Annotated in this window: 46 protein-coding genes (1 of these 46 running past the window's edge); 22 read left to right on the forward strand and 24 right to left on the reverse strand. The window is 64.4% G+C overall.

From position 1 onward, the window contains the following. Positions 1–252 precede the first annotated feature (252 nt). From ABFE16_17670 to ABFE16_17710, 9 genes are all read left to right on the forward strand, one after another. Complete coding sequence (locus ABFE16_17670) at positions 253–657, forward strand: S1 RNA-binding domain-containing protein (protein MEN6347131.1); 405 nt, start codon at positions 253–255, stop codon at positions 655–657. A gap of 246 nt (positions 658–903) precedes the next feature. Further along, positions 904–2,619, forward strand: coding sequence for an ATP-binding protein (locus ABFE16_17675; GenBank protein MEN6347132.1), 1,716 nt, complete (start codon positions 904–906; stop codon positions 2,617–2,619). Between the two features lie 219 nt (positions 2,620–2,838). After that, complete coding sequence (gene rpiB / locus ABFE16_17680; protein ID MEN6347133.1) at positions 2,839–3,300, forward strand: ribose 5-phosphate isomerase B; 462 nt, start codon at positions 2,839–2,841, stop codon at positions 3,298–3,300. Between the two features lie 23 nt (positions 3,301–3,323). Next, positions 3,324–3,791: a cytidine/deoxycytidylate deaminase family protein gene (locus tag ABFE16_17685; GenBank protein ID MEN6347134.1), complete on the forward strand. Its 468-nt coding sequence runs from the start codon at positions 3,324–3,326 to the stop codon at positions 3,789–3,791. 3 nt (positions 3,792–3,794) lie between these two features. Then, positions 3,795–4,751, forward strand: a complete 957-nt coding sequence (locus ABFE16_17690) for an MraY family glycosyltransferase (protein MEN6347135.1) — start codon at positions 3,795–3,797, stop codon at positions 4,749–4,751. After that, entirely contained in the window at positions 4,748–5,935 is a 1,188-nt protein-coding gene (wecB, locus tag ABFE16_17695; protein MEN6347136.1) for a UDP-N-acetylglucosamine 2-epimerase (non-hydrolyzing), read from the forward strand. The genes ABFE16_17690 and wecB overlap by 4 nt, the downstream gene beginning before the upstream one ends. 61 nt (positions 5,936–5,996) lie before the next feature. Then, positions 5,997–7,145: an AI-2E family transporter gene (locus ABFE16_17700; protein ID MEN6347137.1), complete on the forward strand. Its 1,149-nt coding sequence runs from the start codon at positions 5,997–5,999 to the stop codon at positions 7,143–7,145. Next, positions 7,142–7,960 carry an undecaprenyl-diphosphate phosphatase gene (locus tag ABFE16_17705; GenBank protein ID MEN6347138.1) on the forward strand — a complete coding sequence of 273 codons (819 nt, stop codon included), beginning with the start codon at positions 7,142–7,144 and terminating at the stop codon, positions 7,958–7,960. Before ABFE16_17700 ends, ABFE16_17705 begins: the two co-directional genes overlap by 4 nt. Before the next feature lie 231 nt (positions 7,961–8,191). Next, on the forward strand, positions 8,192–10,474 hold the full coding sequence (locus ABFE16_17710; GenBank protein ID MEN6347139.1) for a sodium-translocating pyrophosphatase: 2,283 nt from the start codon (positions 8,192–8,194) through the stop codon (positions 10,472–10,474). A 108-nt stretch (positions 10,475–10,582) separates the two neighbouring features. Here the strand turns inward: ABFE16_17710 and ABFE16_17715 are convergent, their stop codons facing one another. Both ABFE16_17715 and ABFE16_17720 read right to left on the reverse strand, forming a co-directional pair. Further along, the gene (locus ABFE16_17715) at positions 10,583–11,968 is read right to left on the reverse strand and encodes a sulfatase (protein ID MEN6347140.1); all 1,386 of its coding nucleotides are present in this window, start codon (positions 11,966–11,968) and stop codon (positions 10,583–10,585) included. Positions 11,969–12,126: 158 nt separating this feature from the next. Beyond that, the gene (locus tag ABFE16_17720) at positions 12,127–12,993 is read right to left on the reverse strand and encodes a hypothetical protein (protein MEN6347141.1); all 867 of its coding nucleotides are present in this window, start codon (positions 12,991–12,993) and stop codon (positions 12,127–12,129) included. Positions 12,994–13,331: 338 nt separating this feature from the next. On the opposite strand from ABFE16_17720, the gene ABFE16_17725 reads away from it, so the two are divergent. Then, positions 13,332–14,630, forward strand: a complete 1,299-nt coding sequence (locus tag ABFE16_17725; protein MEN6347142.1) for a glycosyltransferase family 4 protein — start codon at positions 13,332–13,334, stop codon at positions 14,628–14,630. 42 nt (positions 14,631–14,672) lie between these two features. Here the strand turns inward: ABFE16_17725 and ABFE16_17730 are convergent, their stop codons facing one another. Both ABFE16_17730 and ABFE16_17735 read right to left on the reverse strand, forming a co-directional pair. After that, positions 14,673–16,124: a sulfatase-like hydrolase/transferase gene (locus tag ABFE16_17730; GenBank protein ID MEN6347143.1), complete on the reverse strand. Its 1,452-nt coding sequence runs from the start codon at positions 16,122–16,124 to the stop codon at positions 14,673–14,675. Positions 16,125–16,217: 93 nt separating this feature from the next. Further along, complete coding sequence (locus tag ABFE16_17735; protein ID MEN6347144.1) at positions 16,218–18,353, reverse strand: beta-galactosidase; 2,136 nt, start codon at positions 18,351–18,353, stop codon at positions 16,218–16,220. A 241-nt stretch (positions 18,354–18,594) separates the two neighbouring features. Here ABFE16_17735 and ABFE16_17740 point away from each other — a divergent pair, with 241 nt between their 5' ends. Continuing rightward, the gene (locus ABFE16_17740; GenBank protein ID MEN6347145.1) at positions 18,595–19,848 is read left to right on the forward strand and encodes an alpha-L-fucosidase; all 1,254 of its coding nucleotides are present in this window, start codon (positions 18,595–18,597) and stop codon (positions 19,846–19,848) included. A gap of 225 nt (positions 19,849–20,073) precedes the next feature. Next, positions 20,074–22,257: a hypothetical protein gene (locus tag ABFE16_17745; GenBank protein ID MEN6347146.1), complete on the forward strand. Its 2,184-nt coding sequence runs from the start codon at positions 20,074–20,076 to the stop codon at positions 22,255–22,257. A gap of 94 nt (positions 22,258–22,351) precedes the next feature. Here ABFE16_17745 and ABFE16_17750 read toward each other — a convergent pair whose 3' ends face one another. Continuing rightward, positions 22,352–25,222: a hypothetical protein gene (locus tag ABFE16_17750; GenBank protein ID MEN6347147.1), complete on the reverse strand. Its 2,871-nt coding sequence runs from the start codon at positions 25,220–25,222 to the stop codon at positions 22,352–22,354. Between the two features lie 221 nt (positions 25,223–25,443). Here ABFE16_17750 and ABFE16_17755 point away from each other — a divergent pair, with 221 nt between their 5' ends. Further along, positions 25,444–26,502 (forward strand): Gfo/Idh/MocA family oxidoreductase, encoded by a 1,059-nt coding sequence (locus tag ABFE16_17755; GenBank protein MEN6347148.1) that lies wholly within the window; start codon positions 25,444–25,446, stop codon positions 26,500–26,502. A 152-nt stretch (positions 26,503–26,654) separates the two neighbouring features. Next, the gene (locus tag ABFE16_17760; protein MEN6347149.1) at positions 26,655–28,313 is read left to right on the forward strand and encodes a sialidase family protein; all 1,659 of its coding nucleotides are present in this window, start codon (positions 26,655–26,657) and stop codon (positions 28,311–28,313) included. A 45-nt stretch (positions 28,314–28,358) separates the two neighbouring features. Here ABFE16_17760 and ABFE16_17765 read toward each other — a convergent pair whose 3' ends face one another. Then, positions 28,359–29,486 carry a Gfo/Idh/MocA family oxidoreductase gene (locus ABFE16_17765; protein ID MEN6347150.1) on the reverse strand — a complete coding sequence of 376 codons (1,128 nt, stop codon included), beginning with the start codon at positions 29,484–29,486 and terminating at the stop codon, positions 28,359–28,361. A 135-nt stretch (positions 29,487–29,621) separates the two neighbouring features. On the opposite strand from ABFE16_17765, the gene ABFE16_17770 reads away from it, so the two are divergent. Further along, the gene (locus ABFE16_17770; protein MEN6347151.1) at positions 29,622–30,221 is read left to right on the forward strand and encodes an acyloxyacyl hydrolase; all 600 of its coding nucleotides are present in this window, start codon (positions 29,622–29,624) and stop codon (positions 30,219–30,221) included. Positions 30,222–30,242: 21 nt separating this feature from the next. On the opposite strand, the gene ABFE16_17775 is transcribed toward ABFE16_17770, so the two are convergent. Both ABFE16_17775 and ABFE16_17780 read right to left on the reverse strand, forming a co-directional pair. Beyond that, positions 30,243–32,264 carry a hypothetical protein gene (locus ABFE16_17775; GenBank protein ID MEN6347152.1) on the reverse strand — a complete coding sequence of 674 codons (2,022 nt, stop codon included), beginning with the start codon at positions 32,262–32,264 and terminating at the stop codon, positions 30,243–30,245. A gap of 62 nt (positions 32,265–32,326) precedes the next feature. Further along, positions 32,327–33,499, reverse strand: coding sequence for a hypothetical protein (locus tag ABFE16_17780; protein MEN6347153.1), 1,173 nt, complete (start codon positions 33,497–33,499; stop codon positions 32,327–32,329). 164 nt (positions 33,500–33,663) lie between these two features. Between ABFE16_17780 and melA the strand changes: the two genes are divergently transcribed. The 5 genes from melA to ABFE16_17805 all read left to right on the forward strand — a co-directional run bounded on the left by melA (position 33,664) and on the right by ABFE16_17805 (position 39,937). Further along, complete coding sequence (gene melA / locus ABFE16_17785) at positions 33,664–34,986, forward strand: alpha-galactosidase (protein ID MEN6347154.1); 1,323 nt, start codon at positions 33,664–33,666, stop codon at positions 34,984–34,986. Between the two features lie 71 nt (positions 34,987–35,057). Further along, on the forward strand, positions 35,058–36,359 hold the full coding sequence (locus ABFE16_17790; protein MEN6347155.1) for a sulfatase: 1,302 nt from the start codon (positions 35,058–35,060) through the stop codon (positions 36,357–36,359). A 553-nt stretch (positions 36,360–36,912) separates the two neighbouring features. Then, positions 36,913–37,611: a response regulator transcription factor gene (locus ABFE16_17795; GenBank protein ID MEN6347156.1), complete on the forward strand. Its 699-nt coding sequence runs from the start codon at positions 36,913–36,915 to the stop codon at positions 37,609–37,611. Between the two features lie 225 nt (positions 37,612–37,836). Beyond that, positions 37,837–38,925, forward strand: coding sequence for a uroporphyrinogen decarboxylase family protein (locus ABFE16_17800; GenBank protein MEN6347157.1), 1,089 nt, complete (start codon positions 37,837–37,839; stop codon positions 38,923–38,925). Positions 38,926–38,983: 58 nt separating this feature from the next. Beyond that, positions 38,984–39,937: a nucleoside hydrolase gene (locus tag ABFE16_17805; GenBank protein ID MEN6347158.1), complete on the forward strand. Its 954-nt coding sequence runs from the start codon at positions 38,984–38,986 to the stop codon at positions 39,935–39,937. 5 nt (positions 39,938–39,942) lie between these two features. Here the strand turns inward: ABFE16_17805 and ABFE16_17810 are convergent, their stop codons facing one another. The 15 genes from ABFE16_17810 to ABFE16_17880 form a co-directional block, all read right to left on the reverse strand. Then, positions 39,943–40,332 carry a response regulator gene (locus tag ABFE16_17810; GenBank protein MEN6347159.1) on the reverse strand — a complete coding sequence of 130 codons (390 nt, stop codon included), beginning with the start codon at positions 40,330–40,332 and terminating at the stop codon, positions 39,943–39,945. 42 nt (positions 40,333–40,374) lie between these two features. Beyond that, positions 40,375–40,860: an SsrA-binding protein SmpB gene (gene smpB, locus ABFE16_17815; GenBank protein MEN6347160.1), complete on the reverse strand. Its 486-nt coding sequence runs from the start codon at positions 40,858–40,860 to the stop codon at positions 40,375–40,377. Positions 40,861–41,013: 153 nt separating this feature from the next. Beyond that, a complete protein-coding gene (lepB, locus tag ABFE16_17820) occupies positions 41,014–41,694 on the reverse strand; it encodes a signal peptidase I (protein MEN6347161.1) in 681 nt (226 codons plus the stop codon). Between the two features lie 91 nt (positions 41,695–41,785). After that, the gene (gene rplS, locus ABFE16_17825; GenBank protein MEN6347162.1) at positions 41,786–42,250 is read right to left on the reverse strand and encodes a 50S ribosomal protein L19; all 465 of its coding nucleotides are present in this window, start codon (positions 42,248–42,250) and stop codon (positions 41,786–41,788) included. Between the two features lie 89 nt (positions 42,251–42,339). Continuing rightward, positions 42,340–43,071, reverse strand: a complete 732-nt coding sequence (gene trmD / locus ABFE16_17830) for a tRNA (guanosine(37)-N1)-methyltransferase TrmD (protein MEN6347163.1) — start codon at positions 43,069–43,071, stop codon at positions 42,340–42,342. Further along, positions 43,068–43,592, reverse strand: a complete 525-nt coding sequence (rimM, locus tag ABFE16_17835) for a ribosome maturation factor RimM (protein ID MEN6347164.1) — start codon at positions 43,590–43,592, stop codon at positions 43,068–43,070. Before rimM ends, trmD begins: the two co-directional genes overlap by 4 nt. After that, positions 43,576–44,067, reverse strand: coding sequence for a YlqD family protein (locus tag ABFE16_17840; GenBank protein MEN6347165.1), 492 nt, complete (start codon positions 44,065–44,067; stop codon positions 43,576–43,578). Before ABFE16_17840 ends, rimM begins: the two co-directional genes overlap by 17 nt. A 144-nt stretch (positions 44,068–44,211) precedes the next feature. Beyond that, on the reverse strand, positions 44,212–44,442 hold the full coding sequence (locus ABFE16_17845) for a KH domain-containing protein (GenBank protein ID MEN6347166.1): 231 nt from the start codon (positions 44,440–44,442) through the stop codon (positions 44,212–44,214). 178 nt (positions 44,443–44,620) lie between these two features. Beyond that, positions 44,621–44,908: a 30S ribosomal protein S16 gene (gene rpsP / locus ABFE16_17850; GenBank protein MEN6347167.1), complete on the reverse strand. Its 288-nt coding sequence runs from the start codon at positions 44,906–44,908 to the stop codon at positions 44,621–44,623. Positions 44,909–44,996: 88 nt separating this feature from the next. Next, the gene (gene ffh, locus ABFE16_17855; GenBank protein MEN6347168.1) at positions 44,997–46,331 is read right to left on the reverse strand and encodes a signal recognition particle protein; all 1,335 of its coding nucleotides are present in this window, start codon (positions 46,329–46,331) and stop codon (positions 44,997–44,999) included. 276 nt (positions 46,332–46,607) lie between these two features. After that, a complete protein-coding gene (locus ABFE16_17860; GenBank protein ID MEN6347169.1) occupies positions 46,608–47,657 on the reverse strand; it encodes a DUF933 domain-containing protein in 1,050 nt (349 codons plus the stop codon). A gap of 93 nt (positions 47,658–47,750) precedes the next feature. Continuing rightward, complete coding sequence (locus ABFE16_17865; GenBank protein ID MEN6347170.1) at positions 47,751–48,398, reverse strand: L-threonylcarbamoyladenylate synthase; 648 nt, start codon at positions 48,396–48,398, stop codon at positions 47,751–47,753. After that, entirely contained in the window at positions 48,395–49,504 is a 1,110-nt protein-coding gene (locus tag ABFE16_17870) for a hypothetical protein (protein MEN6347171.1), read from the reverse strand. Before ABFE16_17870 ends, ABFE16_17865 begins: the two co-directional genes overlap by 4 nt. 49 nt (positions 49,505–49,553) lie before the next feature. Continuing rightward, entirely contained in the window at positions 49,554–51,785 is a 2,232-nt protein-coding gene (locus ABFE16_17875) for a glycoside hydrolase family 95-like protein (GenBank protein MEN6347172.1), read from the reverse strand. 43 nt (positions 51,786–51,828) lie between these two features. Then, positions 51,829–52,605 carry an AAC(3) family N-acetyltransferase gene (locus ABFE16_17880; GenBank protein MEN6347173.1) on the reverse strand — a complete coding sequence of 259 codons (777 nt, stop codon included), beginning with the start codon at positions 52,603–52,605 and terminating at the stop codon, positions 51,829–51,831. Positions 52,606–52,825: 220 nt separating this feature from the next. Here ABFE16_17880 and ABFE16_17885 point away from each other — a divergent pair, with 220 nt between their 5' ends. Then, entirely contained in the window at positions 52,826–54,958 is a 2,133-nt protein-coding gene (locus ABFE16_17885) for a glycoside hydrolase family 20 zincin-like fold domain-containing protein (GenBank protein ID MEN6347174.1), read from the forward strand. Between the two features lie 54 nt (positions 54,959–55,012). Continuing rightward, entirely contained in the window at positions 55,013–57,163 is a 2,151-nt protein-coding gene (locus tag ABFE16_17890; protein MEN6347175.1) for a hypothetical protein, read from the forward strand. Positions 57,164–57,264: 101 nt separating this feature from the next. Here ABFE16_17890 and ABFE16_17895 read toward each other — a convergent pair whose 3' ends face one another. Beyond that, positions 57,265–57,671, reverse strand: the 3' end of a protein-coding gene (locus tag ABFE16_17895) for an MFS transporter (GenBank protein MEN6347176.1). 931 nt of this gene lie beyond the right edge of the window; the window shows 407 of its 1,338 coding nt (coding positions 932–1,338); its start codon lies off the right edge, out of view; it ends in the stop codon at positions 57,265–57,267.

The raw sequence follows: 57,671 nt of genomic DNA on the forward strand, positions 1-57,671 counted from the left end.
CCACACTCCAGGTTGTCCCGACGTCGCTGGCAGGCACAGACCGCGTTTCTTGAGAAGTGCGAGCAGACCTCCTCGGTAACCTGGTTACGCGTGCCGCCAATGCTGTGCGTTAAAACCGATGCTCCTGTCGCCCGGGGGGTACTCCTTGACTCGGGCAGACCCCTGTTATTATAATGCCTCGTTGGGGCCGGTACGGGTCCCGAACTAGACGTGCGATAACTTGTAAGGAGGACCAGCAAGGCTGGCCAGCATATGCCCGTTGAGATCGGCGAAATATACGAGGGAACGGTTGTCAAGCTGCTCAAGTACGGAGCGATCGTGCGGCTCCCGGATGGCACCAGTGGACTGGTACACATCTCGGAGATTGCCGACGCCTTTGTGCACGATGTTGCGGACTATGTTCAGGAAGGCGAGAGCCTTAGGGTGAAGGTGACGGGCGAAAAGGAGGGCGGACGCCTGGAGATGTCTGCAAAGCAGGCGGAGCCGCTGTCGCCCCGCGAAGGCACGCCTTCTGCAGCCGCCGCAAACCGTCCCCGCCCGCGACCGGTGCCCCAAGAGTTCGAAGAGCGACTGGGTGACTTCATCCGCAGCAGCAATCAGCGCCTTAACGAGCTTCAGCGCTCCCGCAATGTACGGCGGCGTGGCGGACGTAAGTAGGTCGACTGGATCCGTCAGGCTCCCGGCGGTCTGTGTGAACTGAGGGCGGGGCGTGGTTGCCCGGGAGTCTGGGCACGGGCGTGGCGCCCTATTGTGTCACCTGTGGAGAGTGTCCGTCCACACGAATACTGTCGTTCCGGGCATGCAGACAGCTTCGATCCCCAGAGAGCTGGAGGCGGGCTTCCTCTTCCCTCTTCACGGACCGTCAGGTTCTGTGTGCCTGGCTTGCCAGGAGGACCCCGATAGATGCCTGATGACGCCAATGCCCCTGAGGACCCTAGGGCGATGCGCAAGGAACTGGAGCGCTACCGTCTTGTCGTCGGCGAACTCCAGGGGAAGATCAAAGAGCTCGAGGAAGAACTGAGCACCGCCGCCACCATGGCAGAGATGCCCATGGTGGTCGTTACGCGACCTGAGTTGCGCAAGACCCTCTCGCGACTCATCAACAAGGTCGCAATGATCGTGCAGGCCGAAAAAGTCATGATCATGCTCTACCAGGCCGAGGCCGGGGAGCTGGTCGTGTTGCCGCCTGCCATGGGCGTCACCGAGGAGCAGGCTACCGAGCTGCACGTCACCCCGGAGCAGGGAGTGAGTGGGCTCGTATATCGGACCGGTGAGTCGGCGATCTACAATGATGCCCTGAACGACCCCCGTACCCTCGACTCCGAAGTCTCCCTGCTGCGCATCCGCAACGGTATCGTCGTGCCCTTGACGATCAAGCAGCGCGATGAGGAGGAGCGCATCATCGATGAGCGCATCATCGGTGTCTTGCACGTCCTCAACAAGCGCTATGAGCAGCAGTTCAACGAGGACGACGTTCGCCTGCTCGAGATGCTTGCCGACCAGGCGGCGGCCGTCATCTCCAACGCTCAGCTCTACATCGAGCTGACCGAGGAGAAGCAGCAACTCGAAGACACCTTCGAGAGCATCCACGCCGGCATGATCGTGGTCACCACGAAGGGCCGCATCCGCCTCATCAACCCGGCTGCTTGCGCCATGCTCCACCTCCCCGCCAACGACTATCAGGGCAAGCTGCTCTCTGACGTCGTCAACAACGAGTCCGTCCTCGGGATGCTCAGCAACCTCGACCAGGCTCAGCGGGGCGAGTCCAAAGAGATCGGCGTCGAGGAAGACAAGCGCATCTACAAGGCCGAAGCCACCGCGATTGCCGGCGACAACGGTGAGGTCCAGAGCATTGTCGCGATCTTCAACGACATCACGGAACTGCGCCAGGTCGAACGGATGAAGACCGCCTTCGTCTCAACGGTCTCCCACGAGCTGCGCACGCCACTGACCTCCATCAAGGGCTTCGTCGCGACCCTGCTGGACGACAAAGACGGGACGCTCTACGACGAAGAGACCCGCTACGAGTTCTACACAATCATTGACCAGGAGTGCGACCGTCTCACCCGCCTGATCAGTGACTTGCTCAACGTGTCGCGCATTGAGTCCGGTCGCGCGCTGGACATGCAGATCAGCGAGGTCAACATCAACGAGTTGGCTTCCCGTGTGCTCGGACAGCAGCAGTCCTACACCGATCGGCACCAGTTGGTGTGCGAGGTCCCGGCTGACATGCCGCCCATCGAGGCTGACGCAGACAAGATTCAGCAGATCCTCGACAACTTGGTCGGCAACGCCATTAAGTACTCGCCCAACGGTGGGACCGTGTCAATCAGCGCGGAAGACGAGGGAGACAAGGTCCGCATCGACATCCGCGATCAGGGCCTGGGCGTCCCCGACCGACACCGCGAGAAGATCTTCGACCGCTTCCACATGGTTGATGATGACGTGGATCACAAGGCAATCAAGGGAACAGGCATCGGCCTGTACCTGGTAAGGCACCTTGCTCGGGCCCATGGCGGCGATGTGTGGCTGTCGTGGAGCGAGGTCGGCAAGGGTTCGTGTTTCTCGGTCCGCTTGCCGAAGGTCCAGCAAGCCCAGAAGGACATCGAGCAGGTCTAGTGGCATCTCGGTAGCGACGGGTTCGGCGCCTTCCTGGGCCATGATGGCTGTGCGCACGAGCAACGTCGTCCGAGAGCGTGGCCGCTACGGAAAGCGTGCCCCCTCTCCATGGGGGCCGTTTCTGTGAACGGCCACAGGAAACCAGCACACCTCAGGCCCCTGCAACTCGACGGGCCGCAGAGACGGGCCGCGAGCACCGGGCGCAGCGAGGCAGAAACCATGAAGATCATCCTTGGCTCAGACCACGCCGGCTATGAGATGAAAGAGGTCGTGCGCCAGTTTGTGGCCTCCGAGCTCGGGCATGAGGTCGAGGACGCCGGCACGCATAGCCAGGAGAGTTGTGACTTCCCCCGCTATGCCCAACGCGTTGGCCGAGCTGTGGTCCGCGGCGACGCAGACTTCGGGATCCTCGTCTGTGGCACCGGCATCGGCATGTGCATTGCAGCCAACAAGATACCTGGCGTCGCTGCAGCGCACTGCTGTGACAGCTACAGCGCCCGCATGACCCGGCTCCACAATGCCGCAAACGTGCTGTGCCTGGGCGGCCGCATCCTCGGCGTCGAAATCGCCAGGGACATCGTCCGCAACTTCCTGGCAGCGCCGGTCGACGACGGCGAGCGCTACGCCCGGCGTCGCGAACAGGTTCGAAGTATTGAGCGCAACGCAGAGGCGGAGCTGTGATGGGCCCTGATGCCCCTCACCGTATACGCCCGGCATGGGACGACTACTTCATGGACATCGCCCATGTCGTGGCCACCCGTTCGACTTGTGAGCGCCGTCAGGTGGGCGCTTTGCTGGTGAAGGACCGGCGCATACTCTCCACCGGCTACAACGGGCCACCGAAGGGCCTGCAGCACTGCGCCGAGCTCGGTGGATGCTTCCGCCGACAGCAGGGCATTCCCAGTGGGCAGCGCATTGAGCTGTGCCGCGCCCTCCATGCCGAGCAGAACGCCATCATCCAGGCTGCGGTATACGGCGTCGGGCTGGAGGGTGACCTCATCTGCTACTGCACATGCCAGCCCTGCGTAACCTGCGCCAAGATGCTCATCAACGTCAGCGTCTCACGAATTGTCTATGAGGGCGAGTATCCTGATCCCTTGTCGCTGGACATGCTCAACGAGGCCGGAGTCGAACTCCACCGATGGCAGCGTGGCGGGGAGCGTGACGCCTAGCCCATGGCTGTAGCCTATGCCGCGCTCGCCTCGCTCATTCTTGCCCTGGCGCTGACCCCCCTTTGGATTCGCCTCGCACCCCGTGTGGGTGCGGTTGATCGTCCGCGTGGGCGCCACAAACACAGGCATCCAACGCCCACCTCCGGCGGCCTTGCCATCTTCGTTGCCGTGTGGGCTGCCGTGCTTGCGGTCGAGGGCTGGCCGGTCCCCGACGTCGTGATCGGTCTGTTCATCGCCTCAGGCCTCCTTGTGCTGCTGAACGTCTACGACGACATCCACGGTCTCCCTCCCCTGGGTCGTCTCACAGCACAGGTCATGCTGGCTATCGTCGCCTACGCCTGGGGTGTCCGCATTGAGGGCATCGGGAATCTGGGTGGCCTTCTGGGCTCTGAGAGCTGGGTCGAGCTCGGGGCGCTTTCCGGTCCAATCACCGTCTTCTGGATCGTGCTCATCACCAATGGCCTCAACTGGCTTGACGGTCTCGACGGTCTCGCGGCCGGTGTAGCAGGAATCTCGGCTCTGACCCTGACCATCATGTCGACCTTCTCCCCCATGTTCGCCGTGGTGCCCGTCATCGGTATCACCTCTGCCGCACTCGTCGGAGCCTGCCTCGGCTTCCTGCGCTACAACTTCGCACCGGCCCGCGTCTTCATGGGCGATACCGGGGCCATGTTCCTGGGCTTCATGCTGGCCTGCCTCTCCGTGGTCGGCGCCTACAAGAGCCCGACTGCCGTCGCAGTATTCCTGCCGATCCTCGTGCTGGGCGTTCCTTTGTTCGACTCAACCAGCGCGATCCTCAAACGCATCCTGAGCGGCAAGAACCCCCTCGTGGGGGATCGCACGCACATTCACCACCGGCTGATTGACCGTGGGCTGACCGTCCGTCAGGCGGTGCTTGTGATCTACGGCTTCGCCGGGATACTGTGCCTTGCTGCCCTCTGGATATGGTGGAAACAATGATGCCAACCAAGATTGCCCTGGTGTTTGGAACGCGTCCGGAAGCGGTCAAGCTCGCCCCGCTGTACCATGAACTGCGGCGTCGCGAGGGGCAGTTCCAGGTCGAGGCCATCGTCACGGCCCAGCATCGGGAGATGCTCGACCAGATGCTGCATGCCTTTGACATTGTGCCCAGTGTCGACCTCAACATCATGCAGCCGGAGCAGACGCTCGCGGACATCACCTCCCGGGCACTCACCTTGCTGCAACCCGCCTTCGCCAAGCGCAGTCCCGACATGGTGATCGTCCAGGGCGACACCTGCACTGCCTTCGCCGCAGGGCTGGCGGCTTACTATGAGAGGATTCCGGTCGGGCATGTCGAGGCCGGACTGCGGACCAACGACAAATACTCTCCCTTCCCCGAGGAGATCTACCGCCGGCTAGTCGGCGTCCTCGCCGACGTCCACTTCGCGGCGACGCGTCGGGCCCGGCACAACCTACTTGGGGAGGGCGTCAACGTCGAGAAGATCTACGTGACGGGCAACCCGGTCGTCGACTCCCTCTACACGGTCCTCGAACGCGGTAGCGGCCTTGCCGGCACCGAGCTTGCCTGGGTCGACGACCTCAAGGGTCGCGTCTGCCTGCTCACCGCCCATCGTCGCGAGAGCCTTGGAGTGCCACTAACCCGCATCTTCCTGGCGGTCAAGGAACTCATCGAACGGTTCTCCGACCTGCACGTGATCTTCCCGGTGCACAAGAACCCCAAGGTCCAGAGGGCCGCCGAGGAGATCCTCGGGTCCTCCGAGCGAGTGGTGCTGTGTGACCCGGTGGACTACCTCACCTTTGTTCCTCTGATGGCCCGCGCAGATATCATCATCACCGACTCTGGTGGCGTCCAGGAAGAGGCGCCGGCGCTCGGAGTGCCGGTCATCGTCGTGCGGGACACTACCGAGCGTCCGGAGGGCGTGGCAGCCGGGGTAGCCAAGCTCGTGGGTACCGAGACCGAGCGTATCGTCGCCGAAGTCAGTCACCTGCTCAACAACCCCAACGAGTACCGCCGCATGGCCTCCCTTGGCTGCCCCTACGGCGACGGCAAGGCGTCTGCGCGAATCTGCGACGCCCTCGAGTTCTACTTCGGAATGCGTGACGCACGTCCCGCGGACTTCGACTGGCAGCCCGGCCAGCCGCCGGCTGAGACGAGCGAGTAGGTCAACCGGCAGGCATCCCGCAGGGACCGCTGCTGGGCGTTCCCCCGGCCACGTGAGCGACATGGAACAGTGGACTACCCGACGCGTAGCGCTGTTGACACTTACCGTAGGCATCGTGCTGTACTTGGTGTACTACGTGCCGGGAGCGGTCGCACACTTCGTAGATCGGGTCTGGGACGTCGTTGTCATCCTGATCCTCGCAACCGCCCTGGCCGTGTTGCTGTCACCCGCCGTCGGATTCCTGTGCCGTGTGCGCTTGCCCCTCCCGGCTCGACTGCAGCGCGTGGCGGCAACCCTTCTGGCTATGGTCGGTTGCGTGGCGTTGCTCTGGCTGGTAGTCTCTCTGATGGCCACGCAACTGTTCCACGAGACAGAGGGCATCCTGCAGGTCTCCAAGACGTGGTTGGCGCAAGCGCCGACCCAGCTTCAGATGTGGCTGGATGCCCACTCCGCGGACTTCCCACCGGAAGTGGTCTCCCGCGTCGCGGGCGCTGCCACGCAGATGACCCAGAGTCTGCTTCAGTACCAGTTCGGCTTCGCCAAGGGTGCGCTCCTTCGAGGCTGGTACATCGTTGAGCTGCTGATTGTGCCTGTCCTCGCCTTCTACTTCCTCATCGACGGCGATGCCTTGCGCAACGGAACCATCGCCTCGGCCCCGAAGCGATACAGGCAGTTCGTACGCGATGCGCTCAGCGACGTCAGCGCTGTGCTTCACAGCTACGTCCGCGCCCAGGTGCTGCTATGTGGAGGCGTCGCGGTGGCAGTTGGACTGATCCTCAAGCTCTGCGGGGTCAGCACCTATCTGTCGCTGGCCGTGCTGGCGGGCGTGCTCCGTATGGCGCCGATTGTGGGGCCGATCGTCGGTGGCGTGTTCTGCGTAGGTCTGCCACTGATCCAGAATGGGGTGCATACGGGCCTCGTCGTGCTCCTTTGCTACTGGTTGCTGTTCGTGGTTGATGGGAAGTTGCTCACTCCCATCCTCCTCGCCGGTAGCGCCATGCTGCACCCGGTCCTCGTCATCATCAGCCTGCTCCTGGGATACGAGTTCTTCGGAGTACTGGGGCTGCTGGTGGCCGTGCCGGCCGCAGGAATCCTGCGGGCACTCTACCTGCGCTATCGGCAGGCCTTCGTCGACACAACAGACGACGCCGACGCCATCCCCACGCAGGGCGCAGACGCAGAAAGGACAGGCGCTGAGCCAGCCGTATGAACCTCCTCACAGCAGTCTTGATCGCCGTCGTCCAGGGCGCGACAGAGTTCCTCCCGATATCCAGCAAGGCCCATGACGCTCTCGTTGGACGACTGCTCGGCGTGGAAGAGATGCCGGTCGCCTTCCTTATCACGATCCACCTGGGAACGCTTCTCGCCGTCTTCCTATACTATCGCCACGACCTGTGGGCGATGGTCCGCTCGCTGTTCCCAGCCGCTCGTGAAGAGAGCGAGACGGCACTTTCGCAGCGCTGCCAGTACCGACGGCTTTTCTGGCTACTGCTACTCGGAACGATCCCGGCGGCGGTTCTGGGCGCGCTGTTCGAAAGCAATATTGAGGCCGCACTGAACACACCAATCTACCACGGCTATGGCCTCCTCTTCACCGCGCTCATCCTCACCGTCGCGTCACGTCTTCAGGGCACCAGGGGCCTCAAGGAGACTGGTTGGCGGCAGGCCCTGGGCGTGGGGCTGGCCCAGTCGATGGCTCTTCTGCCCGGCGTGTCGCGCAGCGGCAGCACGATCACGGCCGGCCTCCTGTGCGGATTCGAGCGCGAGTTCGCGCCTCGTTTTGCCTTCCTGCTCTCGATCCCGGTCATCCTGGGTGGGTTCCTGTTCAAGGTCAAGGATATGGTCGAAGCCCACGTCTCCGGGGGCCTTGACCCGCTCACCTACCCACTCTCAGCGCTGGTTGCCGGGGTCACAGGATATTTCGCGATTGTGCTGGTAATCAATAGCGTCAAACGGGGAAATCTGCTATACTTTGCCGCGTACTGTCTGGCGGTCGGCCTGACAGTCATCCTTGTGTGCCGGTAAGTGGGGGCTGAGGTCGGGGGATGGGAGCGCTCGCGCAGGGGTACCGAGCGCTCACGGCCAGAGGCAATCCTCTGAGGCTATGCCAATCCACCTGGTTGGCGCCCGGGTGATGGAGACCCCGGGCAAAGCCGTGATACTAAGGCACTAGGCCGGCTGTGGCCTCTCAGCACAGCCGGGCAATCATACGTGCACCAAACTGCAACACCTAGGGAGGAGATAGCTGTGCAATCGATGACTCTGACGGCCTTCGAGAATGGAGCGATTGTCTTCACTCTCGTGGCCGCAGCAATCGGCCTGATCTACGCACTCGTCCTCCGCACCCGGATCACAGCGCTCGATCAGGGTACGGAGAAGATGAAACAGATCGCCAGCCAGATTCAGGAAGGCGCCATGGCCTACCTCGGGCGCCAGTTCCGCACCATCGCTCTGCTGGTCGTCCTTCTGTTTGTCGCTCTGATCCTCAGCGCCGGGGGCAATTGGAACCTCGGTATCGCCCGCGGCGTTGCCTTCTTGCTCGGGTGTCTCGCCTCTGGCGTCACCGGCTACATGGGCATGACCCTCGCGGTCCGCGGCAATGTGCGGTGCGCGAATGCCGCCCGCACGAGCCTCAAGGACGCCTTCGCCGTCGCCTTCAACTCTGGCGCCGTCGCCGGCATGTTCACCGTCACCATGGGCCTCGTCGGTGCAACCCTTATCTTCTGGATCTACAAGGAACACGCCACTGACGTCTTGCTCGGCTTTGGCTTCGGCGGCTGTCTGCTCGCCCTCTTCATGCGGGTCGGCGGCGGCATCTACACCAAGGCTGCGGACGTAGGCGCCGACCTGGTCGGCAAGGTTGAGGCCGGCATCCCCGAAGACGACCCGCGCAACGCAGCCGTTATCGCTGACAACGTCGGCGACAACGTCGGTGACTGCGCAGGGATGGCTGCCGACATCTTCGAATCCTACGAGATCACGCTGGTCGCTTCGATGATCCTAGCTCTAGCTCACGTCGAGGGCGGTTCGCCCGAAGGCATGCGCAAGGCAACCGTGTGGATCATCTTCCCGATCATCGTCCGCGCGATCGGCGTCTTGACCTCGATGTTCGGTATCGGCCTCGCCAGGATGAAGAGCGACGACGAACACCCGATCAAGGCCATCACCCGCGGCTTTGTCTCCTCTGCCCTTCTCTCCGCAGTCGCCTTCTGGGCAGTGGCTCGCTTCTATGTCGGCGCCGTGGGCAACGACCCGGACAACTGGGCCAAGCTCTTCCTCGCCACCTTCTCCGGTCTCGTCCTCGCGGTCGCGATGTACAAGCTGACCGAGTACTACACTTCCACTGAGTTCTCCCCGGTCAAGTCCATCGCCCGATCCACCCAGACCGGTAGCGCAACGACGATCCTCACCGGTTTCTCCGAGGGTCTCGAAAGCGCCGTCTACGCCCTGTTCGTGATCTGCGGCTGTCTCGTCTTCTCGATGCTCGTGTTCGGTAGCGAGGCGACCGCCGTGGAGATCCTCTACGGTGTCTCCCTGTGCGGCCTCGGCATGCTGACCACAACCGGTGTCATCATCTCCATGGACACCTTCGGGCCTGTTGCCGACAACGCCCAGGGCATCTCCGAGATGGCCGGCCTCGAAGACAACACCCAGAACGTCGAACTGCTGGATTCTGTGGGCAACACCACCAAGGCAGCGACCAAGGGTATCGCTATCGCCTCGGCCGTTATCGCCGCGATCTCGCTCTTCGGCTCCTACCTGTCCAAGGTTGCCGCTGCAAGCGCCGGCACCGGTGGCGCCGCGGAGAGCATCAGTGGGGCCGCTCTCTCCCAGTACCACATCAACATCGACAAGCCGGCAGTCTTCATCGGCGCCCTAATCGGTGGCGCGATGCCCTTCCTGTTCAGCTCCATGACCATCCGTGCCGTCAGCCGCGCGGCCTTCAAGATCATCAACGAGGTGCGTCGGCAGTTCCGTGAGATCCCTGGTCTCATGGAGGGCAAGGAAGGCGTCATGCCCGAGTCCGGCAAGGTCGTCGACATCTGCACCGCCGCCGCAATCCGCGAGCTCGTCGCTCCCGGTCTGCTGGCTGTCCTTTCCCCGGTCATCATCGGCGCATGGTTCGGCTGGGAGGGCCTCGGCGGCTTCCTCGGCGGTATCATCATCGTCGGGCAGCTCATGGCGGTTCTCATGTGCAACGCAGGTGGAGCCTGGGACAACGCCAAGAAGTCCATCGAAGATGGCGCCTACGGCGGCAAGGGCTCTGACGCCCACAAGGCCGCAGTCGTTGGCGACACCGTCGGTGACCCCTTCAAGGACACTGCCGGCCCCGCGCTGAACCCGCTCATCAAGGTCATGAACACCGTGGGTCTGCTCATCGCCCCGGCCATCGTTACCTATGCGGACAGCCTGGCACTCAAGCTCATCGGCGTCGTCCTCGCCGCCATCATCGCGGTTGCCCTCATCGTGGCCAAGCGCGAGACCAAGGACGTCCAGGAAGCCGAAGAGGCTCTGGAGCACGCTGGCGGGAAGGGCTAAGCCTCAACACACCGCCGCCCTTACACACAGACCAAACAGCGAGGCCGGAGCATTGCTCCGGCCTCGCTTCCTTTCCGCCTCAGCCTCTGACCTATCGGCAGGGCCGCGTTACTCGTAACGCGCCAGCATCTCCCCCATTCCCTGCCTGTCCAGATACGCAGCCAGGTGTTCGCGCAGGGCTGACACCACTTCCGCGTGCTTGCTCACCACATTGCGACGAGTGTTCGGGTCCGCCTCGAGGTCATACAGGGCCGGCTTGCGTTGACCCCGCCACGTGCAGTACATCCACTCACGCGTCATCACCTGTGCGTGTCCCCCCGCAGCACCGAGCACTGCCGCATCCTGCACGGACTTCGTCTTCCCCGTCAGCAGCGGCAGCAGCGACTGCCCCCACAACTCCGGCGCGATGTCGACCCCAAAGGCATCCAGCACCGTGGCGGTTATGTTCCAGGGCTGCGTGATCGCCTCGAAACGCCGTTCACCGGTCTGCCCCGGAAGCTTGATCATCAGGGGGATATGGCAAACGCCGCGGTAGTGCGGGAACCACTGATGGGGCTGCACAGCAGGCTTGCCCGCTGCCATCATCCGACCGTCCGCACCCAGCATGTGCCCCTTCTGAAGCATCCCGTTGTCATCCGGATAGCCCATGCAGGTGCCATGGTCGGTTGTGAAGATCAGCAGCACCTCGTCCTTGATCCCAAGCCGCTCCAGGGCCGCCAGCAGCCGCCCGAAGGAGGCATCGACCATCGACACCTCGCCGGCGTACCTCGCCCGGATGCTCTTCAGCTCCCGGGCGGTGATCCCCAGGGACTTGAGCAGGCCGTAGGTCGGCGCCTCAAACCGGCGGCCATGGAAGCCGGTGTCGTACATCTCCTCGTACCATACCGGCGGGTCCCAGGGCTCGTGTGGGTCGAAGGTGTCCAGGTACAGGAAGAAGTCGGGCCGCGTGTAGTTGCGCTCAAGCCACTCGATCGCCTTTGAGTAGGTCTTCGGCGCGAACCAATCCTCCTCAACCCGTCGATGCGCGCGTGTCTGCAGGATCTGGTGCCACCAGTCAGCCCCGTAACGTATCAGCTCGGGGTCGACCGGGAACTCTAGAGGGACGCCGGCGTCCATGCAGCAGGGATCGGCCTCCTGGCCACGGTTGCAGACCCAGGCGGTGAAGCCCTTGTACAGGTTGATCCCCCGCGTCACCGTGTTCTGAACATCGGTCACCATCATGGAAGGCACACCGGCCTGCGCCAGTCGCTCCGGCAGCGTCACCTCGTCCCCATCGATCATCTTCCAGCGGTTGAAGGGGACGCCCTTGTCCCCGCGTCCCAGGAACAGGTCGCGGCGCGTCGGCACCGTCGGAAAGGACCCGATGTAGGCGTGGTCAAAGACGTTGGCCTGCGCCGCCAGTCTATCGAAGTTCGGCGTGTGGATCCAGGGGTTCCCGTAGGCGCCGAGATGGTCACGGCGAAGCGAGTCGGTGACGACGAGGATGACCTTCATGGCAGCCTCTTCCTCTCGGAGTGGTGATCGGAGGGCCACGGCAGAAGACTACGACCTATGGGGGTGCTTCGGCAGGAGGCGCCACAGGACCTTCAGGGGGATACGAAAAGGGCCCCGGAACAAGTCCGGGGCCCTTGGTTACGACGGTAAGGGGCTGCCTACCAGGAGGAGCCGTAGCGGATGCCGAAGACCTGGATGTCCATGTCGTCATCTTCGCCCTGCACGGTACCGAAGTCCAAGGCGAGGCGGTTGTACTGCGCGCTGGCGCCCCAGGTGAAGTCGCTGTCGAGGGAGCCGACGCGGCCGGTGAGGTACTTGCACAGCTTGTACTCGCCACCGAAGTTGGTGGTGCTGCCATCGTAGGTGTCATCGTTCAGGTCGATGAGGTCGACGGCGAGCTTGGCGCGGCCGGTCTGGAAGGCAAGGCCGGCGTTGTAGTAGCGCTGGAACTCGTCGGCAACATCAACGCAGGTCGCCCCGAAGGACCAGGTGCCGGGGAAGCCAAGCAGATCGATCTGGTTCTGGTACTGCAGGCCGAGATCGACAGTCACACGAGAGACGGTGTGGACGCCGAGAACCGTCGGATACACGGGTTCGATGAACTTGTTCTGGCTGAGAAGAACGCCCCAGGCGAAGCCCTTGTCGGCCGTTTTCGAGAACCCCTGGCCGAAGCCTGCGAACCAGGACTTGTCGCCTTCAAGCCAATTGTAGCCGGCGCCAACACCCCAGTTCTCATTCTGGCGGCGCATGGAAGCCTGCAGCGCCCAGACGTCCATCTGACTGCCATTGGAGTCGCTCATGTAGCCAACCTGCCCGACCCAGTTGTCGGACGCGTTGGTGGTGAAGCCATTGTCGGTAAGGCGCGCAAGACCCGCGGGGTTGACATACGCGGTGGCATCCTCGTTGGTCATTGCCAGACCAGCGCCGCCGCGCCCCAGCCACGCCGCGTTCTGCGCGAAAGCCGGGCACAGACTGGCGGCCATTGCGGCGATGAGTACTGCTGCGAACAGGCCGACACTCCTCATTGTGTTACCTCCCATTGATGTAGTGCTGCTTCCGCCCGGCTTTCCCGGGGGGACACACTTCTGCGCCATTATAGCGGCGTGCCCCGCGATGTCAAGGATGGCCCTTCCGCTACGCTGCCCTGGACACGCTAGCAGTCCTGCCGTTCTCACCCCTGTAGTAGGGCCGAGCTGCGCACGTGACCGAACCCCCAGCACTGTCCGCCGCAGCCTTGACGGATACATGAAGGCAGGTTATCCTTCTCGCAAGCCTTGCGAGGGGCCGCGACGATCCGCGCTCGAAGACCGTAGGATTGCTTCACCCATGAAGTGGCCTGGTCACGGGAAGGGAGAGGCTCAGCTTGCGCATCCTCCATCTGGCGGCCGGAGCCGGACCGATGTACTGCGGCGCCTGTGCACGTGACCTGGCCCTTGCCCGAGGGCTCATCGGCCGCGGGCATGACTTCCAGATCATCCCGCTGTACACGCCTCTCAAGACCGAGGGCGACGACCCCTTCCCCACTCAACCTGTCTTCCTCGGCGGCATCAACGCCTATCTGCAACAGTATTCAGGCCTGTTCCGTCGCCTGCCGCCCTTCCTCGACCGCATACTTGACAGCCCTGCACTCCTCCGCTGGGCCTCCCGGTTCGCGCTGAGTACCGAAGCCGCAGACCTCGGCGCCACGACGGTCTCCGTCCTGGCTGGCCGCGAGGGCAACCAGGTCAAGGAGTTCGCCCGCCTTCTGGACTACCTCCTCTCCCAGGATCGTCCCCACCTGTTCAGCATCACGAACACGCTCCTGTCGGGCGTAGCGCCGGAGCTAAAGGCACGCTTCGGTCTGCCGATCACCTGCGGCCTCCAGGGCGAAGACGGCTTCGTCCGCTCGATGACCGAGCCCCATCGAACCCAGGCCCAGGACCTCATGCGCCGCAACGCCAGGGCCATCGACCTGTTCATTGCTCCGACCCACGCCTATGCGCAGGAGATGGCCGACTACCTGGCCCTGCCCGCTGAGAAGGTCAAGGTCGTCCACACTGGGCTAGAGGTCGACCCCTATCGTCGCATCGCGATGGGACGCTCGGCTCGCCTGGCCGACGCGCCCTTCACTCTTGGCTACCTGTCCTCCATCACCCCCGGCAAGGGGCTTGACCTGCTGGTGGAGGCGCTGCGAGTGCTCTTGCGCGATGCGGGCCGTGACGTGCGGCTTCGCGTGGCTGGCCTCGTACTCGACGCAGGCTACTGGAGGAGCCTCCAGGCATCGGTGAAGCGATCGGGGCTCGCTGATCGGATCGAATATCTGGGGGAGGTCGGTCTCGAGGGGAAGCTTGGCCTGCTGTCCGGCGTCGACGCTTTCTCCGTCCCCAGCAGGTTCAGTGAGGCTCGCGGCGTTGCCGTCATGGAAGCCCTGGCCGCCGGGGTGCCGGTCGTCGTGCCAAACGCCGGTGCATACCCCGAACTGCTCGCCCTCTGTGGCGGCGGAACGCTGTTCCCACCGGGTGACGCTGCGGCCCTGGCCTCTCAACTCGCACAGGTCATGGACGACCCCGCGGGAGCGCATCAGAGGGCCCAGGCAGGCTCGGAGGCTCTGGCCACGCTCTACTCCCATGAACGGACCGCCGCCGAGTACGAGAAGGCGCTGGAACCCCTGCTCCCGACCTGAGCAGCTTCCCCGAAGTCGCCTCGGCCAGAGCACCGGCCGGCTCTACTCCTCCGCGATGAAGGGGTTGGCCGGTAGCCCGCGCGGGTCACGCTCAAAGGGCGTCACGTCACTCGTCTGCAGGTACCAGTCCAGCAGCCGCGACTCCAGGTCTGCCCTCACCTCAGAGCAGTCCGAACAGTCGTAGAGGTTGTTCAACTCGCGCGGGTCCGCGGTCAGATCATACAGCTCACTGACGCCCTCCACCCGCCGAATCAGCTTGTGCGTGGCTGTGCGGATCATCGCCGCTCGGCAGACGCTGTTCGGGTGTTCCTGCTGGAGCTTGCCCTTCGGGTAGTAGATGGCTTTCCGGTCGGTCCAGGTGGCCTCCTGGCCCGGAGTGCCCTCGAAGCACAGCGGCTCGTGGCGTGCGTATCCTCCCTCGGCGAAGACGGCGCGGTCTGGGTCGCCGCAAGCTCCCTGCAACTGCGGCACCAGGCTCCGCGCGAAGTGTGTGTGCTGGGCCTCAATCCCCGCGAGCTCAAGCACCGTCGCCATCATGTCGAAGCACTCAATGGGCTCCTCGACCACATGCCCGCTGACCCCTCCGGGAGTGTGCACCACGAAGGGAACCCGGGTCATGCAGTCGTCGAGGCCGCTGGGCCACTTCTCCACCAGGCCAAAGTCGCCGGCCCAGTCTCCATGATCCGAGAAGAACACCACTGTCGTGTCCTCGGCAAGGCCCGTCTCCTCAAGGGTCGCCAGCAGCCTTCCGACCAACTCGTCGGTGAACCCGGTCATCCCCAGGTACACGGCCTGGATCTTGCGCAGCAGCTCCTCGGAGACCTCGGTCAGCCTTCGCGTCTCGCGGATCAGGCTGTGGAAGTCAGGCTTGCCCGGAAGATCCGCCGGTCGAAGCGCAGGCACCTCTGCCGGGTCGAAGCGGTCGTGCCAGTGCACCGGCGCTGAATACGGGCAGTGCGGGAAGGTCAGCGGTAGGTATACCGCAAAGGGCTCCTTCGGCTTTGAGCGCAGGAAGTCGATGGCCGACGAGACGTTCGCGTAATCGCCGTGCTCCTCCAGCGAACCCTTGTAGGGCTCGTACAGGAAGCTGTAGTACTCGGGGTCGTCCAGCGAGTAGGGATTGGCACCATGCATTCCGCCGCGGCGTCGGGTCTCCGCAGAGGTCACGCTGAGCGCAAAGCTCTCCGGCGAGAGCAGATCATTCTTGCCGTACCATCGCACCTGGTACCCCGACTGCTTGAGATAGCGCAGCAGGTTCGGCTCCTCCGGTCGCAGGCAGTGCCACAGCGTTCGGTGGCCCCGCACATGCGGGTACCACCCGGTCATGAAGCTCGCCCGCGACGGCGTGCAGACGGGGTGCTGCACATGGCATTGCTCGAAGCGTGTGCCCTGGGCGGCGAGCGCGTCGATGTTCGGCGTCTCGACGAGCAGATGCCCGTAGCAGCGCACGCTCTCGGCACGCAGTTCATCCGGGTTGATGAGCAGGAAGTTCATGGATCGCACCTCAGCGGAGGGTCTGGGGTAGGAGTCACGAGCCGCTGCCCCCGGAACTGGAGGCAGCGGCCCTCAAGGCTAGCGTCACAATCCTCACTTCACCAGACCGAGACGGACCTCATACATATCTGCCCCGACCTCGCGCGAGGCAGCGATGGTCTCCGGGTAGGGCGTGTCGCAGCAGTCGACGAAGCCGATCTGGTAGTTCTCGCCATCCAGCCCGCGACCCGTGGTCGGCTCATCCTGGTACTTGAACCAGCCGGTGCCGACGAAAGTGGGATTCAGCAGGGCGCCACGCAGGTAGCTTCGGTACACGTCGGCACGCTCCGCCTGGTCCTTCACCTTCACGAGACCGGTGTGGAACATCCCCCGATCGAGGGCGCCGAAGTGGAACTCACCGATGATCCTCGGCACGTCACCGAGACCGGCGAAGTCCAGGTCGGCCACAGAGCGCCGGTACAGGTTGTAGCTCACCACGTCACAGTACTTCGCGGCGGCCTGCGCGGCGGCGTTGTTGGTCCAGGCGAAACGGCACCCGAGATACAGGTTGTCCGGCGCGACTTCCTTCACGCAGTCCCGCACGGTCTTGAAGTAGGTCTCGGCGAGCTTGGAGTAGAAGGCGCGAAGGTCCTCGCCTGCCTTCTGCTTGTCCGGTGCGGCACGACTCTCGAGCAGCGCCTCCCAGGAGGCGCAGGTGGTTCCCCAGATGGCATTGAGCTTGTCGATGGTACCGTACTTCGCCTTGAGGTCCTCGAGGAACACGCGCTTTGCCGCCTGATCGGCCGGTGACTGGAGAGCCGCCAGGGCCAGAGAAGTGTCGTCGCCCCACGAGAGCTCATTGTCGACGAAGTAGCCCAGGCACCAGGGGTCCCCTGCGCTCTTGCCGACCTCCTGGGCCATGCGCTTCTGTGTGGCCTCCTTGAAGCTGGGGTCGAAGACATCCCGGAACTGCCCCCAGTAGCCGGTGCTACCCGCGATGTTCTTGCCCCCGGTCCCTGCGGCGACCGTGTAGGGAGTCTGATGCATGAGGTACACGTTCTGGTCCGACCAGTTGGCGATCGTGTTCATGCCCCAGCTTGCGAGACGCCGGTGTGCCTGCTGCGCGGAAAGGTCCCGCCAGCTATCCCCGTACTTGCGCTTGAGGTTGGCGTTGGTGAAGTTGAAGACCTTGGGCTGCTTGCCCGCATAGTAGCCATTCACAACGTGCCCCTGGACGCCCCAGAACTCCTGGAACTCCGGCTTGTCCCCCCCGAAGTCCTGGAACCACGTCTTCCGGTCATCGGTCGGCGTGTAGTCGCCGCTACGCACGCAGTCCATTCCGTGGGCCCAGAAGAGCTTGCCGTCGGGATCGACCAGCCACCACTTGCCGTCGTACTTCTCCGTGCGGAAGAACCCCGTGGCCTTCAGCGTCGGCCCCTTGGCGTAGCCGCCCCACTTGTCCCAGGTTGCCGGACGGGGATGGTCGGCCAGGTCCTTAGCCTCCTCGGTCACGCGCTGAGTCATCTCCGCCACCGAATGGGTCTTGCCCGGCCACTCGCGATGCACGTACTGGCCGAAGGTGTCGATGAAGGGGAAGAAGGTCTCCGCCGTCACCGTGTCCGGCGGTGGCGGGGTGTAGGTTCCACCGGCGCGCACGTTGTCGATCTCATAGGAGTGGTCGGCCGTGGGCTTGCCGACGAAAACCACAAGCTGCGTAACCTTCGCCGGGTCGATGGTGTGGGTGGTGTCGGCCTGCTGGGTCGGGTAGCCCCTCATGCCAAAGAGCTTGATACCGGGGATCCCCTGCGGCTTGCGGCTGAAGGTCACCTGCAGCACTCCGCTCTCGCCGGGCTTGAGGGCGATGTTGCCTGTGTTGCAGTTGTTGACACCGTCGGCGCCGGCGTTGTCAACGCGGCAGTTGACCTGCACGTCCTTGGTGCCGACGTTCCGCACATCAAGGGCGATGTAGTCGCACTTCGATAGGTCCCAGGTGCCGCCGGGAGCGACCAGAGTGATGCCCGGCCAGTCCACACCGTGACCGCTATCCACCCGAAGAGCGGAACCGCCCTCGGTCTTGGCCTGGGAGACCTTCACGTCGGAGGTCGGGACCTTCGAGAAGTCAAAGCCGCCCTCGAAATCGAAGAGCATGAGGTCTGCTGCTGCGCAGTGGACGGGCACGGTGAAGGCCAGACAGGCCAGCGCCGGGAGAGCCAACGCGCCGATGGACAAGAAGGACAGATACCTGTTCATGGTGTCGGGATGACCTCCTGGGTCACGACAGAGATGCGTGGGATGACACATGAGAGCACACAGTCAAAAGTCTACGCCGACTGCGGGGCACGACAGAGAGCCGCTACAAGTCGCTTCGCCCGGCGAGGCACAACTTCCTTCCACCTCCCCATGAGGAATCAGCAGGGCCTGTGGCGAAGCTTCCCGCTGCGTCGACCACACTGGGAGCTTACCAGCCTCAATGAGGAAGGGAAGTGCTGGAATGTCGCCCGCCAACAAACCAACATCAGAAGAGCAGGATCGCGCACGACGTCTTGAGTGGTTCCGCAAAGCTCGCTTCGGCATGTTCATCCACTGGGGCCTGTACGCCCAGTTGGGCCGCCACGAGTGGGTCATGAACCGCGAACGGATTCCGCTGGAGGAGTACGAGCCACTGGCAGATTCCTGGAAACCGGGACCCTGGCCCGCTCGGAAGTGGGCGAAGCTCGCAAGGCAAGCCGGTCAGCGCTACATGGTCATGACGACCAAGCATCATGAGGGGTTCTGCCTCTTCAACTCCGAGCTGACCGACTACAACGCCGTGAAACGCGGTCCCAAGCGCGACCTGGTGGCGGAGTACGTTGAGGCGGCCCGTGACGAGGGGCTCAAGGTCGGCTTCTACTACTCTCTCATGGACTGGCACCACCCCGACGGGGCCAAGTGCGCGAAAAACGAGAAGTCGCGTCGCCGCTTCGTCGACTACATCCACGGGCAGATCCGCGAGCTGCTGAGCAACTACGGCAAGATCGACATCCTGTGGTATGACGTGTCCTGGCCCCTCGACGCCGAGGGCTGGGAGTCCGAGAAGATGAACCGTATGGCGCTCGAACTGCAGCCCGACATCATCATCAACAACCGTAACCAGCTACCCGGCGACTTCGGCACACCCGAGCAGCACATCCGGGCGGAGGAAGGCGGCCGAATGTGGGAAGCCTGCATGACCTTCAACAACGCCTGGGGCTACACTCCGATTGACACCGACTGGAAGGACGCCGGGGCGGTTGCAGGGATGCTGCGCCAGGTTGCAGCCGGCGGCGGCAACCTCCTGCTGAACATCGGCCCGGCACCGGACGGCAGTGTTCCGGCACCGTGCCCGAAGGTCCTCAAGCAGGTCGGCGAGTGGCTCGACAAGTACGGCGACGCGATCTACGACGCCACGGACGCGATGCAGCAGGAGTGGTCGCCCATCGGCGCCTTCACCCGCAAGGGAGACACACTGTACTACCACGTCAACCGCTGGCCGGGCTCGCAGATCGCTATCGGCGGGCTACAGTGCGAGGTGAAGGAAGCGCATCTGATGGGTGGCCCGGAAGTGGCCTTCACGCAGAAGCTGGACCGCCTGGTGCTGACCGGCTTGCCCGAGCAGGCACCCGATCCGGTGACGACAGTCCTTGAGCTGAAGGTATCGGGAGAACCGCGCCAGACCCTCGGCGCCGGCTGCGTAATGCTCCCCAAGGACCCCTGGAAGAAGCTCTAGGCCCGACTCAGGCAGTCCCCTTCGCTGTGCCATCGAGAGGGGCGCCGCCAGATCGGCGCCCCTCTTCCGTTGCTGGATGTCCTCTTTGTCGCCCGGGTCCCCTCTGGACCCGTCGGAGGTTCCGGCAAAGGTCAGAGAAGGGGACTGTTGACAAGGTGGTGAACAGACAGGCCGAGACTGGAACTCAGATCATGCGCCGCCCGCCAGGGGTACAGGAGGACGTCGATGGGACGCAAAGCTGCGTGGGTGACTGTCGCTCTGGTGATTGTCTCGCAGATGGCGTGGGCGCAGCCGACTTCCCCGGCTGCTACCGAGGCAAGCCTCCTCGGGACGTGGTTGGTGCGTACCCAGGAACTCGAAGTCCAGTTGGTGCTGCGGGTGGATGGCACCTTCACCCGCACCGCCAGGGGAATCGGACAGGATGGCACTTTTACCGGTCGCTACACGGTAAGCGGGGCGAAGATCACCTTCCGCGACGAGGGCTCGGCGGAGAGCACTACCCTCAACTACAAGCTTGCCGGCGACCTGCTGACCGTGACCGACGACGACGGCAACGGGTTTCAGCTTGCGCGCCAACCGGTACCGGGAACCGTACCGGCACCGACGGTCACCAGCCTAGAGCGCCTGTGCGGCAAGTGGGTGCGGCAGGACGGACAGCCTGCAGTCACCTATGAGTTCTCTGCCGATGGCTCCTACGTGATGACCGTCAAGTCAGCCCTTGCCGATGCGCGAGGAACCGGCAAGTACCGACTCCAGGGCAACGTACTGGAGACGACACCGGACAGCGGCACCCCGCTTCGCAGATACCAGTACCGCCTTGCCGATCCCAACACGCTCGAACTGACCGATCCTGCCGGTCCCCCGATGCGCTTCGCTCGTGACGCTGCGGCACAGGCGCCCGCAAACATCGCTCAGCCGGCTACCGCAGCACCGACCCTTGTGCCCCCAGTCGGCGACCTCAAGGTCCCCCTGCCGCTGCCCCGCGTCGCAGGCGGGCACCTCGTGTACACCCGTTGGGTGCCCGCGGTCGCAGCCGCCGGCGGCTTGCAGGCAACCGGGATCGTGCCGAAGCTGTTCGTCATGAACTCCGACGGCAGCGCAAAGCAGCCCTTCCTGACCGGTGAGCCCTTCACTTCCTTCAAGCAGGCACGGTGGTCGCCGAAGTACGACCGCCTCGCCTTCTGCTCTGACTGGATGATGGCCAGGTCTGCCTGCATGGAGGACATCTTCATCGCCCGCGCGGATGGTCTCGGGGTCCTCCGCGTCACAGGCAACGAGCTGCGCGCACCAGCTCCCGAGGGCTACGGGATCGTCACCGGCCTGGTGGAGGACAACACCCGAGCTGAGTTCGTCGCCGCCACCTCGCCCACCGAGATCAGCGTGACCGCCCAGGGCTCTGACGGCACGGTCTTCCACCCCGGCCAGAAGGTCGATGTGGATGTCGTCAACCAGAAGAACGAGAAGCTGCGCGACGCCCAGGTTCACCGCTTCATCCTGCCCCGGGTGATGGCAGGCAAGCAAGTCTGGCTGAAGCTGTGGAAGACGCCGGACAACGGCAGCGTTCACCTCATCGAGGTAAAGCCGAACCAGGTGAACGATGTTGGGCCCCTTCAGGTCTCGGGGGCCACCCTCAAAGCCTGGCAGCCCAGCCTGAGCGATGACCAGCGCTATGTGGTCGGCATGGGGAGCATGACCTGGCTGGAGTACCGGACGAACCGCGCCGAGATGGGGATCGCCGCCACCCTCCCCGGGGGGTACGATCCGCAGTTCCGCAAGGAGCGCGAAGGCGCAGACAACGTGAGCCTGTATGACATCACCAGGGGCGGCATCCCGATCGCCATGTTCGAGCCCACTCGCGCCCTCGGAGAGAACGCCAAAGACCCGGCTCTCTCCCCCGATGGCCAGTGGATCGCCGTCGCCTGGGGTCGCGCTCTGAGCGAAAACCTCGCGTTGGTCAGCGTTGCCGACCTCATCGCAAACCACCCCAACCCGCGGGTTCTGGTGCAGGGCCAGATGATCCTGCCCAACGCTGTGACGACCTTTCAGAGCCTCAGTCACGGTGCCGGCTCTCCGGCCTGGTCCTCAGATGGCCGAAGCATCGCCTTCGCCTACGGCTCCTGTACGACCGACTACAACAGCGCACAGATTGCTGTGGTGAAGGCGGACGGCTCCGGCCTGCGTCAACTGACCAACTTCCCCATTAACCAGTTAGCCTGTCAGCCCTGCTTCTCCCCCGACGGCACGCAGATCGCTTTCACAGTCCTCACCGGCAAGGTGGGGCCCATGCGCATGGAGAACTTGATCGCGATGCAGTTCACCTCCGACATCTACGTCATCGGCGTCGATGGCACAGGGCTGCGACGCCTTACAGACGACGGCGCCTCCAGTGAGCCCGCCTGGGGACCCTGAACACATGTCCGGCGACCACTCGACACAGCATAACAGGCCGGGCAGCGCAGAGCTGCTCGGCCTGTAGCTTCGTGCTTCGACCCGTCTGGCCGGCCTAACCGCCGTAGCTGATCCACATCGGCGAGGACCAGGCCATCTGCTCATCGACCTGCATGACCCGCAGGTAGTAGTAGCTCGTACCGGTCGGCGCCGTGTTGTCCTGCCACGAGAACTCCGCGTCCTTCGCCTCTCCCGTGGGCCGGTAGGTGTACACGATCTTGGCGTCCTTGATGATCTCCATCACCTGGATCGGCGCGGTCCCCTGCACCTTCGCCTGCATCACCGGCGGCGTCTGGGCCTTGAACTCGTCGCCCATCATCTGATTCCCCGCACCGAACCACACCACGAGATTGTCCGTGGCGCCGAAGCAGTGACGCTTGCAGAAGGCGTCGAAGATCGCCTGGCGTGAGAACTCCGGCGCCCAGACTCCGGCGTAGGAGAGGTGGGTGGAGCCGTGGTCCGACGAGGCCATGAAGCCTAGCCGGTAGCCCTTGGCGAGAGCGTTCCAGACGAACCCGGCCGGACGGTACCCGCCGATCTGCAGGTCTACGCGGTCAGCCGTCGCCGACTTCGGCGCTCCCTCGTACTCGTAGTTCGTCCGGCAGCCCTGGTAGATCTCCACGGCAGGCTCACGTTCCGGGTCATTGTCGCGCCAGTCGGTGCCCATGTCCGTCGCCGAGGTATGGGAGAAGCAGATGCCGTTGTTGACCCTCAGGTAGTCATACAGCTTCTTTGTGTCGTCGGGAGACAGGACATACCTCTGCCGGGCGGGAGCGTTCGGCCTCGCGTTAGGGTTCGGAATCCGGACCCGCTCAAAGCAGCGAACACCCCGCTTGAGGAAGGTCACATTGCGGTGCCCGTCCGGGTAGTTCTGGCTTCGCTCATATCCGTACAGGGGCTCGAAGACATCCTCGATGTAGAACAGGTCAGCCAGCTTCTGCGAACGCCACCAGGAGTAGTCCTGGCCGCCTCCGTTGTCGTGGTCCCAGGCGGCGAGGAACTCCTGCCGCGCCGCATCCACCTCATACCGCATCATGTCGTACATGCTGCCGTCGCCGCCGCCATCGAAGGACACGTCGGTATGCCGATGCGTCTCCCCGCACAGGGCCCGGTAGACCACACCGGCCACGGTCCAGCGTGCCGACTGCCGACGCATCACATCGGCGAACTCGTTGGGGTGCAGGTTCGTCGGGAGCGGTAAGGTCGCTGTCGGCACATAGGGCACCAGGGGTGGCGTGCCCGGCGTTCCCTGATCGGCCACCAACTGCGTCACATAGGCGTTGTTCGTCCCCGAGTTCGTGTAGTTGCCCGGAATCGGGTTGCGCCAGGGCCGCTCGTCTACCGCCCAGGCCACTACCAGTCCACCGTCAGGCGCAGCGACGACCTGCGGATCGACATCCTCGCGCCCGTTGGTGTAGGGAATCCAGACGTCACTGCGCCAGGTGGTGCCATCCCAGTAAGCCGCGTAGTTGTACCAGGTGGTAAAGGGGTTGCCTCCGCTCTGCTTGGCCTCCTGACGGCGGTAGATCATCCACAGCCGACCTTCACCGTCGAAGCATACCTGGGGCAGCTCATTCATCCTGCGCGATCCGACGGTGAAACTATCGGGCAGGTTCGCCTCCGGCTGCTTCAGCGTCCCGTTCTCGAGGCACACCAGACGCGGGATGCGGTTACTGTGCAGGCGGCTGAAGGCGCGCTCCTTGACCAGGAAGCCCTGGTCCTTACCCCACAGCACTCCACCTTCCTCCCAGGCGATCCACAGGCGGTCCTGCTTGTCTATCGCCAGCGATGCATGGGCCTCGAACTCCGGTGCGGAGGTGATGGCACGGACTGGGCTCAGCGTCCCGCCCTCGTAAGTGCGCAGGCAGACGTCGTAGTTGCCATTCCGGTAAGTATCCCAGGCGATGTAGACACGCCCCGAGCTGTCGGCGGCCACGGCGGGTTCCCAGTCGTTGGCCCGTTCGTCACTGACCCGAATCTCAGCTCCCCAGGCACCGTTCTCATAGGGCTTCAGGAAGATGTCATATTGCCCATCGCGTGCTGCCTGCCAGACCAGCCATAGACGTCCCTGCTTGTCGGCGCAGACCGCATGGTAGAACTCGGCCCCCGGGTCAGAGGTCAACCGTTCGAGTTTCCCAGGCTGTCCCCCATCGATCCGCCGTCCCCACAGGTCCCAGTTCAGCCCGTCGCGTGCCGACCAGATGGCCCATACCGCACCATCACCCGCGGCAGCGACCCGAGTGTCGTAACAGTCCCCCGGTTGCGGCGCGAGCTTGAGCGGCGCGCCCCAGACGCCACCAATCCGGCACCGCGCAAAGGGCTGGTCGGCGTCGGGCTCCCAGCCCAGGTATACCAGGTACTGGTTGCCGGCGGCGTCCAGGGCAATCGAGGCATAGTCGTTCATGGCCGGCCCCTGCGTCAGTCGATCGCTGACGGGAATCCGGTCTGCCTGAACGCGCTGGGGGAGCTTGAGCGGCTGGCCGAACTTCAGCTCCGCCAGCTTTACCTCATAGGTCGCCTCGCCTGCTTTCACCTGTGCCGTAGCAGTCAGCGGCGCGTCGAGGTACACAAGGACACCGACCGGCTGCGGGACACCGGTCCGCTCCCGTATCCCGCGGGCAACCTCATCCGGGGAGAGCTGCTTCGGCCGCGACATGGCCGCCTTGCAGGTCCACGAGGCAGGCCCGGTGACCTTGTCCGCCGCCTCGAAGTGATAGCCCTCGACCTTCACCACCGTCCCCGAAGACACGCTCACACTGCCGCTGTAGTCGAGGGCCTCCGTGGCCCCGGTGCCGAAGACGATCCGGAAGGCGAAGCTGGGCGTTCCAGTGTAGGGAAGCCACTCGGGTGCATCAGTGTTCTGGGCAAGGGCGAAGGCGGGGAGAACCAGGCACACCACCGCAACGAGAAGGACCGGCCTCGTCATGGGACCTCGCCTCACTTTGCTGGACGGCAACTGTGCGTCCGCGAACCACCACGCGACGAGGAGCGAACCGGATGCGAACACTTTCGACGGCCCTGACGGGACTCCTGCCACGAAGGTTGGGCCCCAGGAAGGAGAGCGGCCCTCGAACGCGGAAATGGATCAGTTCACTGACTTTGCGACAACAGAGCCGTGTCAGATAACCCAAAAGGACGTGAGGACAAGTGGCCAAGACGCTCAAGGTTGGCGTGATCGGTGTTGGCGGGATCGCGCGGTCGCATTTCCCCGGCTGGAAGGAAAGCCCGATCGCGGAGATGATCGCCTTCGCCGACATCAACCCGACGGTGCTCAAGCAGCAAAGTGAGGCGCACGGAGTCGAGCGGCAGTACGAGGACTGGAAGGACCTCATCAACGACAAGGACATCGACATCGTTGATGTGTGCACCCCGAACATGTACCACACCGAGGCAACCGTCGCTGCGCTGAACGCGGGCAAGCACGTGATCTGCGAGAAGCCCCTGGCGCCCACGCCGGCCGACATCAAGAAGATGATCGCCGCCCGTGACAAGAGCGGCAAGCTGCTCATGACGGCCCAGCACTTCCGCTTCCAGGGCACCGCCCAGGCGCTCAAAGCCGAGATCGACACCGGCGCCCTCGGCGACGTGTACCATGCACGAAGCTGGATGCTCCGCCGGGGCTGGTACCCGGTCCGGCCGGGCTTCATCTACAAGAAGAACTCCGGCGGTGGCCCGTGCATCGACATCGGTGTGCACATCCTCGACCTCACCCTGTTCATGATGGGCAACCCGCGTCCGGTCACGGTCTCCGGCGTCACCGGCGACAAGCTCTCCAGGATGCCCGGTGCCTTCTCACAGTGGCAGCTCGCCCCCATCCCCAAGGATGTTGACGTCGAGGAGTTCGCAGCCGCCTTCGTGCGGTTCGACAACGGCGCTACCCTCATCCTCGAGGTCAGTTGGCTGCTGCACCACAAGACCCCCGGCGAAGACATGCAGATGTGGCTGTACGGGACCAAGGCGGGCGTCCAGTGGCCCACCAACGAGTTCGTCATGTCCAACAACGAGACGCGCCAGATCATGAATATGCAGATCTTCAACGCGGCTCAGGGCGAGCCCCATGCGAAGGAGTGCGTCGCCTTCGCCGAGGCAGTCGCTAACAACGCTCCGTCGCCCGTACCGGCCGAGCAGTCCATGGATGTCATCGCCATCCTCAACGGCCTCTACAAGAGCGCCGCTGCCGGTAAGGAAGTCACGCTGAAGTACTAGAGCCTCACCTCGCTCCGGCACGAGTCGTGCAGGCTGGAGCCTGGCAGGTTCGCGCTTCCTCGGGTCCCGTCCGGGCCTGGTCGCCTGGACGGGACCGGTGCTATCCGCAACTCACTCTCCACTCGCCCTACCCGGGGAGGCCGGTCAGACCCATGCCCAGGTCCTGCGTGCTGATCGCGTCGCTTCTCGTCATCACCGCTTGCGTGGGTTCTCAGCCCGCCCTTGCCCAAGGAGCTGTCACCATGCCCGATACCCAGGACTTCACCAGCGATCCGGCCCTCGCACCACCGACAGTGAACACCACTCCCGGCCCCGAGTACGCAGATACCGCCCGCCTCTGGCAGGGCATCCCCGGCATCGAGCGCACTCCGGGAGGGCGACTGTGGGCCACCTGGTACAGCGGCGGCACCACCGAGGGCCCGTACAACTACGTCGTGTTGGTGACCAGCGACGACGACGGCAAGTCTTGGAGCGGTCCGCAGTTGGTGATCGATCCGCCGGGCTTCGTCCGCGCCTTCGACCCCTGCCTCTGGACAGACCCTTCGGGACGGCTCTGGCTGTTCTGGGCTCAGGCTCTCGGACATTGGGATGGTCGTGCCGGGCTGTTCGCCATCACCTGCAGCAACCCGGAGGCGTCGTCGCCCGTCTGGACCGAACCACGGCGGCTGTGTAACGGGATCATGATGAACAAGCCGCTGGTGCTCACCACCGGCGAGTGGCTTCTTCCCGTGGCAATCTGGCGCTGGGGCTCCGGCCTCGGCAAAACGAACGCGGACCTGAAGCTGGGACTCACTCCCGAGCAGGTGAAGGCCGGCAGTCATGATATGGGGACGGAACGCGGGTCGAACGTGGTCGTCTCCGAGGACCAGGGCAAGACCTTCCGCCTTCTGGGGCAAGCCCATGACCCTCGCAGCAACTGCGACGAGCACATGATCGTCGAGCGCAAGGACGGCAGCCTCTGGATGCTGATCCGGACGGACTACGGCATCGGCGAGAGCACCTCTACCGACGCCGGAAAGACCTGGACACCGGGGCAGCCTTCAGGCATCCAGCATCCCGTGACGCGCTTCTTCGTACGCCGCCTGGCCTCAGGCAGGCTGCTCATGGTCCGCCACGGCGAGCAGGCCGGGACGCATCGCTCACACTTGACGGCCTACCTCTCCGACGACGATGGGAAGACCTGGGTTGGTGGCCTGCTCCTCGACGCCCGCAACGGCGTCAGCTACCCCGATGGCACCCAGGGGCCTGATGGCACGATCTACCTCATCTACGACTACGACCGGGGTGGCGACCGCGAAATCCTGCTGGCGACCTTCAAGGAGGAGGACGTCCTCGCGGGCAAGCCGGTGACGGAAGCGGTCCGTCTGCGCAACCTCGTGAACCGGCCGCCGCTGGTGATGCGCAGCAATGCCGACGGTGAGCCACTCGCCGGTCCCGGAGCACGCCTGACCTCCGCGGCCGAGCTCGACGTGGCCAAGTATGGCGCGCTGCTCTTCACCGACCGCACCTACCGCTTCGAGCACCTTCCCGAGGAGCTGGTCGGCAAGGCCTTCCTGCGGTCCTCGATCGGCGCCTGCGAGGCACGGTGCACCGCTGACGGCTACGTCTGGGTCCTGACGCCCTCCGAGGGCCGCAACCGTGACAGCCTCGAGAAGCCTCTGCTTCAGCAGGGCTTCACGAAGGTGGTGCTTCGCGAGTTCCGCATCTTCGACGGCATGGCTAACGCCTGCTCGGTCTTCCAGAAGAAGCTTGCAGCCGGTGACAAGCTGCAACTGGGCAAGTGGTCGGTCGTGCTGTTCGACCCGCAGTAGCCACGGGCTTGCTAGACCACCGGGCTTGCTAGACCACCGGGCTTGTTAGACCACCGGAAGCACCTTCGAGCCTGGCACGTACTGCCGGAAGTCCGGCACCCGAATCGGCGCACCTTCCAGGGCTATCGACTGCTCGCTGATAAGCCCCGGGACTGTGATGTCCAGCGCGAAGTGGACGTCCAGCGCCGGTGGACGCTGCTCGAGGGCCGCCTCGGCGAAATCGCGGGCAACCCAGAAGTCCGTGCCGCCGTGGCCGGCTGAGGCGACCTCCTCCGGCGGCGTCTGCATCTCGGAGGGCAGAAACTCCTCCGCGAAGTCCGTCAGCGGGAGCCAGGTGGAGTTGTCCGGCGAGCGCCCCTTGAGCCACACCTTCGCCGTCTCCTGAGGGCTCCGTGCCGACTCGTAGCAGCCTTCCGTCCCCTGCAGGCTGTAGGCGCAGGTGATGTGCGGACGCTCCGAGAGGATGTCCTGGCGCACCTTGACCATCCCGCCACGGGCCGTCCGGCAGGTCATCAGGATGCAGTCCTCCTGCTCGTAGGGCTTGCCCTCGGTGTCCAGGTAGTGGTGGCCGCTGCCGAGGCACGCCACCGAGGTGATCCGGTCCTCGATCCACTGCAGAACGGGGCCCAGTTGATGCGTCGGATAGGTCACGCCATTGCGCCCGGACTGCCAGCGCCGTCGCCAGGGCGTCGTCACGTAGAGCTCGCGCAGAGCATGGATGTACTCGCCCTCGGAGAAGTACAAGTCGCCGAACAGTCCCCGGTGCGCCATCTCTCGCACGAGCACATTCGGGGTCATGTAGCAGCAGTTCTCGCTGATCATGTAGGTGCCGCGGCTGTCCCTGACGGCGTCCAGCAACTCGCAGCACTGCATCAGGTCGGTCGCAGCCGGTACCTCGCTGAGGACGTGGAGGTCGCGCCGCAGTGCCTCGACAGCCTGCGGAGCATGCAGAAACTGAGGCGTAGCGATCACAACGGCATTCACGGTGCCGCTGTCCAGCATGGCGGCATAGTCGCTGAATTGGTGGGGAATCTCGTACTCCTGGGCCACCTGTGCACACCGTTCGGGCAGCAGATCACAGACCGCCGTCACCTGGCAGCCCGCAACCGAGCGCACGCCCTGGATCAGCGAAAGCCCGCGCCGGGCACCGACAAGACCAATACGCAAGGACATGGTCAAAACCACCTATGGAGAGTGAGAGGAGGCGTCGAGCGCGCCTTTCGCGGGTGCCTCGGCGAATCCTCCTCGAACCTGCGAGAGACGGCGACCCAACACCACGGAGCGCAAGCCCCCCAGGGAGGACGAAACGTGTTCGGATTGCTCTGTGCGATAGCTGTGGCAGTCATGCTGGTTGCTGTCATCAGCCCGGCGTCATGCCAGCAGGTGACGCCCGACGACACGAGGATGAACATGGAGGAGCTCATGCAACCGGGGCTCCAGGCGTGGACCATCTCGGCCGGCGCCGGCTTCCAGCATAACCTCCCGACGGGCCCGCGCAGCGACCTCATCGCCGACGGATTGGAGGTCCGCTGGGAGCGCTACGACCATCCTGACCGCGCCCTCGGGCTCACCCTCGGTTACGCCAAGCTCCGCAATATCCCCGAGTACATCAACACGGTCGGCTTCGTCGGGAGCTACCGGCAGTACTGCTCCATCAAGCCCCGGCGAGCCATCTACTGGGAAGGCGCTGTCGGATTGGTCCACTTCGACTCGCTGGTGCGCGAACTCGCGACCCACACCAACTTCACCGAGCACGTCGGCTTCGGTGTGCAGTGGCCCCGTGGGGAGGCAGGCGCCTGGACCCTCGGCTACCGCTTCCAGCATGTCTCCAACGCAGGCCGCAAACGCCCCAACATCGGGCTCAACGCCAGCGACCTCCAGATTGGCTACACCACGTACCTGCGGTGAGGCCCCTCCACCGGGGCGATGCTACTGCGACCCACCGGAGTCGGCCACCGGCGTCTTGCGCTCGTACTCGGAGATCAGCTCTCTCGCCTTCTTGTCGCCGCCCTCGGTCGTCGGGATACCTGGAAAGGCCTTCACACTGAACCCGCTGCCCTTGGGGTGCAGTCGTCCCAGTTCTGAGGCGCCCGGCAGAATCGTCGAACTAATGAGCAGCACGCTCTGGTGATGCACGACGGCCGGTGACCGCTTGAACCGGAAGATCTGGCCGAGGTACGGAATCTGACCCAGTATCGGAATCTCGGCGTCCGGACGCCGGTGGCTCGTCTGCACCGAGAAGGTCGAGACGGGAAACAGGTCAAGGGACTGTACCCGGAACTCCACCTGCTCCGTCTCCGACTTCCCGATCGTGTGATCTGCGATCCGGTTCAGCGGGTCCTTCGCCGCGCTATCGGCCGAACCAGACACCCGCGGCGCCTCCCGGGAGACCTTCGCATACAGAGAGAGCTCTGCCGCGTCGCCATTGGGCCCCACATGCGGCGTCACGGTCAGCGATATCCCGTCCTCAAGCTCCGACCACACCTGCCCTCGCTGCTGAGACGCCGCCATCAAGACGGCCAGCTTCTGCGCAACAGACAACTCCCCGCTCGCAGCCTGGATCACCTCGCCGGTCGTGCTCGCCTGACTGCTCGTAGCGGTGTCGGTGCCCTTCAGGTACTCCGCGATCTGCGGCTGAAGCGCCTCGGCGGTCTCCAGCGCCTCCTTGAGCGAGGTCGGTGGCGTGATGTCGAAGTAGCTCATTGCCTTCCCCGAGACGGTCGCCGATGACCCGTCCAGGGTCGTGATACTCGTGTTCCCGACCAGCCCCACAACGCGGCTGCCCGAGCTGCGAGCGAGGACGCGGAGGTCCTCCAACAGCGGATCCAGGTACAGGTTCTGCACGTCGTCGTGCAGTGCCCTCAGACAGGTCCGCACGACCTCGTCAAGAGCGCTCGCGGAGGCCATGAACTCTTCGGCACTGAGCTCCGGCGTCTCCTGCACGGCACGGCTCGCAATCGCGTACTGCAGGAAGGCGATTCGCGCCCGGTTCGTCGTCATGCCGGACCGAACGGCGATCCACCTGTGCGCGGAGGCATCGTAAGCGCCACCGAGGCTGGTGAGGAACCGCTCGAAGCTCCGGTCCTTTTGCTCCTCGGTCAGCCACGCACAGCCGTGGGTCACAGACTGTAGCCGTGAGGCCAGTGACTGCACAGTGGCGGCCGGGTCCTGGGCGGCTGTGAGGAACAACAGGGCATCGAAGAGCCCCTGCACGCGTCCGGGCGTGAGCGCAATCTCATAGCCAAGCTGCTCCTTGTCCGTCATGGCCTTCGAGAAGCGGTCATCAGGGCGAACCAGGGCTGCTGCGTCCAGAATCGTCTGCACTGCATCATGGATGGCCACACGCCGGGCCCCAACCAGTGTGCTGATCTCGGCCACAGCGCGAGACACCGCGTTTGGACTGCTCCCACTCACCTGCACTCCCCACAGATCAAGCCGGACCTCCGGCCGCGGCAGGTCGATCTGGGCGATGATCCCGCGCATCCGCAGCAGGTCGGTGTCGTTGTCCGCGCTCACCGCGATGGCACTGGTCCCGCAGGGCGTCACCGACACCGACTTGGGGATCAGCGAGAGGGTGCGCAGGATGCCGACGACCGCTGTCGCGTCGCGCAGGTAGTACAGGCGCACCACCTGGACGCGAAACCTGGCCGAGTCGTCCGCTGGCTCCTCGACCCCGGCGATCATCCGGATCATCTCTTCGACGTCTGCGACAGCGCTGTCGTCCGCGGCACTGACCATGATGCGGTTGTCGCCGATGGCCTTCAGCTTGGTGCCGGGCGCCACCAGGTCCTCCAACGCAGAGACGACCTTCTCCGCATCACTGGGCGGCTTGAGGGTGATGACGCGCAGCACGCCGGTGTCACTGGTCTCTTCCTGCGCCCTCAGCGGACCGGCGAGCATCCCCACCAGCAGCACCACCACAGCAAGCGACAGCAGAATCCGTGTACCCACGGTAGCCCTCCCTCTCTACTCTTGACCGCGTCCGGTGTTGCAACTCAGTCCCCGACGTGACTTCAGGCCCCTTGGCCTGGACGTGCTCCACCACGGCTACTCAAGGGGCTCAGGTAGCCGCACCAGCGCTCCCACAGCTTCTCGCGTCCTTCCGGCGAGACCCGTTCACGAAGCTCGTCGCTGGAGGCCCCGCGATCGACCATCTCCTTGGCCTCCCGTGCCGCACGGACAAAAGCGAGCACCTTGGGGACGGTCTTCGTGTTGCACATTCCCTCCGCAACAGTCGTCGTCACTCCGCAGGCGCCATCGGCCGCCGACTGGAACACAAAGTCCTCCACCTCCTGGCAGGTCATCTCCGTGTAGTGGAAGCTCCCTAGCCGCCAGACGAAGGGCACGCGGCACTCCCGCGCGATGATCTGTGGGGTCAGACGCGGCGAGATCGACGGATCGTAGCGCACCAGGCCGATGTCCTCAAGGAAGCGAAGCTGCTCCGGTCGCAGGTCCTCGACATGCGCATGGCGAGCGCCGGTGGTGATCCCACGGTAGTACTGCTCCCAGGCGGGCAGCACAAGGTCGGCAAACAGATGGGGCGGAATGAAGCTGGAGATGTCGTCGGCCATTCCGCCGCCCGTGGGGTTCACGGCCGGGACTCCGCGCACAGTGCTCGCGAACCGGTGGAAGTCCAGGACGCTCCGCACCATGGCCGTCAGGAACTCCCGCACCAGCTCCGGCGCGTCCATCACCTCCATGAAGAACCCGTCGCCACGAAGCTCATAGGCCGTTGTGATCGGCCCCTCTTCGCCGAATCCAAAGCCCACTTGCTCGCCGGCAAAGGCCTCTCGCATCTTCTCCAGGAAGTCCAGGTAGAAGGGGACCATACCGGCTGTTGCGAAGTCCACGCTCTCCTTGAGCGCCCCGATCCCCTCCTGAAGCGACCCATACACGTGCGTATGGGCGACCTCTCCCCCTTCCGGAAACAGCAGCTGCGACCCCAGGCAGTTGACGTGCCCGTAGCTGATCGCCGGGGTCGCGGGGGCCGGCAGGCTCACTTGCCCTTCGAACATCTCGCGCAGGATCGGCCGACCCTTGCGGTAGGCCTCGATGCACGCCGAGGGGTCCAGGTTGAAGTCCCGAATCCCGATCGCACAGACTTCCCGCAGGGCTCCCTGACTGCCACTGGCGGACCAACTGAAACCCGCCTTCTCGCGGGCAACCTCGTAATCGGGTCTCGCCATCGATCAGTTCCTCTCATGCTTCAGCGTCTCGTCTAGAACCTTCTCCGGCGCTTCCCCAGGGTCCTTCAGACGGCCCTGCGAAGGTCTGCGTGCTGCCGGCGAGGAACAGGGCCATCGGTCACAAGCCCCAACACCTGCAATCATCCCCTGGGAGGGATCGTCACATGCCCAAGATCGTACTCATCGGAGCGGGCAGCGGCTTCGGCAGCCGGCTCTCTGTGGACATCCTCTCGTACCCCGAGCTTCAGGACAGCGACCTGTGCCTGGTCGATATCGAGCAGGCCCGCGTCGACGGCGTCGCCGACTTCGTCCGTAAGGTGGTCGACCGCCACAAGCTACCCACCCGTGTCTACGCAACCACCGACCGCCGCGCGGTCCTCGAAGGCGCCGACTACGTGGTTGTGGCCATCGCCGTCGGCGGACCAGCCTACAACGGTGTGCCCTACTACTGGGAGATCGAGATCCCCAAGAAGTACGGCGTCAGTCAGCAAGTCGCAGATACCGTCGGCGTCGGTGGCGTGTTCCGCACACTGCGCACGGCTCCTGAGATGCTGCGTATCTGCCGCGACATGGAGGAGCTCTGCCCCAAAGCCTGGCTCATCAACTACACCAATCCCATGTCCATGCTCTGCTGGGCCATGTACAAGGCCACCAAGATCAGGGGCGTCGGCCTCTGTCACAGCGTCCAGGGAACCCACAACCAGCTCTGCGGCTTCCTCGGCCTTCAGGCCAATCAGGCCACCAGTTGGGTCGCGGGCATCAACCACCAGTCGTGGTTCTTGCGCTTCGAGAAGCGTGGCAGTGCCTGGAGCCAGGGCGAGGACCTCTACCCGGCTCTCTTCGAGGCCGCTAAGAACCCCGAGATCTTCAACAAGGAAGCCGTGCGCTTCGAGATGATGAAGCACTTCGGCTACTTCGTCACCGAGTCCAGCGGCCACAACTCCGAGTACGTTCCCTACTTCCGCAAGCGCCCCGAGCTCTTCGAGCAGTTCAACCTCAAGCACCGCGAGCCGACCAAGGATGGCGATCGAGCCAAGCGCTTCTGGGAGCAGGACGTCCCCGGCGCGGGCAAGATCGATGACGACGCCTTGGCCCTCAAGCGCTCCCAGGAGTACGCCTCGGGCATCATGTACGCTATTGAGACCAACGGTCTGTTCCGCTTCAACGGAAACGTGCGCAACGATGGCCTCATCAGCAATCTTCCCGACGGCTGCTGCGTCGAGGTGCCCTGCATGGTCGATGGCACCGGCATCCGCCCCTGCGGAATCGGCGCTCTTCCCGTGCAGGTTGCAGCTCTGAACCAGGTCCACGTCGCCGTGCAGCAGCTTACCGTCGAGGCTGTGCTGGAGAAGGACCTCAACAAGGCCTTCATGGCTTGCGCCCTTGATCCGCTAACAGCGGCGATCTGCTCCCTGGCCGACATCCGCTCGATGTTCGATGAGTTGGTCGAGGCCGACCGGCCCTGGCTCGGCGACATGTTTGCCTGAGCCCCTGAGGTAGACCCAGAATCGCACAGACGGTCCTTCTGACCTTGCCAAGCGCGAGAGGAGTGCAGGCCATGCCCAGGCCCAATGTGATCTACATCAACTCCCATGACACGGGGCGGTACCTCCAGCCCTATGGGTATGCCGTGCGAACACCGAACCTGCAGCGTCTGGCCGAGCAGGGCGTTCTGTTCCGCCAGGCCTACAATGCCGGGCCAACCTGCTCTCCTAGTCGCGCAGCCCTGGTCACCGGGCAATGCCCGCATAGCTGCGGGATGACCGGCCTTGCGCACCGCGGCTTCGCCCTGAAGGACTACAGCCACCACCTGCAGCACACCCTTCAGCGCAACGGGTACCGCACCTACTTCACCGGGGCCCAGCATGTCGCAGGAGGCCCGGGGAAGCCCCCCTGGGAGACCATCGGCTACGACAAGTGGCTGGGTCATCAGGGCCATCTCGCGGCGCGGGACTTCCTAGACTCCCGTCCAACCGAGCCCTTCTACCTGGAGGTGGGCTTCAACAACACCCACCGGGAGTTCGAGGCGCCGCAGGACCCGCGAGACGACCCTCGCTACACGATGCCGCCTTCCTGTCTGCCCGATGTCCCTGAGGTCCGGCGCGACTTCGCACGCTTCAGGTCCGATGCCGCGCTCCTGGACGCGAAGATGGGCATGGTGTTCGAGGCCCTCGACCGCAACGGGCTCGCGGACAACACGCTGGTCATCTGCACCACCGACCACGGGATCGCCTTCCCGCGGATGAAGTGCCAGCTCACCGACCACGGAATGGGCGTCATGCTGATCCTCCGTGGCCCCGGTGACTTCACCGGTGGCAAGGTGATCGACGGGATGGTCTCGCACATGGACCTCTTCCCGACCCTGTGCGAGTACCTGGGTCTTGAGGCCCCGGACTGGCTGGAGGGCGTATCCTTCCTGCCGCTGGTGCGCGGGGAAGCGGAGCAGGTCCGCGAGTACCTGACCTCCGAGGTCACCTACCACGCCGCCTATGAGCCGATGCGCTGCCTGCGCACACCGCGCTACAAGTACATACGGCGCTTCGATGAGCGCAGCAGCATGGTCTTCCCAAACACCGACGACGGCTCCAGCAAAGCCTTCCTCATGCACAACGGCTGGGCCTCACAGCCACGGGAGCAGGAGATGCTGTACGACCTGATCTTCGATCCCTGCGAGACCAACAACCTCGTCGACCGCACCGACCTGCACTCGACCCTCTTGGACCTGCGGCAGAAGCTCGAGCAGTGGATGCGCGACACAAAGGACCCTCTCCTCGACGGTCCGGTCCCGCTTCCCGAGGGCGCCGTGGCAAATGACCCCGACGGCTTCACCCCGAGGGACCGCCCGGACGCACGGTCCTAACAGTCGCACGCTCTGCCCTTCCCAAGCACACAGAAGGCTGACCCAGCTCCATCGGGTCAGCCTTCGTGATTCCGCGGGCGTACAATGGCAACGAAGCGTAGCGCAGGTCTTCTCGACGTCCGATACGTGATCCAGATAACAGCACCCTCGGGAGAACCCTTCCGGCGCTCAGTCGTCTGTATCCAGGACCTTTTCCACGTTTCTGCGTAACCTTTAGGTTATCTTAATTGACAATCCGGCTACCACTGCTTAGCATTTGCTAATGTAGAACGACGCGTCCTTTCCTATAGCCATGGCAGGTATGGGGACACAGATATAGGCCCGGCCCAGCCTGCACGTGCCAAGGGTGAACAGCTTTGCCGGACACAGTGCGCAGGGGCTTGCGCCATGGTGACCACAAGGCTTTGGAGACCGCCAGTTGTCAAGCCCCAGACCTCGACCGTACCAGCCGTGAACACCGTAACGCACGCGTCGACGTGAGCGCCCTAAAGCGTGAACTGCTCCAGTCGGCAGTACTGCGCAGACTCCTTAACCCTGATAGGGGGAACCACCCGTGAGTAGAGCGAGGGTTCTGGTCGTCGGAAGCAGCACCGACACACAGGAAGTGATGGAGCGCAAACTGCAGGAAGCAGGCTTCGACGTGCTGGTCTGTCCGGCAGGCAGCGACCTGCAGGAGGCCTTGCACGAGCATAAGCCTGATCTGGTGGTGCTGGACCTCGAACTGGCGGACCGACACGGTCTCGACGTCTGCCGTGAGGTTGCCGCCGCCCGTGGACGTGGAGTGATTGCCCTCGCGCCCGAAGGGGACAGCGTCAGCGGCATCGTGAGCCTCGAACTGGGCGCAGATGACTTCATCTGCAAGCCCGTGGACATGCGCGAGCTCAGTGCCCGCGCGAAGGCGGTGCTACGCCGGCTGCAGAGCGGAGGAGTCGAGGCCGAACCCGGATCGCTCCGCGTCGGGGGGCTGGAAGTCGACGAGCGGACCCATCTTGTGCGCGTGAACGGTCGCTCGCTATCCCTCGGACCGATCGACTGCATGATCCTCTCGACCCTGATGCGCCGCGTAGGCCACGTCTGCACTCGCGAGGAGCTGTGCGAGGCCGCCTGGGGCCAGGCACATCAGCCCGCCCACAAGCTCACCATGCACATCAACAACCTGCGCAACAAGATTGAGCCCGATCCGCGTCGACCGCGCTACCTCCTCACGGTCCGCGGCGTCGGCTACAAAATATCCGACCGACCGGAAACCTAGCGCAAACCGACGCAGAACGTCCCCTCTGATCCTGTCGCCGGACGTTCTTCCTCTACCAAGGCCTCGCAAACAGCCGCCCGCTACTCAAGGGGCGGCTGTTTGCTTGCGTCGCGGAAGGTCAACGGCAGCCCGGGCGGGAAAGACAGCAGTCACTCGCAGCCAGGGCAGCACCGACCACCAGGTCGGCCTGATTCCTGGCGCAATGCAGAAGCTGAGGACCCTCGGATGACTGAACTCACGAGCCGCGAACGCATCGACAACATACTGCACAGAAGGCCGGTCGACCGCATCGGAGTGTTTGAGCACTTTTGGGGTGACACCCAGCGGGTGTGGATGGAGCAGGGGCATCTGAAGCCGGGCGAGAACCTCGCCGAGCACTTCGGCTTCGATCTGGAGCTGTGCTGGCCCTTCAAGATGGTGGCCGACCTCGACTTCGTCGACGAGGTCGTCGAGGAGACTGACGAGACCCGGCTGGTGCGGAACGGCAACTACACGCTGATGCGCAGCCACAAGCTCCATTCCTCCACGCCCGAGCACGTCGACTTCCTCGTCAAGGACCGCGCGGGCTGGGAGGAGCACCTCAAGCCGAAGCTGGTCGCCGACCGGCGGCGCGTGAACTTCGAGGCCTACCGGCGGGTGCGGCAACACGCAGCCGAGACCAACCGCTTCTTCGCCTGGTCCGGCGTCAACGTCTTCGAACTCATCAAGGACGTCTGCGGCCATCAGTGGATGCTCATCGGCATGGCCGAGGACCCCGACTGGGTCATCGACATGGCCCAGACCTATGCCCGTCTGACCGTCGACTTGCAGGACATGCTCTTCGCCGAGGAGGGTCTGCCTGACGGGATCTGGTACTACGAGGACCTGGGGTTCAAGCAGCGCCCCTTCATGTCGCCGACAATGTACCGCGAGATACTCCAGCCTGCGCACACCTACACCATCGACCGAGCCAAACGCGACAACCTGCCCGTCGTCATGCACTCCTGCGGGTATGTCGAGCCGCTGCTGCCCGGCATCGTCGAGGCGGGCGTGGACTGCCTGCAGGTCATCGAGGTCAAGGCCGGCATGGACCTGCTCAAGCTGTACCACGAGTGGGGGGATCGGCTATCCTTCATGGGCGGCATCGACGTGCGCGTACTGTACACCAACGATCTCGCCAGGATCGATGCCGAGTTGGAGGCCAAGATCCCGGTGGTCATGGGCAACAACGGCTACGTCCTGCACAGCGACCACTCCATCCCCAACACCGTGGACTACGCCTCCTACCGGCACTTCGTCCAGAGAGGGCTTGAGCTCGGAACCTACCGAGACTGAGCCGCTCGGCCCTGTCGGCGACGGCTGCAGGTGAGACAACAAGCAAAGGTGAGTCACCATGACTGATGCCCTTGACCGAGCACCGCGACGCGTCCTTCTCGACACCGACATGGGCGGTGACTGTGACGATGCGGGTGCTCTGGCGATCCTACACGCGATGTGCGACCTGGGCGAGGCAGCCCTACTGGGTGTCGTGTGCTGCACCTCAGCGCGCTACACGCCCGGGTGCATCGACGCCATCAACCACTACTACGGGCGTCCCGAGATCCCCGTCGGCACAATCGAGGTCGAGGGGTTCATGGCCGATACCGATCGTGCCTACAGCCGCCAGGTGGCCGAGACCTTCCCCAACAAGATCAGGAACCGTGACAACGCCGAGAGGTCCGTCAAGCTCTTCCGCCGGGTCCTGGCCGCACAGCCCACGGCAAGTGTGGACCTCGTGGCGATCGGGCCACTCCCGAACCTCGCCCACCTGATGGACTCGGAGCCGGACGAGATCAGCTCGCTGAACGGGCGCAGCCTTGTGGCGCAGAAGGTGCGGGAGCTCACGATCATGGGAGGGTTCTTCGGGGAGAGCAAGCCGCATCCGGGAGCCGGCGAGTACAACTTCGCCAACGATGCCCCGGCCGCTGCGGCCGTTGCGAAGGACTGGCCGACACCGATCCTCTACTGCGGTTGGGAGATCGGCAACGCCTGTCCGACCGGCTCGAAGCTCACCGGGCACACACCGGAGACGAACCCGGTGCGCAAAGCCTATGAGCTGTACCTACACGGACCCGACCGGGCCCGACCCAGCTTCGACCTGGCCACGGTGTATGCCGCCGTGCGGGGTTGTGAGCCCCTGTGGAAGGAGAGCGCTCCAGGCCGCTGCATCGTTGACCCCAAGACCGGGCAGAACACGTGGGAGGACCTGCCCACAGGCAAGGACCGCTACATGATCCCACTCGCAGAGACTTCCGTCGTTGCTGAGCGGATCGAGGAACTGCTGATCAAGGCGCCAGCCAGACAGTAGGCGTCTCAGTCGCCGCTCTCAAGCACGCGCTTGACGACCTCGCCGACGGTGTCGATGAAGCCGGCGCGCTTCTCAACGAACACCCCATCGAACTCGATGATCCGCATGAGGTCGCTCGGGCTGTCGGCGAAGCCGCTGATCACAACGACCTTCATGGCTTCCCACAGAGGGTTGTTCTTGATCGCTTTGAGAACGTGCCAGCCGTCGATATCCGGCATGCTGATGTCGACGATCACCACGTCGTAGAGCCGGTCGGCGCAGGTCCGTTCGCAGATCTTGCGGAGAGCCGACCGCCCACTGTTGGCGGTGTCGGACTCAATGCCCATCGTCTGCAGGCGCACCGCCACAGTCTCCACAATGCCGGGGTCATCGTCGGCGATGAGAACTCGGGGCATGGCGTCTCCTCTCAGGTCGACGGCATGCCACACACAGGCGGTCTAGTGCCCCCGTTGGTGCTCAGCCAGGGCCCTCTGCTTGCGGCGCTCGAACTCCCGCTCTGCGATGGCTTCCCGTTTGTCGTACTGGCGCTTCCCACGACACAGGCCCAGCTCAATCTTCGCATACCCACGGCTGTTGAAGTACAGCCTGAGCGGAATCAGGGTGTAGCCCTTCTCGCGCAGCGCACGCTCAAGGCGCCGGATCTCCCGCGTCTTCAGCAGCAGCTTGCGATCACGCGTCGGCTCGGCATTGTCCCGCGCCGGATCATAGGCCGAAATGCGCATCCCGCGGAGCCACACCTGACCGCCCTCGACGGTCGCATACGCCTCCGTGATGCTGACATGGTGTGAGCGTACCGACTTGACCTCGGAACCGGCCAGCACCAGGCCCGCCTCCAGGGACTCGTCGACGAAGTAGTCATGTCGCGCACGACGGTTGCTCGCCACCAGGGTTCCGGAACTCTTGTCGCCGCTCTCCGCAGGCATTCGTTGCACCTCCCACCACTACGACCCAGGATCGTTTCCAGCCCGACCGAACGTGGTCGGCGGCCGGTGTCTACAGACGAAAGGAGCGACCCCATACGGGTCGCTCCGACGTTTCAGCGGCCGGTATCGCGCCTCTCCCCAGGAGCCGAGGCCCTAGTGAAGCAGCCCGACCCGATACCAGGGCCAGAAGATGACCATTGCCTTGCCCAGAACGTTCGGCCGCGGCAGTTCGGGCTTCGCTGCCTCCATCCCGTCGGTCCCGATAAGGTGCCAGCGGTGGCCGTCGTTGGAGTCGTTACGGTTGTCCCCGAACACCAGCAGACAGCCTGGTGGAACAGTGAACTCCGCTCCCGTCTCCGCCCCTTCCGGCCACGTGTACAGCGGCGCTTCCTTGATATACCGCTCACTCACAGGTCTGCCGTTCCGATAGAGCTGGTTGTTGTACACGGCAATCCGGTCGCCCTCAACGCCCACGACGCGCTTGATGAAGTCCTTCTTGGCCGCGTCGCCATCCAGCGCCTGCGGAGGCGCATCGAAGACCACAATGTCGCCCACCTGCGGCTTCTGGAAGTAGTAGGTGAACTTGTTGACCAGGATCCGGTCCTTCGCCTGCAGGGTCGGCTCCATCGATCCCGACGGAATGTAGAAGGCCTGTATCACAAAGGGCCGAAGCACAAGAAACACGAGCAGCACGGCGATCAGCGCCGAGTCGATGAACTCGAGCGCTGCCGGCCGATGGTTGCGCAGAGCCGCCACATAGGCCACCGCCACCCGTGCCAGGACGATAGCACCGACCAAAGCGACGACGTGCCAGGTGTTCTCAAAGGCATACATTGCTTCGGGCTCACACGATAGCAGAATGGGTAGGCGCCGGTCAGGCGCCTACCAGATACGCACAACAGCTAACAGACCCGGCGGGCACAGTCTACTCGGCGGGTGCCTGCTCCTGGGCAGCCGCAGCCTCGGCAGCGATCGCTGCAGCCTCGGCCTCGCGGCGCTCCTTGCTCGCCTTCTCGCGCGCCACAACGACGTCGCGCTCCTGCTCCTTCACGCGAGCCTTCTTGCCCACGCGATCTCGCAGGTAGTACAGCTTGGAGCGGCGGACCTTGCCGTGGCGGACGGTGAGAACGTCGGCAACGATCGGGGAGTGCAGCGGGAACAGACGCTCCACGCCGATCCCGTGGGTCACGCGGCGAACGCGAAGGGCTTCGTCGATGCCGCCGCCGCTGCGCCCGATCACAACGCCCTCGAAGGCCTGCAGGCGGACACGCTCTTCCTTCCCGGTGCCTTCCTTGACCCTCACCATGACTCGGACGGTGTCGCCAACACGGCAGTCCGGCGTGCTGCGCTTCATGTGCTTGGCCTGAACATACTTCAGGAGTTCGTGCATTTTCCGTGTCCCTCGCTCAGATGTTACAACGTGCCAGTTGACGGCGCGGTTCCCGCGCCGGGAAATGCGCCTGTACAAACCTTCTAGTGCTACTCGCCCCGGACTATCTCCGCCAGCAGCCGCTGATCCTCTTTGCTCAGACCTACCTGCGCCAGCAGCTCCGGCCGGCGCTCATAGGTGCGGCGCAGCGACTCCTTGCGACGCCACCGATTCACCTGCGCATGGTGCCCGCTCACCAACTCCCGGGGCGCTTCAAGACCCCGAAAGTCCGCTGGACGCGTGTACTGCGGGTGCTCAAGCAACCCCTCTGAGAAGGAGTCCTCCAGCGGTGACTGCTCATTCCCGACAGCACCCGGCAGGAGACGCACCACTGCATCAATCAGGATCAGCCCCGGCAGCTCTCCCCCACTGAGCACGTAGTCGCCAACCGAGACCTCCTCCGTGACCAGCGCATCACAGACCCGCTGATCGATGCCCTCATAGCGCCCGCAGATCATGATCAGCCGCGGCGACCGCGCTAACTGCTGCACCTTGCGTTGCGTCAGCACCTCCCCGGTCGGTGTGAAGGACACCACCGGAACCGGCTCCCCGCCACGCAACTCCTCAACGGCGGCGAACAGGGGCTCCGGCTTCATCACCATCCCGGGACCGCCACCATAGGGAGCGTCGTCCACCGTTCGGTGCGCGTCGGTGGTCCAGTCGCGCAGGTCGTGGCAACGGATCTCGACCACTCCGGCGGCTTGTGCCCGGCCCACGATGCTCAGCTCCAGCGGGCCGGCAAAGAACTCCGGGAAGATCGTCACCACGTCGATGCGCATTATTCCTCTTCTTCAAGGAGCCCGGGAATCGGCTCGATAACAACCTTCCCGCCGGCGATGTCGATCGACTTCACCACATCCGCGATGGCGGGGATCAGGCAGACCGGCGTCACGTAGACATCGTTGGCGCCTGTGCGCAGAATGTCTTCTATCCGCCCCAGGTCGCGCCCATCGGTGGTCACAACCTGCAGCCCCAGAATGTCGTGCTCGAAGTAGGTGTCCTGCGGCAGTTCCACAACGTCCTCGGCGTCAATCTCCAGGATCCCGCCGATCAGCTTCGCGGCCGACTGCCGGTCCTTCACCCCACCCAGCCCCAGGATCATGAGTGACTTGCTCGTGTGATGCTTGACCGAGCTGACGGTGTAGCGCACCGCCTCACCCTTTGGCATGCGGACCCACAACTGCTTGAGTTCGGCAAAACGCTCGGGGAAGTCGGTCAGTGGCTGCACCCTGACCTCCCCGTACAGCCCGTGGATGGCGACGATCTCGCCGATCACGAACCGCTCGTCACTGGTTGCTGCCAACACTCTGGCTCCTGACTTCCTGGATGAGCTGAGCGACGCTCTCTTCGCCCTCGTCCACGGTCTGGCGCTGGCGTACCTCCACCACGAGGTCGTCCTTGGTGACGATCTCGATGCCGCCCAGAACCTCGGCGATGTTGTCCCCGACCGATAGCTCGACGTAGCTCTCGAGGGTGCCGCGAACGACCTCGGCCCCGTCTTCCAGCTCCTCTACCTGGGCCTTGCGCTCGAGGAGGGCGTCCCGCAGCTCCTGCTGCCGGTGCTTCTCGGCCTCAATCTGCTTGCGAACCGCCATTGCCTGCTGCAGATTGGTGCGCTGCAGGTCGGTGATGTAGGCACGGGTCTGGAAGTCGAGCTGCTGCACACGCTGGTCGACTTCGTCGGCCGCGTTCTGCAGCTCTTCGGCAAGCTCCTTGCGAAGCTTCTCGGTGACGATGGAACGAAGAAGAACGTTGCGCCTGATGGTTACTGACGACATGCTCTTGCCCTCCTGGGGCATCGGAAGAGTAGCCGATCCAACGAGACGGAAACCTCGTCACGACCGGGTCAGGCCCTTGGCCTGTTCCCGAACGGGACGCGATTCGCCGCACGGCCCCGTCGAGACGGGGCTTCGGTCACACTCTTAGGATATGATCTCGACGGTGTGCCGGCGACCATCCGGGCAGGCGACAGCCCGTACGATGGTGCGCAGCGCTTCGGCGATCCGTCCGCCACGGCCGATGACTTTGCCGAGGTCCTCCTGCGCAACGCTGACCTCGTGCACGACCAGGCTTCCACTCTCGACGGTGTTCACATGCACCTGCTCAGGAGTGTCAACCAGGCCTTTGACCAGATATGTGACAAGTTCATCCATGGTGCCCTCCTGATCGGGCGCGTCACTCCAGTGACCTTGCATGACTGCACGACGGTCCTGTGGACCCTTGCCCAGACTCTTGTCGTGGCGCCCTCCGGGCAAGCCTGCAGTCGCCTGCAAGGCAGAGTGGCTCTCGCCTTCCGGTCCCCGCGAGGCTCACTGGCGCCGCTAAGGGAACCTACTGACCGGCCTCGGGAGCCGCCGCGTCCTTCGCATCCTTGGAGATCACGATGCCGGCACGCTTGAACAGGTGGTTCACGGTGTCAGTGGGGACGGCACCCGTCATGAGCCAGTATAGCGCGCGGTCCTTATTGATCTCGACCGTGGCCGGATCCGTGTTCGGATCGTAGTAGCCGATCTCCTCTACCGCTCGCCCGTCCCGCGGCTTGTGCTGGTCCATGATCACTAGGCGATAGTGCGCGTTGTGCTTCGCACCAGTCCTCTTCAAGCGGATTCTTGTTGCCAAGACCGAACGTCTCCCTTCCAGTGTCACTGCATACCAAAATGATGACGCGACCAATCGCGTCAGTGCTTCTCCGTACCAGGGACCGGGACTATCTCATCGGGCCGAAGCGCAGGCCACCTATCTGGAAGCCCTTACCCTTCGCCATCGCACCCATCATCTGCGAGAGCTGGCGGTACTCCTTGAGCAGGATGTTCACATCCTGAACCGTCGTGCCGCTTCCTCGAGCTATCCGACGCTTGCGACTGGCGTTCAACACGTCCGGGTAGGCGCGCTCGTCCTTCGTCATGGAGGAGATGATCGCGTCGACCATGTCGAGCTCTCTCTCATCCAGGTCATCCGGCATTGCCGCACCCATCTGCGCGGCACCGGGAATCATCTTCATCAGCTGGTCCAGCGGCCCCATACTGCGCACCCGCTTGAGGTGCTGGCGGAAGTCCTCCAGGTCGAACTCGGCCTTCAGCAGCTTCTGCTGCAGCTTGGCGGCTTCCTCAGCATCTACCGCGGACTGGGCACGCTCGATGAGCGTAAGCACGTCGCCCATTCCCAGGATGCGCTGTGCCATCCGGTCGGGATGAAAGACCTCGAGCCCGTCCATCCGCTCGCTGACGGTCACGAACTTGATGGGCACGCCGGTCACAGACCGCAGCGAAAGGGCTGCACCACCCCGGGCGTCACTGTCCAACTTGGTAAGGATCAAACCATCAAGGTGCAGCTTCGTGTTGAACCCGTTGGCGACGTTGACGGCATCCTGACCGGTCATCGAGTCGACGACGAGGAGCGTCTCGACCTCCGGGAAACTCGCCTCAATGTCAGCGGCTTCCTGCATCATCGCTTCGTCGATCTGCAAGCGACCGGCGGTGTCGATGATCATCGGGTCCATAGCCCGCTCAACTGCGTAGGAATGGGCCGCGCGAGCGATCGACACCGGGTTGCTCTCGCCCATCGAGAAGACTTCGACCCCGACCTGGCCTCCGACCTGTTTCAACTGCTCAATCGCAGCCGGACGGTAGATGTCGGTCGCGCACAGCAGGGGTCGGGCGCCCTCACGCTTGTAGCTGGCAGCGAGCTTGCCCGCAGTTGTCGTCTTGCCTGCGCCCTGAAGGCCACACAGCAGGATCACCGTAGGCGGCTTGTCTGCCCGCTTGACCGGAACGGCCGCATCACCCAGCAGGTGAACAAGGTGCCCGTGGACGATCTTGACGATCTGCTGCGCCGGGTTCAGCCCCTTGAGGATGTCTTCCCCAAGGGCGGCGTTCTGAATCTCCCGCTGGAAATCCTTAACGACCTGGTAGTGGACGTCCGCCTCAAGCAGCGCAAGGCGGATTTCCTTGAGCCCCTCCCGAATGTCCTTCTGGCCCAGCTTGCCGTGGCCGCTGAGGCGTTTGAACGCCTTCTGTAGTCTCTCGGTCAGGGTATCAAACATTGGTGTATGCCGGGGCGTCCGGCCTCGCGTATTCCTCCCGAAGAGGCCGTGGAACGCCGGCCTCCAGGACCTGTCGAAAGCAGTATCAACGGGTAGGCACAACAAAAATGGCCGCCTGCTGAAGCCGGCGGCATTCCGGCCCACTCGGACACTCCAGCCCCGCGCGCAGCTTAGTATATTGTAACACCCTGGGGTTGTCAACCGCGACCCAGAGGTGTCTACAAGCGGTCCACGTGCCACCTGCGCGACGGCTTGTCCGCTTGCGGGCCCTCACGGCTAGCGGCTGAACCGAACCTGGAGAACGTCACCGTCCTGCACGACGTAGTCCTTGCCTTCGACCCGCGTGAACCCCTTCTCCTTGCACGCGTGCAGCGACCCACCTTCTGCCAGAGCGCCGAAGGGCGTGATCTCAGCCCGGACAAACCCGGCCTGCAGGTCACTATGCACCCTTCCGGCTGCTTCATAGGCCGTCGAACCGCGCCGCAGCGTCCATCCCCTCGCTTCCGCCTGATTGACTGTGTAGAAGACGAGAAGGTCGAGCAGCGCGAAGCATGCCTGCACAAACCGGTCACGAGCAGCCGCTTCCAGTCCGTAGTCCTCAAGAAAAGCCTGCTGCTCGTCGGCCGGGAGCTGAGACAGCTCCTCCTCCAACTCCGCGCACAGGACCAGATGGGGCAGCCCCAGGGCCGAAGCGCCCTTCACCGTCGAGGAGGCCTTCGCCCCCTTCAGGTCATCCTCGGCCACGTTGCAGACCACCAGGATCGGCATCAGGCTCAGCGGGCGGAACCCGCTCAGATACCGACGCTCCTCAGAGGTGAAGCGCGACTGCCGCAGGGGCTTGCCTGCGCTGAGCTGGTCACGGCAGCGGTGCATCAGGTCCATCCGCTGCGGCGTTCGTTCGGCTCTTGGCCCCTTGTTCAGACTCTCCAGATGCTTCTCGATAATGGCCAGGTCGCTCAGCACCATGGCCAGCATGAGGGTATCCAGATCATCGGCCGGATCGAAGGGGTTGCCTTCGCGGTCGACGCTCCCAAAGCACTGCACGATCAGCGCGAAGGCGTCCACATCCCCCGACACGGTGTGCAGGGCGAGTTCCTTGCCACCCGGACGGTTCGCACGCAGTGCCTCGAAGTCGACGAAGGTCACATCGGCATAGGTATGCGTCCGGGGCTTCTCCAGGCGGGCGATCTCGTCGAGACGGGAATCCGGCAGCGGAACTGTCGCCACGGTGCTTCCATGGTGCGTGTCGGCATGGTGACGGCCGCTAAGCACACGAAAGCAGGTCGTCTTGCCACTACCCGGGAGGCCAACCAGTCCGATCTTCATGACTCACTCCCCCTGGGGCGCCAGCCTGAGTTGTCTCTTCCGCGATCACCTGACCTGGTCGATGCCGACCTCCGGCACGTCCAAAACTGGCGGCTATCCCTTCTCCAACTGCTTAAGCACGGCCTGGACGTGTGACCAGGGCACTGCGCCGCCACGGACCATCCGGGGCTCGTCGCCGCTCATATCCACGACGGTCGAGGGGACCCCTCCCGGACAGCGGTCGGCGGCGAGTATCAGCTCTATCTTCCCCGAGAAGTCGCGCCGGACCTCCTGGTGCTCCCGTGCAGCGCGACCGGCGGACGGGTTCGCACTCGTGACCACTACCAGGAAATCGCAGGCCGCGAGAACCGCCCTGGCAATCGGGTGGTCGGGTACCCGCAAGCCAACCGTCGGACGCCCGGCAGTCACCAGGTCGCTGATCTCAGGCACCTTGGGCAGCACGATCGTCAGCGGGCCGGGCCAGTACTTGTCTGCCAGTACCTGGGCAGCCGCAGGCACCCGTGCTGCCGCTCGTTTCAGACTCTCGGCATCCGGCAGCAGGATCGGCAGCGGGTTGTCCTCTCGCCGCCCCTTGACCCCGAAGAGCTTGTGAACCGCGGCATCACTGTCGGCACGGGCCGCCAGACCGTACACGGTATCCGTGGGCATCGCCACGATCCCGCCGGTCGCCAGGACGTGCGAGGCCTCCCGGGCCACCTCCGCCAGATCTCGTTTGAGTGTATCCGCAATGCGTGTGATCATCCTGAGTTGCTGCGCCGCCTCTGCTGTATCTTCCCCGTGAAGGGGTCGTAGTCGAGCTCTTCGCAACTGGTACGCGCATCGACCCCTCCCTTGAAGTGGTCGATGGTGATGGTCATGTGCCCCCGGGCAGCGTCGTCGACGACGCTGCAGCGACAGCGCTTCTCCGTGCCCTGCCAGACACACACTGCCGTGGCCGCCCCTGGTGAATCCGGCTCCAACACGAACTCCTCGTCACCAGGCCCCTTGCGAAGCGCAAGCCCGCCGGAAGCCGTGATCTTCAGCTCAAGCCCCACCTTCCCGTGCAGGTCCACCATCGAGCACCACTCTCCCGGGCCGAAGATGCGACCCGAGCCGGGTATGCCCAGTCCCACGAAGGAGTTGCGCTGCACTCGGCCCTGCTCGTCCAGGTAGAAGTGGGGCACTTGCGCACCGGGGATGTAGCCGGGCGGGTAGAGCATGATGTGGAAGTGCGGCGGGAAGTCCATGTGCCCGCGTGTCGCGGCGGTTTCATGGCCTTCGAGCACTATCCGCCCGTCGAAGGGGTTCTCGCTGTTCCGGGGGCTGAAGCCTCCCAGAAGCTTCAGTGCTTCCCGGGCCGCGAACAGGAAGTTGTTGTGCGCAGCGATCTGCTTGGCCGGCCAGGGGACCGTCTTGTACTCCCGCTCGCGCCGCATCTCCCAGTTGTGGTGCAAGTCGATAGGCAGCCCGCCCTCAGGGTCGTCCAGGACCGTCTGGAGGAGCTGTCCGCGACTGGTGTCGGGCACGAGCCGAAACCTGACCTCCTCGCCCGTGGCCCCGAAGGGGATATCGGTTCGTCCAACCAGGACACGGCTCACCTTCACACCCGGGCAGGTCACCCGTACTTCGGGCAACGCAGTCGGCAGGGCTGCCGTCTCCAGGTTCCAGTACGCTTCCCACTCGTTCTCGCCGCGGAAGGTCTCCTCGTCGAGTGACTTCCACGCCTGAGCCTGCTCGAGCACTTCCAGCTTCGGCGTCGTCGAGCAGCGCCCCGACTGAGCCTTGACGATCTTGACGGAGACCACGACGGGCGACGCCGCCAGGGAGACGGTCGCGCAGACCAGCGCGATGGTGAAGGGACCTTTCATGGTCGGTCTCCTCCGATGCGTCGCAGGAATCTCCGTCACCCGGCCAGGTCTACTCGGCACCCGGCGATATCACGATCTCCTCGGCCGGTGCGGTGTCCAGCTCCAGGACCTCGCCGCTGAACTGGAAGGTCTTGCCGTCCCCGCAGCCGACGGTGCAGGTAGCCTCGCCGAAGGGGTTCGCCAGCCGCAGGTGAGAGCCGGCCTCGCTGACGATGCGCACCAGTTGCAGGCGACCGTTCTCCCGGCGAGCCGAAACCATGAAGGCACCCTCGGCCCGAAGGCCCTCAAAAGACACGTCACGCCACCACCAGGGAACAGCCGGCAGTATCCGCAGCGTCCCGTGCGAGCACTGCACAAGCAACTCCAGGACCGCTGCACCGGCGGCCATCGTGGCCTCGATCTGCATGATCCGCGGACGGCCGGCCATGGTGGTGAAGCCCCGAAACTGGGAGTCGTGCGAGCTGTTGTACCCGCGTCCCATGAAGCAGCGACGGTAGATACCCAGGAGCACGTCCGCCATTTCGGCGTTCCCCGTCCGTGCCTGCAGGATCGCCGCCCAGGGCATGCACCAGCCGGTCCAGCGCCCCATTCCTTGGCTGGTCCAGGTGCCGAAGGACGCGTCGATCAGGGCCCGGTCCTTCTCGCTGCCATGGTAGTCAAAGACGTCAAAGGGGTACAGACCGGCCAGGTGCGAGTGATGCCGGTGGCTTTCCGACAGCGACTGCCCCTCCCACAGGTAGATCTCGCGTCCGTCGGGATCCGTCGCCGCGAGCGGAAGCCGAGCGTCGATGTCACGCCACCGAGCACAGTTCTCCTCGTCGATCGCCAGAACCTCCGAGGCTTCCACAAGCGCCCGGCACAGGAAGTGGATATTCGCCAACTGGAAGCTCGCGTTCTTGCCCCAGGCGTGCTTGCCTGCCCCGCCGAACTCCGGCGACACGCTGACCGGCAGCGACCAGTGCTCGCCGTCGTCCTCGAGCATGGCCTCGTAGACCCGCATGGCCCCCTTCATGAAGGGGTAGGCCGTATCGCGCAGGAATCGCTCATCCATCGTGTAGCGCCACTGCATCCACATCAGTTGACCCGTCCAGGCCGTCGACCCGTGGTCGATCGAACCTGTCCAGAACCCGCCCATGCAGGTGCAGCGGTCGTCCACAGCATGGGGCAGTTGCAGACCATCCTCCACGCCGGCGAAGATGCGGGCGTTCTCCCGCAGACGCGGCTCCCAGCCACGGACCATTTCCCACAGCGGCTCCAGGGCCGGGATGTAGTTCCCGGCGAAGACCGGCCAGTAGCACTCCTGTACGTTGATGTTGAAGTGATAGTCGCACTGCCATGGTGGGAGGCAGTATTCCTCGACCCACGGGCCCTGTAGCGACGCAGCAGGCCCACCAGGCACCGAGAGCCCCGCCAGCTTGTACATCGCCAGGTAGTACAGCAGCTCGCGGTCACGGTCGGGCAGGGCCAGGGCAGCAACGCGAGACCAGTAGCCGGCCCACCAGGAGGCTGTGCGGTCGGAGAGCTGCGCATACCCCGCCTCGGCATGCTCACTCAGGGTCTGCAGCGCCTCCTCACGGGCAGCCTCAGGGGTCTCACCGTAGACGCTGGTGATCAGGATCTCCGTGCCTGCCTCGCTGCGCTTCGCCTGCCAGGCGACACACATGGCCGGCTCGCCCGGGCACTCCTGAACCCACCCGCCGACTTCCTCCCCGTCAAACACCTGGGCCGGCGGGAATCCGTACTTGCGGAAGTGCTCCAGCACTTCGGGAGCGTCCGGCGGCTGCGAGTGGACCTCTACTTCGGTCCCCTCTACCAGAATCGCCAGAACCGGGTCATGCCGCATCAGGGCTGCTCTGAGGGTCGCATCACCCTCAACCTCGATCTCGGCCTCCGAGCTGCCCAGGTCCAGATAGCCGGTGCGAAGCACCTTGCCCTCCGGCAGGCGCAGGTCCACACGTCCCATCGGCAGACGCGTCGGACGAGACGGCCACGACTCATCGCCAGTCCGAGTGCCCTCAAAAGCTCGCCGCAGGCTCTCCTCGTCGTCCTCCTCCAGCCAGCGCTTGAGGTTGCGGTAACTGGCCTCTTCGTTCCAGGTGATCCCGCCGCGGTGATCCCAGTAGTCCTGGCGGTTGATAGTGATGCAGACCTCCCGCTCGCCGCCCCAGAGGAGTGCGCCAAAGGTGCCGTTGCCTAGCGGAACCCCGTAATGCGTCTGCGTCAGAGGGAAATGCCACACCAGTCTCTGAAGCAGGAACGGGTGACGCGATGTCGGACTCATTCAATGCCTCCTGTACGGACCAATCGAAAGACCAGAGGAGCGTTCACGGCTCCGGGCGTGGCAGAGGCTTGGTCTCGCACCTCGGACAGTACACCCGTGTCAGCGCCAGGGCCGTGTCGATGACGTCCTTCGCCTTCATCAGGTGCACCGGCGCATCGCCGATCCGGCCGTCGGTAATCCTGTTTCGTGCCCGCATCGCGCTCTCGAGTGGAGCCCACTCGATCTTGCACGGGCCATTGCGCCACAGCACACTCCAGGCCTCTTGCACCGAGCCGTCCCCAGCGAGGACCTTGCGCGGAAACTGCCGGTACCCCAGGCAGTGTACACGCGCCATGGTCTCCCCGATGTGCGCGGCGGTGTTACGGTCCATCCCCACTCCCAGCAGCAGCACCTTCCCGCCCATATCCGCGAGCTTACCCAGGGGCGACCGACGGTCAAAGGTCAAGAGCTCCAGGTGCTCACGAGTCAGCTCCTCTGCCAGAGGGCCTATCGCTGCATAGGGATGTGTCGGATGCACGCTGCGATGCGCCTGCGGTCTCTTCCGCAGGGCCTCCGTGATCGCGCCATTGTACGAGGGCGTGGTGCGGACATCGAAGACTTCTGCCCGCCCATGGTTGAAGGTCGGGACCATCACGGTGCCGCTCGGACCGACAACCTCCAGCAGTGCATCCACCACAGCCTCTGCCCCACCCTCGACGTAGCCGAAGGCGCTCAGGGAACTGTGGACTTGGAGCAGCTCGCCCTCACAAAGGCCTAGTTCACCTAGGCCGCGCACGATCATCGCCCGGGAGACAACGGCCTTCCCCACCGGATCATACAAAATGTCATCGCTCCCAAGAGGGGGGAGTGTACTCGCTTCTTGATAGGTTATGCAAGCGCGAGCGAATTCCTCCCCGTCCGGAAACCCTCTGGAGACTGCCTGATAGGCTCAAGAACACGGGCCTTCCCCACTCCTTGTCTGAGCCGGGCAGGTTGTAGCCGCAGGACCGGGGAAGTAGCCGCCACGGACGGCCCACCTGCACTTGACGTGAGGTTCGCTGATGGCGTCTCATGAATTGAACGGTCTGTGGCCAGTACCCCGTGAAGTCCGTCGCTTCCCAGGATCCCTGTACATCGGTACCGGCGTCGCCGGTCCTCATCCCCAGGCCTGTGTGGTGGATGCCGACCATACCTTCGCCGGCCAACTACTCTCCCAACGTCTGCACGCCCCGGTGCAGGTGACGTCTCCTGCTGGGAGGGTCGCAGTGCGTCTGGTCGTCGACGCCGACCTTCCCGCAGCACGGCTTCTGCACCCGAACCAGCGCGTCGAGGCTTACACCCTCGCGGTCGACACCCAGGGCATCACTCTCGTCGCCGCCTCAACCGAAGGACTACTGCGAGGCGTCTCAACGCTCCTGCAGCTCTTCCGGGACGAGGGTGACGCTCTCCTCTGCCCGTGTCTGCAGATTACCGACTGGCCCCACTTCCGCTATCGCTGCGCTTCCGATTGGCTGCTGAACGCCGAGATCAACCGCTGGGGCTACGACTGGGGTGACGGTGTCGAGGCCTTCTGCCGCCGCGCCGAGCGCAAGCTCGACTTCTGCTTCGAGCACAAGATCAACCAGGTCTGGTTCGACGGCCTCGGGTGGTCCACTGACCGCACACCCCGCTACGCCGACCTGATGCGACACCTGAACCGCTACGCCCGGCAGCGGGGAATCAGCCTCGTCTTCGCCGGCTACGGTGGCGGCTACGGCACGTCATACCAGGTCTCGGAACTCTACCGCTGCGGGTACCAGGGCCAGGTCTTCCTGAACCGCGAGAGCTACCCGGACGGCCCCGAGTACTTCTGCTGCGGACTGCCGGGCGCTGCCGGAGCCCGACGCTACGGCACCTGCCTCACCAACGACGACCTCCAGGACCTCAAGCTGCGTGAGATGGAGCACTTCGTCGCCACCGTCCAGCCCGGCGCGATGTACCTCCACGACATCGACACCGGCTATCTGTCCGAGAGCCACGAAGCCTGGCTGATGCGTTGCCCCAAGTGCCGCGAGCGCTTCCCCAGCGACGAGATGGCAGACCCTCGGGGCCAGGCAGGAGCCGTCGCCGCGTGGTTCCGCAAGGTCTGCGATCGACTGTCCCAGATCCCGCCGACCTCGGACTACCGCCCTGCCGAGGATCTCTGTCTCCTCTTCACTTCGCCGGTCTACACCCACTTCCGCGAGCCTGGGCAACCCGAGGTCTGGCGCGAGGAAGTCGAGTACTTCCGTGTCCTCAGTTCCCTCCTGGGGCCCGCGCCGCAGGTGCAGTTCGGTATCCGCGAGCAGTTCCTGGAGCCCGACGGCAGCAAGCGCATCGCCCAGTTGGCAGACGCCCTGGAGGCGGTCGGCAACGGTCACGGGGTCTATGTCATCTCCTTCTGCGGCGGCGACAACTACCTCAGCGACGACCTGGTCAATGCCTCCTGCGTCTTCGCCCACCTTTTCGAGGGTGCGCGCTCAGTCTGTCTCTCCAATGGCGGCGTCCACGAGGAGCCGACCCAGCTCCTCAACGCCCGCGCGCTCTGGAGTGGCCCGGAATCGGGCTACGCAGACCAACCGGCTGACGCTTCCCAGGCCCAGTCTCTCGTGGACCAGGTGATTGCCGGGACCTATCGCGCCGCCTCCGTGTTTGGTTCTCAGGGAGCGCTTCACGAGGCTTGCTGTCATCTGTGGGGCCCGGAGGCCGGGGAGCATATGTTCCGCGCCTACACCTGCGAGCCCGACGGTATGCGTGGACCGGTATCCCGCGTCTGGTGGGCCATCACTCGCGAGGTCCGCCGCTTCCGAGGCGATCTGAACGCCCACGGCTGGACCTGGGAGAGCCTGCGCGAGCTCTGGCAGACCCGGGTTCAGGTCACCGCAGAGGCTCTTGAGCACGCCCAGAAGGCCTTGCAGGCCCGCGAGGACCCCGACCTCCGCTGGTTCGTCACTTGCCTGGGTGTCGGCCTGCGCTTCGCCCGAATCGTCCTGGCAGCCGTCGAGGTCCGTTGCGGCGAGGCCAACGCAGGCACTGTCCTGACCGCCTCCCTCGAGGAACTCGAAGCCTACCTGTCGGCCCTTCCTCTCAGTGGCCGCGCCGACATCCTCGGCGGCGACCCGGGATGCTGGCAGGAGACTCTCGAACTCTTGCGCGAGGTGACTTCCGCCTCCTGACCCAGACGCACTAGACATGACGCGACGCAGCATCAAGCCTGAAGGAGATGTGACATGTACGCAACGGTCTCACTGGCACTCATGCTCCTCCTGCTGTTCGCTCTCGTCCTTCCCGCCGGCGCGGCTGAGCTTCCTCAATGGCCGCCGCGGGACTACCTGCTCACGAGCCTCGTCGACGGCATCGAGCCGATCCTCAAGAGCCAGGACCTCGCGACCGGCCGCTTCGGCAGCCAGCCCTGGATCTGCTCCGACCAGAACGTCCTCATCACCCTTGCCGCAGCCTGGTCCATCCAAGACGCGAACAACCCCTGGTACCACAGCGACCGCGTGCTGAACGCCATCGCAAAAGGTGGCGAGGCGCTGGTGGACGATCAGGACGCGAAGGGGATGTGGATCTTCCGCAAGAAGGACAACTCCACCTGGGGCCAGATCCACATGCCCTGGACCTATAGCCGTTGGATCAGAACCTACCTCATCGTCAAGGACGCTCTTCCCGCCGAGTCGCGGGCCAAGTGGGAGAAGGGCCTGCTCCTCGGGTTCAAGGGCATCCGCAGCTACGCCGACGGTGGCATCCACAACATCCCGACGCACCATGCAATGGCGCTGTACATCGCGGGCATCGCCTTCAACAATGAGGAGTGGAAGGAGGCCGCCCGCAAGTTCATGGCGCGAGTAGTCGAGAAGCAGGACCCGTCCGGGTTCTGGTCGGAGAACTTCGGGCCGGTCGTCGGCTACAACGAGGTCTACGTCGAGGCCCTCGGCGTCTACTACACCTTCTCCAAGGACCCTGTGGTCCTTGAGGCACTGCGCCGTTCCGCCAGGTTCCACTCCAGCATGCTGTGGCCCAACGGCTCTCCCGTTCCCTGCATTGACGAGCGGCAGATCTACCACTCGGGCATCGACGCCGGGAACGTGGGCTTCACCTGGACCCCGGAGGGTCGGGGCTACCTGCGGCAGCAGATCGGCCTGGTCATGGCCGCCGGCCGCCTGACCAGTTCCGAGTACGCCGCGAACATGCTTCTGTACGGAGGCACCGGCGACAGCATCCTGCCCGCAGCCTCAGGCGACAAGGCTACCGTCTACCTCGGCAACAAGGACGCCGTCGTCACTCGCAGCAAGCCCTGGCAGTGGGCGATGTCGGCCTACGCCTGTCCCGTTCCGACCAGCCGCTGGATCCAGGACCGGCACAACCTCGTCGACGTCTACTACGACGACTTCGGACTGGTCGCCGGCGGCGGCAATACCAAGCTGCAGCCCTACTGGTCCACCTTCACCGTCGGCGATCCCGAGCTGCTCAAGCAGAAGGCGGGCGACGAGAGCCCCAACTTCGCCCCCGCCATCGACCTGAAGTGGACGCCGGACAAGGCCACCCTATCTGACGCGGGCGACGGACAGAAGCTGAGCCTGCAGTACGGTAGCCAGAGCTGCAGCGTCTCTGTCCTCCCCGAGAACGGCAACCTCAAGCTCCTCTACGAGGCACCCGCGGATCAGCGCGTCGAGGCACACCTGCCGCTGATGAACCGGGCCAAGCGCATCGTCCTTGCGGATGGCACCAAGCTCCCTCTGGGCGAGTCGCTGACACTCACTTCCGAGCAGGTCGGCCCGTGGTTCGCCTACGGCGACCTGAAGGTCACCATGCCCACAGGCGCGCGCCTGCTGTGGCCTGCCATGCAGCATGATCCGTACACGAAGGACGGTCACTCCGGGCTGTCCGTCGCCAAGCTCGTCCTGGCAATGCCCTTCACAAAGGGCGTCTCCCGGCAGGAAGTCGTTCTCTCCCGCGTACCGGTCGAGAAGTTCGACGGCACCGTCTTCGAGGCCCGCGATCTGAAGTTCGCCGTCGCTGGCGATGCCTACACAAAGCGCCTCGATGACCTGGGGTCGCAGTTGCTGGGTGGCAGGAACCTCGGCGCGTCGCTCGCCTTCACCGTGCCGGTTGAGAAGACGGGACGCTACGAACTCCTCGGCGACTTCGTGATCGCGCCCATGTATGCCATCGTCCAGGTCAGCGTCGACGGGAAGCCCGTCGGCGCGCCCTACGATGCCTGGTACCAGGATGTGGACTCCGGGGATCGCACGTCCTTCGGGGTAGTCGACTTGTCTGCGGGCGACCACGAGGTCAAGATCACGGTTCAGGGCAGGAACGAAAAGTCCACGGGCTACCTGGTCAGCGTCAAGCGCTGGCTGCTCAGGAACGCCAAGTAGCTCTCTGGCTGGTCCGGTTCCACTGGGGCCGGGCCAGCCCTTCCACCAGTGGCGACTTGGGGACTGTGGCCAACGCCCTCGAGCCGGTTCCGCGCGACCTCTTACTCTGAGGTCGCAGGAGGCACAGCTTCGGACGGCTCAACCGCGCAGAATTGGTTGTGCCGTCCGGCGATCCCTGTCAGGATTGCCGCTGCCACCATTCCCACCGGCCACAGGTGCCAGACGGTTCGCCAGGCCGCCGCGGAGCCCCGTACCTGTCCAACACGGTCCATGATGTGACCCGAGGCCCAACCCGAGGTCGCGGAGCCGACATAGCCCATGGCATCCACGAGTCCGGCAGCGGTACCTGCCGAAGCGCTCCCGGCGATGTTAGTCGGCATGGCGCAGGCGATCAGCGCCGCCGGTCCGGCTGAGAACATGCCAAGAGCCATGAGCCCCAGGGGCAGGAGACCCGGCATGCGCTCCATGAGCGCGGGGAAGTTGTAGGTCAGTACGGCCAGCACCAGCA

The sequence above is a fragment of the Armatimonadia bacterium genome, from assembly GCA_039679385.1.
In the GTDB taxonomy this organism is placed as follows: Bacteria; Armatimonadota; Zipacnadia; order Zipacnadales; family JABUFB01; genus JAJFTQ01.

What these genes read in the sequence shown, in the direction of transcription:
- ABFE16_17670 (MEN6347131.1), top strand. Translation starts at nt 253, where the DNA reads ATGCCCGTTGAGATCGGCGAAATATACGAGGGAACGGTTGTCAAGCTG.
- ABFE16_17675 (MEN6347132.1), top strand. Translation starts at nt 904, where the DNA reads ATGCCTGATGACGCCAATGCCCCTGAGGACCCTAGGGCGATGCGCAAG.
- rpiB (MEN6347133.1), top strand. Translation starts at nt 2,839, where the DNA reads ATGAAGATCATCCTTGGCTCAGACCACGCCGGCTATGAGATGAAAGAG.
- ABFE16_17690 (MEN6347135.1), top strand. Translation starts at nt 3,795, where the DNA reads ATGGCTGTAGCCTATGCCGCGCTCGCCTCGCTCATTCTTGCCCTGGCG.
- wecB (MEN6347136.1), top strand. Translation starts at nt 4,748, where the DNA reads ATGATGCCAACCAAGATTGCCCTGGTGTTTGGAACGCGTCCGGAAGCG.
- ABFE16_17700 (MEN6347137.1), top strand. Translation starts at nt 5,997, where the DNA reads ATGGAACAGTGGACTACCCGACGCGTAGCGCTGTTGACACTTACCGTA.
- ABFE16_17705 (MEN6347138.1), top strand. Translation starts at nt 7,142, where the DNA reads ATGAACCTCCTCACAGCAGTCTTGATCGCCGTCGTCCAGGGCGCGACA.
- ABFE16_17710 (MEN6347139.1), top strand. Translation starts at nt 8,192, where the DNA reads ATGACTCTGACGGCCTTCGAGAATGGAGCGATTGTCTTCACTCTCGTG.
- ABFE16_17715 (MEN6347140.1), bottom strand. Translation starts at nt 11,968, where the DNA reads ATGAAGGTCATCCTCGTCGTCACCGACTCGCTTCGCCGTGACCATCTC.
- ABFE16_17720 (MEN6347141.1), bottom strand. Translation starts at nt 12,993, where the DNA reads ATGAGGAGTGTCGGCCTGTTCGCAGCAGTACTCATCGCCGCAATGGCC.
- ABFE16_17730 (MEN6347143.1), bottom strand. Translation starts at nt 16,124, where the DNA reads ATGAACTTCCTGCTCATCAACCCGGATGAACTGCGTGCCGAGAGCGTG.
- ABFE16_17735 (MEN6347144.1), bottom strand. Translation starts at nt 18,353, where the DNA reads ATGAACAGGTATCTGTCCTTCTTGTCCATCGGCGCGTTGGCTCTCCCG.
- ABFE16_17740 (MEN6347145.1), top strand. Translation starts at nt 18,595, where the DNA reads ATGTCGCCCGCCAACAAACCAACATCAGAAGAGCAGGATCGCGCACGA.
- ABFE16_17745 (MEN6347146.1), top strand. Translation starts at nt 20,074, where the DNA reads ATGGGACGCAAAGCTGCGTGGGTGACTGTCGCTCTGGTGATTGTCTCG.
- ABFE16_17750 (MEN6347147.1), bottom strand. Translation starts at nt 25,222, where the DNA reads ATGACGAGGCCGGTCCTTCTCGTTGCGGTGGTGTGCCTGGTTCTCCCC.
- ABFE16_17760 (MEN6347149.1), top strand. Translation starts at nt 26,655, where the DNA reads ATGCCCAGGTCCTGCGTGCTGATCGCGTCGCTTCTCGTCATCACCGCT.
- ABFE16_17765 (MEN6347150.1), bottom strand. Translation starts at nt 29,486, where the DNA reads ATGTCCTTGCGTATTGGTCTTGTCGGTGCCCGGCGCGGGCTTTCGCTG.
- ABFE16_17780 (MEN6347153.1), bottom strand. Translation starts at nt 33,499, where the DNA reads ATGGCGAGACCCGATTACGAGGTTGCCCGCGAGAAGGCGGGTTTCAGT.
- melA (MEN6347154.1), top strand. Translation starts at nt 33,664, where the DNA reads ATGCCCAAGATCGTACTCATCGGAGCGGGCAGCGGCTTCGGCAGCCGG.
- ABFE16_17790 (MEN6347155.1), top strand. Translation starts at nt 35,058, where the DNA reads ATGCCCAGGCCCAATGTGATCTACATCAACTCCCATGACACGGGGCGG.
- ABFE16_17800 (MEN6347157.1), top strand. Translation starts at nt 37,837, where the DNA reads ATGACTGAACTCACGAGCCGCGAACGCATCGACAACATACTGCACAGA.
- ABFE16_17805 (MEN6347158.1), top strand. Translation starts at nt 38,984, where the DNA reads ATGACTGATGCCCTTGACCGAGCACCGCGACGCGTCCTTCTCGACACC.
- ABFE16_17810 (MEN6347159.1), bottom strand. Translation starts at nt 40,332, where the DNA reads ATGCCCCGAGTTCTCATCGCCGACGATGACCCCGGCATTGTGGAGACT.
- smpB (MEN6347160.1), bottom strand. Translation starts at nt 40,860, where the DNA reads ATGCCTGCGGAGAGCGGCGACAAGAGTTCCGGAACCCTGGTGGCGAGC.
- lepB (MEN6347161.1), bottom strand. Translation starts at nt 41,694, where the DNA reads ATGTATGCCTTTGAGAACACCTGGCACGTCGTCGCTTTGGTCGGTGCT.
- rplS (MEN6347162.1), bottom strand. Translation starts at nt 42,250, where the DNA reads ATGCACGAACTCCTGAAGTATGTTCAGGCCAAGCACATGAAGCGCAGC.
- ABFE16_17840 (MEN6347165.1), bottom strand. Translation starts at nt 44,067, where the DNA reads ATGTCGTCAGTAACCATCAGGCGCAACGTTCTTCTTCGTTCCATCGTC.
- ABFE16_17845 (MEN6347166.1), bottom strand. Translation starts at nt 44,442, where the DNA reads ATGGATGAACTTGTCACATATCTGGTCAAAGGCCTGGTTGACACTCCT.
- ffh (MEN6347168.1), bottom strand. Translation starts at nt 46,331, where the DNA reads ATGTTTGATACCCTGACCGAGAGACTACAGAAGGCGTTCAAACGCCTC.
- ABFE16_17860 (MEN6347169.1), bottom strand. Translation starts at nt 47,657, where the DNA reads ATGAAGATCGGACTGGTTGGCCTCCCGGGTAGTGGCAAGACGACCTGC.
- ABFE16_17865 (MEN6347170.1), bottom strand. Translation starts at nt 48,398, where the DNA reads ATGATCACACGCATTGCGGATACACTCAAACGAGATCTGGCGGAGGTG.
- ABFE16_17870 (MEN6347171.1), bottom strand. Translation starts at nt 49,504, where the DNA reads ATGAAAGGTCCCTTCACCATCGCGCTGGTCTGCGCGACCGTCTCCCTG.
- ABFE16_17875 (MEN6347172.1), bottom strand. Translation starts at nt 51,785, where the DNA reads ATGAGTCCGACATCGCGTCACCCGTTCCTGCTTCAGAGACTGGTGTGG.
- ABFE16_17885 (MEN6347174.1), top strand. Translation starts at nt 52,826, where the DNA reads ATGGCGTCTCATGAATTGAACGGTCTGTGGCCAGTACCCCGTGAAGTC.
- ABFE16_17890 (MEN6347175.1), top strand. Translation starts at nt 55,013, where the DNA reads ATGTACGCAACGGTCTCACTGGCACTCATGCTCCTCCTGCTGTTCGCT.